Annotated in this window: 53 protein-coding genes and 3 pseudogenes (1 of these 56 only partly in view); 41 read left to right on the top strand and 15 right to left on the bottom strand. The window is 68.0% G+C overall.

Features of this window, described 5'->3' with window-relative positions:
* Window positions 1-180 precede the first annotated feature (180 nt).
* The 12 genes and pseudogenes from ACFVMC_RS22575 to ACFVMC_RS22630 all read left to right on the top strand — a co-directional run bounded on the left by ACFVMC_RS22575 (window position 181) and on the right by ACFVMC_RS22630 (window position 12,283).
* Entirely contained in the window at window positions 181-612 is a 432-nt protein-coding gene (locus ACFVMC_RS22575) for a TIGR02611 family protein (RefSeq protein ID WP_379213120.1), read from the top strand.
* On the top strand, window positions 606-1,307 hold the full coding sequence (locus tag ACFVMC_RS22580) for a (2Fe-2S)-binding protein (RefSeq protein WP_379213121.1): 702 nt from the start codon (window positions 606-608) through the stop codon (window positions 1,305-1,307). The genes ACFVMC_RS22575 and ACFVMC_RS22580 overlap by 7 nt, the downstream gene beginning before the upstream one ends.
* 190 nt (window positions 1,308-1,497) lie before the next feature.
* On the top strand, window positions 1,498-3,555 hold the full coding sequence (thrS, locus tag ACFVMC_RS22585; RefSeq protein ID WP_379213123.1) for a threonine--tRNA ligase: 2,058 nt from the start codon (window positions 1,498-1,500) through the stop codon (window positions 3,553-3,555).
* Window positions 3,552-4,115, top strand: a complete 564-nt coding sequence (locus tag ACFVMC_RS22590; RefSeq protein WP_379213125.1) for an HIT family protein — start codon at window positions 3,552-3,554, stop codon at window positions 4,113-4,115. The genes thrS and ACFVMC_RS22590 overlap by 4 nt, the downstream gene beginning before the upstream one ends.
* Before the next feature lie 4 nt (window positions 4,116-4,119).
* Window positions 4,120-4,788 (top strand): phosphatidylinositol phosphate synthase, encoded by a 669-nt coding sequence (gene pgsA, locus ACFVMC_RS22595; RefSeq protein ID WP_379213126.1) that lies wholly within the window; start codon window positions 4,120-4,122, stop codon window positions 4,786-4,788.
* A gap of 58 nt (window positions 4,789-4,846) precedes the next feature.
* Entirely contained in the window at window positions 4,847-5,785 is a 939-nt protein-coding gene (locus ACFVMC_RS22600; RefSeq protein WP_379213127.1) for a phosphatidylinositol mannoside acyltransferase, read from the top strand.
* Window positions 5,782-6,906 (top strand): glycosyltransferase family 4 protein, encoded by a 1,125-nt coding sequence (locus ACFVMC_RS22605; protein WP_379213129.1) that lies wholly within the window; start codon window positions 5,782-5,784, stop codon window positions 6,904-6,906. Before ACFVMC_RS22600 ends, ACFVMC_RS22605 begins: the two co-directional genes overlap by 4 nt.
* Window positions 6,906-7,928, top strand: a complete 1,023-nt coding sequence (locus tag ACFVMC_RS22610) for an NUDIX domain-containing protein (RefSeq protein WP_379213289.1) — start codon at window positions 6,906-6,908, stop codon at window positions 7,926-7,928. The genes ACFVMC_RS22605 and ACFVMC_RS22610 overlap by 1 nt, the downstream gene beginning before the upstream one ends.
* Window positions 7,929-8,284: 356 nt before the next feature.
* The gene (pdxS, locus tag ACFVMC_RS22615; protein ID WP_379213131.1) at window positions 8,285-9,187 is read left to right on the top strand and encodes a pyridoxal 5'-phosphate synthase lyase subunit PdxS; all 903 of its coding nucleotides are present in this window, start codon (window positions 8,285-8,287) and stop codon (window positions 9,185-9,187) included.
* A gap of 195 nt (window positions 9,188-9,382) precedes the next feature.
* Window positions 9,383-10,909 (top strand): Abi family protein, encoded by a 1,527-nt coding sequence (locus ACFVMC_RS22620; protein WP_379213133.1) that lies wholly within the window; start codon window positions 9,383-9,385, stop codon window positions 10,907-10,909.
* Between the two features lie 16 nt (window positions 10,910-10,925).
* Window positions 10,926-11,171: pseudogene (locus tag ACFVMC_RS22625) on the top strand (pyridoxal 5'-phosphate synthase lyase subunit PdxS); the annotation flags it as partial.
* A 290-nt stretch (window positions 11,172-11,461) separates the two neighbouring features.
* Window positions 11,462-12,283 carry an MHYT domain-containing protein gene (locus ACFVMC_RS22630; RefSeq protein WP_379213135.1) on the top strand — a complete coding sequence of 274 codons (822 nt, stop codon included), beginning with the start codon at window positions 11,462-11,464 and terminating at the stop codon, window positions 12,281-12,283.
* 67 nt (window positions 12,284-12,350) lie between these two features.
* Here the strand turns inward: ACFVMC_RS22630 and ACFVMC_RS22635 are convergent.
* Window positions 12,351-13,079 (bottom strand): annotated as a pseudogene (locus ACFVMC_RS22635) (helix-turn-helix domain-containing protein); the annotation flags it as partial.
* Between the two features lie 67 nt (window positions 13,080-13,146).
* On the opposite strand from ACFVMC_RS22635, the gene ACFVMC_RS22640 reads away from it, so the two are divergent.
* From ACFVMC_RS22640 to ACFVMC_RS22690, 11 genes are all read left to right on the top strand, one after another.
* A complete protein-coding gene (locus ACFVMC_RS22640) occupies window positions 13,147-13,569 on the top strand; it encodes a hypothetical protein (RefSeq protein ID WP_379213137.1) in 423 nt (140 codons plus the stop codon).
* Window positions 13,566-13,967, top strand: coding sequence for an SgcJ/EcaC family oxidoreductase (locus ACFVMC_RS22645; RefSeq protein ID WP_379213139.1), 402 nt, complete (start codon window positions 13,566-13,568; stop codon window positions 13,965-13,967). The genes ACFVMC_RS22640 and ACFVMC_RS22645 overlap by 4 nt, the downstream gene beginning before the upstream one ends.
* 178 nt (window positions 13,968-14,145) lie before the next feature.
* Window positions 14,146-14,637: a hypothetical protein gene (locus tag ACFVMC_RS22650; RefSeq protein WP_379213141.1), complete on the top strand. Its 492-nt coding sequence runs from the start codon at window positions 14,146-14,148 to the stop codon at window positions 14,635-14,637.
* Window positions 14,638-14,711: 74 nt separating this feature from the next.
* Complete coding sequence (locus tag ACFVMC_RS22655; RefSeq protein WP_379213142.1) at window positions 14,712-15,533, top strand: acyl-CoA thioesterase; 822 nt, start codon at window positions 14,712-14,714, stop codon at window positions 15,531-15,533.
* 81 nt (window positions 15,534-15,614) lie between these two features.
* The gene (gene pdxT / locus ACFVMC_RS22660) at window positions 15,615-16,244 is read left to right on the top strand and encodes a pyridoxal 5'-phosphate synthase glutaminase subunit PdxT (RefSeq protein WP_379213291.1); all 630 of its coding nucleotides are present in this window, start codon (window positions 15,615-15,617) and stop codon (window positions 16,242-16,244) included.
* A 163-nt stretch (window positions 16,245-16,407) separates the two neighbouring features.
* A complete protein-coding gene (locus ACFVMC_RS22665) occupies window positions 16,408-17,214 on the top strand; it encodes a C1 family peptidase (RefSeq protein ID WP_379213144.1) in 807 nt (268 codons plus the stop codon).
* A 150-nt stretch (window positions 17,215-17,364) separates the two neighbouring features.
* Entirely contained in the window at window positions 17,365-18,117 is a 753-nt protein-coding gene (locus ACFVMC_RS22670) for a YebC/PmpR family DNA-binding transcriptional regulator (RefSeq protein ID WP_379213146.1), read from the top strand.
* A 176-nt stretch (window positions 18,118-18,293) separates the two neighbouring features.
* Complete coding sequence (ruvC, locus tag ACFVMC_RS22675; protein ID WP_379213148.1) at window positions 18,294-18,863, top strand: crossover junction endodeoxyribonuclease RuvC; 570 nt, start codon at window positions 18,294-18,296, stop codon at window positions 18,861-18,863.
* Complete coding sequence (ruvA, locus tag ACFVMC_RS22680; protein ID WP_379213150.1) at window positions 18,860-19,459, top strand: Holliday junction branch migration protein RuvA; 600 nt, start codon at window positions 18,860-18,862, stop codon at window positions 19,457-19,459. Before ruvC ends, ruvA begins: the two co-directional genes overlap by 4 nt.
* A gap of 6 nt (window positions 19,460-19,465) precedes the next feature.
* On the top strand, window positions 19,466-20,530 hold the full coding sequence (gene ruvB / locus ACFVMC_RS22685) for a Holliday junction branch migration DNA helicase RuvB (RefSeq protein ID WP_379213152.1): 1,065 nt from the start codon (window positions 19,466-19,468) through the stop codon (window positions 20,528-20,530).
* Between the two features lie 50 nt (window positions 20,531-20,580).
* Window positions 20,581-21,096: a GtrA family protein gene (locus tag ACFVMC_RS22690; RefSeq protein WP_379213154.1), complete on the top strand. Its 516-nt coding sequence runs from the start codon at window positions 20,581-20,583 to the stop codon at window positions 21,094-21,096.
* Between the two features lie 2 nt (window positions 21,097-21,098).
* On the opposite strand, the gene ACFVMC_RS22695 is transcribed toward ACFVMC_RS22690, so the two are convergent.
* Entirely contained in the window at window positions 21,099-21,659 is a 561-nt protein-coding gene (locus tag ACFVMC_RS22695) for a DivIVA domain-containing protein (protein WP_379213293.1), read from the bottom strand.
* A 67-nt stretch (window positions 21,660-21,726) separates the two neighbouring features.
* Window positions 21,727-22,395: a TetR/AcrR family transcriptional regulator gene (locus ACFVMC_RS22700; protein WP_379213155.1), complete on the bottom strand. Its 669-nt coding sequence runs from the start codon at window positions 22,393-22,395 to the stop codon at window positions 21,727-21,729.
* Between the two features lie 36 nt (window positions 22,396-22,431).
* On the opposite strand from ACFVMC_RS22700, the gene ACFVMC_RS22705 reads away from it, so the two are divergent.
* The 7 genes from ACFVMC_RS22705 to ACFVMC_RS22735 all read left to right on the top strand — a co-directional run bounded on the left by ACFVMC_RS22705 (window position 22,432) and on the right by ACFVMC_RS22735 (window position 31,598).
* Window positions 22,432-23,937, top strand: a complete 1,506-nt coding sequence (locus ACFVMC_RS22705; protein WP_379213157.1) for a flavin-containing monooxygenase — start codon at window positions 22,432-22,434, stop codon at window positions 23,935-23,937.
* A 146-nt stretch (window positions 23,938-24,083) separates the two neighbouring features.
* On the top strand, window positions 24,084-24,470 hold the full coding sequence (gene yajC, locus ACFVMC_RS22710) for a preprotein translocase subunit YajC (protein ID WP_379213159.1): 387 nt from the start codon (window positions 24,084-24,086) through the stop codon (window positions 24,468-24,470).
* A 113-nt stretch (window positions 24,471-24,583) separates the two neighbouring features.
* Window positions 24,584-26,311 (top strand): protein translocase subunit SecD, encoded by a 1,728-nt coding sequence (gene secD / locus ACFVMC_RS22715; RefSeq protein ID WP_379213161.1) that lies wholly within the window; start codon window positions 24,584-24,586, stop codon window positions 26,309-26,311.
* Entirely contained in the window at window positions 26,308-27,528 is a 1,221-nt protein-coding gene (gene secF / locus ACFVMC_RS22720) for a protein translocase subunit SecF (RefSeq protein WP_379213163.1), read from the top strand. The genes secD and secF overlap by 4 nt, the downstream gene beginning before the upstream one ends.
* A 22-nt stretch (window positions 27,529-27,550) precedes the next feature.
* Entirely contained in the window at window positions 27,551-29,257 is a 1,707-nt protein-coding gene (locus tag ACFVMC_RS22725; protein ID WP_379213165.1) for an ABC transporter substrate-binding protein, read from the top strand.
* Window positions 29,258-29,283: 26 nt separating this feature from the next.
* Window positions 29,284-29,856, top strand: a complete 573-nt coding sequence (locus ACFVMC_RS22730) for an adenine phosphoribosyltransferase (protein ID WP_379213167.1) — start codon at window positions 29,284-29,286, stop codon at window positions 29,854-29,856.
* A gap of 152 nt (window positions 29,857-30,008) precedes the next feature.
* On the top strand, window positions 30,009-31,598 hold the full coding sequence (locus tag ACFVMC_RS22735; protein ID WP_379213169.1) for an ABC-F family ATP-binding cassette domain-containing protein: 1,590 nt from the start codon (window positions 30,009-30,011) through the stop codon (window positions 31,596-31,598).
* Here the strand turns inward: ACFVMC_RS22735 and ACFVMC_RS22740 are convergent.
* The gene (locus ACFVMC_RS22740) at window positions 31,511-31,948 is read right to left on the bottom strand and encodes an MmcQ/YjbR family DNA-binding protein (RefSeq protein WP_379213171.1); all 438 of its coding nucleotides are present in this window, start codon (window positions 31,946-31,948) and stop codon (window positions 31,511-31,513) included. The genes ACFVMC_RS22735 and ACFVMC_RS22740 overlap by 88 nt on opposite strands.
* Window positions 31,949-32,025: 77 nt before the next feature.
* Between ACFVMC_RS22740 and ACFVMC_RS22745 the strand changes: the two genes are divergently transcribed.
* From ACFVMC_RS22745 to ACFVMC_RS22755, 3 genes and pseudogenes are all read left to right on the top strand, one after another.
* Window positions 32,026-32,964, top strand: a complete 939-nt coding sequence (locus tag ACFVMC_RS22745) for a hypothetical protein (protein WP_379213173.1) — start codon at window positions 32,026-32,028, stop codon at window positions 32,962-32,964.
* Window positions 32,965-33,224: 260 nt separating this feature from the next.
* Entirely contained in the window at window positions 33,225-34,487 is a 1,263-nt protein-coding gene (locus tag ACFVMC_RS22750; protein WP_379213294.1) for an adenylosuccinate synthetase, read from the top strand.
* A gap of 229 nt (window positions 34,488-34,716) precedes the next feature.
* Window positions 34,717-34,827: pseudogene (locus ACFVMC_RS22755) on the top strand (contact-dependent growth inhibition system immunity protein); the annotation flags it as partial.
* A 495-nt stretch (window positions 34,828-35,322) separates the two neighbouring features.
* Here the strand turns inward: ACFVMC_RS22755 and ACFVMC_RS22760 are convergent.
* From ACFVMC_RS22760 to ACFVMC_RS22780, 5 genes are all read right to left on the bottom strand, one after another.
* Window positions 35,323-36,483, bottom strand: a complete 1,161-nt coding sequence (locus ACFVMC_RS22760; RefSeq protein ID WP_379213175.1) for a serine hydrolase domain-containing protein — start codon at window positions 36,481-36,483, stop codon at window positions 35,323-35,325.
* A 97-nt stretch (window positions 36,484-36,580) separates the two neighbouring features.
* Window positions 36,581-36,934 carry a hypothetical protein gene (locus ACFVMC_RS22765; protein WP_379213177.1) on the bottom strand — a complete coding sequence of 118 codons (354 nt, stop codon included), beginning with the start codon at window positions 36,932-36,934 and terminating at the stop codon, window positions 36,581-36,583.
* Window positions 36,935-37,206: 272 nt separating this feature from the next.
* Window positions 37,207-37,758 carry an isopentenyl-diphosphate Delta-isomerase gene (gene idi, locus ACFVMC_RS22770; protein ID WP_379213179.1) on the bottom strand — a complete coding sequence of 184 codons (552 nt, stop codon included), beginning with the start codon at window positions 37,756-37,758 and terminating at the stop codon, window positions 37,207-37,209.
* A complete protein-coding gene (locus ACFVMC_RS22775) occupies window positions 37,755-38,621 on the bottom strand; it encodes a geranyl diphosphate 2-C-methyltransferase (protein WP_379213181.1) in 867 nt (288 codons plus the stop codon). Before ACFVMC_RS22775 ends, idi begins: the two co-directional genes overlap by 4 nt.
* 56 nt (window positions 38,622-38,677) lie before the next feature.
* Window positions 38,678-40,084: a family 2B encapsulin nanocompartment shell protein gene (locus tag ACFVMC_RS22780; RefSeq protein WP_379213183.1), complete on the bottom strand. Its 1,407-nt coding sequence runs from the start codon at window positions 40,082-40,084 to the stop codon at window positions 38,678-38,680.
* 796 nt (window positions 40,085-40,880) lie between these two features.
* Between ACFVMC_RS22780 and ACFVMC_RS22785 the strand changes: the two genes are divergently transcribed.
* The 6 genes from ACFVMC_RS22785 to ACFVMC_RS22810 all read left to right on the top strand — a co-directional run bounded on the left by ACFVMC_RS22785 (window position 40,881) and on the right by ACFVMC_RS22810 (window position 48,965).
* Window positions 40,881-41,666 (top strand): hypothetical protein, encoded by a 786-nt coding sequence (locus ACFVMC_RS22785; RefSeq protein WP_379213185.1) that lies wholly within the window; start codon window positions 40,881-40,883, stop codon window positions 41,664-41,666.
* A 98-nt stretch (window positions 41,667-41,764) separates the two neighbouring features.
* Window positions 41,765-44,758 carry an AMP-binding protein gene (locus ACFVMC_RS22790; protein WP_379213187.1) on the top strand — a complete coding sequence of 998 codons (2,994 nt, stop codon included), beginning with the start codon at window positions 41,765-41,767 and terminating at the stop codon, window positions 44,756-44,758.
* 93 nt (window positions 44,759-44,851) lie between these two features.
* Window positions 44,852-47,044: a hypothetical protein gene (locus tag ACFVMC_RS22795; RefSeq protein WP_379213189.1), complete on the top strand. Its 2,193-nt coding sequence runs from the start codon at window positions 44,852-44,854 to the stop codon at window positions 47,042-47,044.
* 1 nt (window position 47,045) lies between these two features.
* Entirely contained in the window at window positions 47,046-47,510 is a 465-nt protein-coding gene (locus ACFVMC_RS22800; protein WP_379213191.1) for a GtrA family protein, read from the top strand.
* Window positions 47,511-47,709: 199 nt separating this feature from the next.
* Window positions 47,710-48,234, top strand: a complete 525-nt coding sequence (locus tag ACFVMC_RS22805) for a L,D-transpeptidase (RefSeq protein WP_379213296.1) — start codon at window positions 47,710-47,712, stop codon at window positions 48,232-48,234.
* A 131-nt stretch (window positions 48,235-48,365) separates the two neighbouring features.
* The gene (locus tag ACFVMC_RS22810) at window positions 48,366-48,965 is read left to right on the top strand and encodes a class I SAM-dependent methyltransferase (RefSeq protein ID WP_379213192.1); all 600 of its coding nucleotides are present in this window, start codon (window positions 48,366-48,368) and stop codon (window positions 48,963-48,965) included.
* A gap of 43 nt (window positions 48,966-49,008) precedes the next feature.
* On the opposite strand, the gene rffA is transcribed toward ACFVMC_RS22810, so the two are convergent.
* Together rffA and ACFVMC_RS22820 are read right to left on the bottom strand one after the other, a co-directional pair.
* Entirely contained in the window at window positions 49,009-50,151 is a 1,143-nt protein-coding gene (gene rffA, locus ACFVMC_RS22815) for a dTDP-4-amino-4,6-dideoxygalactose transaminase (protein WP_379213194.1), read from the bottom strand.
* Entirely contained in the window at window positions 50,138-51,214 is a 1,077-nt protein-coding gene (locus ACFVMC_RS22820) for a glycosyltransferase (RefSeq protein WP_379213196.1), read from the bottom strand. The genes rffA and ACFVMC_RS22820 overlap by 14 nt, the downstream gene beginning before the upstream one ends.
* Before the next feature lie 241 nt (window positions 51,215-51,455).
* On the opposite strand from ACFVMC_RS22820, the gene ACFVMC_RS22825 reads away from it, so the two are divergent.
* On the top strand, window positions 51,456-53,630 hold the full coding sequence (locus ACFVMC_RS22825; protein ID WP_379213298.1) for a hypothetical protein: 2,175 nt from the start codon (window positions 51,456-51,458) through the stop codon (window positions 53,628-53,630).
* A 10-nt stretch (window positions 53,631-53,640) separates the two neighbouring features.
* Complete coding sequence (locus ACFVMC_RS22830) at window positions 53,641-53,886, top strand: Trm112 family protein (RefSeq protein WP_379213198.1); 246 nt, start codon at window positions 53,641-53,643, stop codon at window positions 53,884-53,886.
* Here the strand turns inward: ACFVMC_RS22830 and ACFVMC_RS22835 are convergent.
* From ACFVMC_RS22835 to ACFVMC_RS22850, 4 genes are all read right to left on the bottom strand, one after another.
* Window positions 53,883-54,497 carry a TetR family transcriptional regulator gene (locus tag ACFVMC_RS22835; protein WP_379213200.1) on the bottom strand — a complete coding sequence of 205 codons (615 nt, stop codon included), beginning with the start codon at window positions 54,495-54,497 and terminating at the stop codon, window positions 53,883-53,885. The genes ACFVMC_RS22830 and ACFVMC_RS22835 overlap by 4 nt on opposite strands.
* Window positions 54,494-55,270, bottom strand: a complete 777-nt coding sequence (locus ACFVMC_RS22840) for an ABC transporter permease (RefSeq protein WP_379213202.1) — start codon at window positions 55,268-55,270, stop codon at window positions 54,494-54,496. The genes ACFVMC_RS22835 and ACFVMC_RS22840 overlap by 4 nt, the downstream gene beginning before the upstream one ends.
* Window positions 55,267-55,995 carry an ABC transporter ATP-binding protein gene (locus tag ACFVMC_RS22845; RefSeq protein ID WP_379213204.1) on the bottom strand — a complete coding sequence of 243 codons (729 nt, stop codon included), beginning with the start codon at window positions 55,993-55,995 and terminating at the stop codon, window positions 55,267-55,269. Before ACFVMC_RS22845 ends, ACFVMC_RS22840 begins: the two co-directional genes overlap by 4 nt.
* A gap of 91 nt (window positions 55,996-56,086) precedes the next feature.
* Window positions 56,087-56,725, bottom strand: partial view of a multicopper oxidase family protein gene (locus ACFVMC_RS22850; RefSeq protein WP_379213205.1) — the end only. It continues 882 nt past the right edge of the window; only the last 639 of its 1,521 coding nucleotides appear in the window; its start codon lies beyond the right edge, outside the window — the gene reads right to left on this strand; it ends in the stop codon at window positions 56,087-56,089.

A 56,725-nucleotide genomic window follows, 5' to 3' on the forward strand; every position in this document is an offset into this window, starting at 1 on the left:
TCGCGCGCGGGGGGGGGTGGGGTTGGTCTCGGGTGGGGGTGTGCCGATCCTGTCTCAGTCTCCACCACACCTCATACTTATATTACCCCGCCCCACCCCGCCCCGGGTTCCGGGCGGGTTCGCGCGACGGCAAGGATTTCGTAAGAACCCCTTCGGTGGGCGCCTCGTACTGTTGCTGGTGTGAGTACCGAGCTGGAACAGACCGAAATTGCCGAGCCGAGCCGCTGGCGCGCCTTCCGCGACGCGATCACCGAGCGGCCTACCCTGAATCTCGCCTATCGGATCGTGGTGGGCGTGGTGGGCCTGGCCGTTTTGATTCTGGGCATCGCCGCGATCCCTTACCCCGGCCCCGGTTGGGTCATCGTATTCGCCGGTCTCGGTATTCTCGCCACCGAATTCGCCTGGGCGCGCGAGGCATTGGGCTGGCTGCGGCACCGGTACGACAAGTTCATGGCCTGGTTCGCCGCGCGCGGGCTGTTCGTGCAGGCCTGCGCCGCGATCGGCACCTGCCTGATCGTGCTCGCGACACTGTGGTTGCTCGGTACATTCGGAATGGTCGGCGGCTGGATCGGAGTCGAATCGAAGTGGTTGCTCAGTCCTTTGACATGGTGAATGCCTCGCGCAACGATTCGGCGGGGGAGGTCGGCCGGGCGACGGGCGGGCCCGTTCCCGGGAGCGCACTCACCCAGCCGGAGTGGCTGGCCGCGCGGATCGCGGAGATGGGCGAATCCTGGGGTACCACGGTGCCGCGGGTCGCGGGCACCCTGTGGTGGTGCATGGCGGCCTCGGCACTGGTCGAGCAGTCGGCCCGGGCCTACGCACAGCACCGGCCCGCGCCGGCGCCCGCCCTGGACCGGCTGCACTGCGAGGTCCGGCCGGACGGCGGCATCGAGCGCATCCACATCCGGACCGGTGCCGTGCCCGCGGACCTGCCCGACGACGACGCCGGTTGGTCGCATCGCGCCGAGGCCGCCGCCGCTCTGCGCGCCACCCTCGCGGCCCTCGTCCCGGTGGTCGCCGCCGTGTCCGGCGCGGGCGTCCCGTCGCTGTGGGCGATCGTCGCCGACGCCGCCGGCAATCGAGCGCTGGACGCGGGAGATCCGCAGGCCGGTGCCCGGCTGGCCGCCGACGTGGGCGGCAAACTGCCGGTGCCGCGCTTCGTCGAGATCAACGGCCGCACCTTCGTCCGGCGCATCTCCTGCTGCCTGGTCTTCGAGGTGCCGGGCTGCCAGATGTGCACCAGCTGCCCGAAAAGGCCTGCCGCGGAACGAGAAGCCCTGCTGGGAGGACTCGCGACCGGCAGCTGAGCACGCAGGTCGACCCGGTCCGGCCGCTTCCGTGGCCGGTGGCCGCCAACGAAAATCGCGTCGCACACGAGTCTGGCCAGAGCCGGGGGGAGGCGGGCCAGCTAGCATGGTCGCGCCGGAGTGACCGCTTACCGGTGCCGACGCGTGCGGGAAATGCCCGCCCACCAGAAACGCCAAGGAGAAGGCCGCCGTGACCACCTCAGCCCCCAAGCCCCCCGCCGCGCTCGTCCGGGTGCCGGCCGGGACCACGGCCGGCGCTGCGGTGCGGGAGGCGGGCCTGCCGACCAAGGGCCCGGACACCATCGTGGTGGTCCGCGATGCCGAGGGCGCGCTGAAGGATCTGTCCTGGGCTCCCGAGACCGATGTCGAGGTGCAGGCCGTCGCCGCCGACACCGAGGACGGCCGCAGCGTGATCCGGCATTCGGCCGCGCATGTGCTCGCCCAGGCGGTGCAGCAGGAGTTCCCCGAGGCCAAACTCGGCATCGGCCCGCCGATCAAGGACGGCTTCTACTACGACTTCCAGGTCGAGCGCCCGTTCACGCCCGAGGATCTGGCCAAGCTGGAATCCCGGATGAAGAAGATCGTCAAAGGCGCACAGCGTTTTTCGCGCCGCGTGATCGAGGTCGAGGACGCTCGCGTCGAACTGGCCAAGGAGCCGTTCAAGCTGGAGTTGATCAGCGACAAGTCCGGTATCGACGATCCCGAGGTGATGGAGGTCGGCGGTAACGAGTTGACCATCTACGACAACCTCGATCCGCGCACAGGCGAACGTGTCTGGGGCGATCTGTGCCGCGGCCCGCACATCCCCACCACCAAGTTCATCCCCGCGTTCAAACTGACCCGGTCCTCGGCGGCGTACTGGCGCGGCGATCAGGACCGCGAGGATCTGCAGCGCATCTACGGCACCGCCTGGGAGTCCACCGAGGCCCAGGACGAGTACCTGCGCCTGCTCGAGGAGGCCGAACGCCGCGACCACCGCAAACTCGGCCTGGAACTGGACCTGTTCAGCTTCCCCGACGAGCTCGGCTCCGGCCTGCCGGTGTTCCACCCCAAGGGCGGCATCATCCGCAAGGAGATGGAGGAGTACTCGCGCCGCCGTCATATCGCGGCCGGCTACGAGTTCGTCAATACCCCGCACATCACCAAGGGGCATCTGTTCGAGGTCTCCGGTCACCTGGACTGGTACCGGGACGGCATGTTCCCGGCCATGCACCTGGACGCCGAGCTGAACGACGACGGCACCGTGCGCAAGCCCGGCCAGGACTACTACGTCAAGCCGATGAACTGCCCGATGCACAACCTGATCTTCCGGGCGCGCGGCCGGTCCTACCGCGAGCTGCCGCTGCGGATGTTCGAATTCGGCTCGGTGTATCGCTATGAGAAGTCCGGCGTCGTGCACGGCCTCACCCGGGTGCGCGGCATGACCCAGGACGACGCGCACATCTACTGCACCAAAGAGCAGATGCACGCGGAACTCACCAACACCCTGAACTTCGTGCTCGGCCTGCTCGCCGACTACGGCCTGGACGACTTCTACCTGGAGCTCTCCACCAAGGACCCGAAGAAGTTCGTCGGGTCCGACGAGCTGTGGGACGAGGCCACCGCGACCCTGTCCGAGGTCGCCTCGGCCTCGGGATTGGAGCTGGTCCCGGATCCGGGCGGCGCCGCCTTCTACGGCCCGAAGATCTCCGTGCAGTGCAAGGACGCGCTCGGCCGCACCTGGCAGATGTCGACCATCCAGCTCGACTTCAACCTGCCCGAGCGTTTCGAGCTGGAGTACACCGGCCCCGACGGCGCCAAGCACCGCCCGGTCATGATCCACCGCGCGCTGTTCGGCTCCATCGAACGGTTCTTCGGCGTGCTCACCGAGCATTACGCGGGCGCGTTCCCGGCCTGGCTCGCACCGGTACAGGCGGTCGGCATCCCGGTCGCGGAAGCCTTTGCCCCGCACCTGGATTCGGTGATCGAGCAGTTGCAGGACCGGGGCATCCGGGCCCAGGTCGACCGCAGCGACGACCGGATGCAGAAGAAGATCTTCAACAACACCGCGCAGAAGATCCCGTTCATGCTGCTCGCCGGCGAACGGGACGTGAACGCGGGCGCGGTCAGCTTCCGATTCCGCGACGGCACCCAGGTCAACGGGGTGCCCACCGCCGACGCGGTGGCCACCATCGAGGCGTGGGTGCGCGGGCGGGTCAACGACTCACCGACCGCCGAGGGCTTCGAGATCGTCCGGGCCGGACAATGACCGACAGCGATTTCGAATCCGACATCGTCGACCGCGGCGCGGGGGAACCCGATCGGCTGCAACGACTGTGGACGCCGTATCGGATGTCCTACATCGCCGAGGCAGCCGGCAAGCCGCGACCGGCGGACGCGACCGGGCATCCGTTCACCGACATTCCCACGATGTCGGACGAGGACGGGCTCATCATCGCGCGCGGTGAACTCGTCTACGCGGTCTTGAACCTCTACCCGTACAACCCGGGCCACATGATGGTGGTGCCGTACCGGCGCGTCGCCGACCTCGAAGCGCTCACCGAGGCGGAGGGCGCCGAGTTGATGGCGTTCACCCAGCGGGCGATCCGGGTGATGAAGAACGTCTCGCGCCCGCACGGTTTCAATGTCGGCCTGAATCTCGGTGGGGTGGCGGGTGGTTCGCTCGCCGACCACCTGCATCAGCACATCGTGCCGCGCTGGGGCGGTGACGCGAACTTCATCACGGTCGTCGGCGGGGTGAAGGTGATGCCGCAGCTGCTGCGGGAGACCAGGTCCCTCCTGGCCACCGCCTGGAAAGAGATGGACTGACCCGGTGCTGAGCTTCTTCGGTCGGGAGACGTTCGCGAAAGCGACGGCGCCGCTGGGCAAGGCGCTGGTGCGCACGGGGCTCACCCCGGACGCCGTCACCGTCATCGGTACCGCCGCCTCGATCGCCGCCGCGGTCACCCTGTTCCCGTCCGGTCACCTGTTCTGGGGAACCATGGTGATCTGGCTGTTCGTCATGTTCGACATGCTCGACGGCGCGATGGCCCGGGCGCGGGGCGGCGGCACGAAATACGGTGCGGTGCTGGACGCGACCTGCGACCGCGTGGCCGACGGCGCGATCTTCGGCGGACTGGCCTGGTGGGCGGTGTATCACGAGCAGAACCGCTGGCTGTTCTTCGCCACGCTGGTGGTGCTGGTGACCTCGCAGGTGATCTCGTACGCGAAGGCGCGCGCCGAGGCCAGCGGGCTCTCGGCCGACGGCGGCTGGATCGAACGTCCGGATCGGCTGATCATTGTGCTGGTCGGCGCCGGATTCACCGGAATCGGCGGATACTGGGATATCGAATGGCTGACCTGGGCCGTGCATATCGCGATGTGGGTGCTGGCGGTGCTGAGCATCGTGACGGTGTTCCAGCGGGTGCTGGCCGTCCGTAATTCGCCGGGCGCGCGCACGGTGATCGCGCCCGCGCGACCGCAGGCCCCGGAGACGCCGTGACCGGCGCCTCCGGGTTTCGGGATGCTGGAAAGCGCAGCGCGACAGGAGGGTTCGGGGGATGAGCAAGGTGCGGGCGGTGCTGGCCGACCGGGGTTACGCGGCCGGGTGGCGGCTGGTGCGGGGGCTGCCGGAATCCGCGGCGCGCACGCTGTTCGACGTGGGCGCGGATCGCGTCGCCGCCGGCGGCGGGCCGAAGCAGTTGCGGCGCAACCTCGCCCGCGTGCTCGGTGTGACGGCGGCGGCGGTGCCGGACGAGCTGGTGCAGGCCAGTATGCGGTCCTACGCGCGGTATTGGCGCGAGGCGTTCCGGTTGCCGGGCATGGATCACGCGGCGCTGGGCCGCGAGCTCTCGGTGCAGGGCATCACCCACCTGTACGAGGCGCTGGAGCGCGGTCGCGGTGCGGTGCTGGTGCTTCCGCATTCCGGCAACTGGGATATGGCCGGTGTCTGGCTGGTACAGAACAACGGCCCGTTCGCCACGGTCGCGGAGCGGTTGAAGCCGGAGTCGCTGTTCGAGCGGTTCGTCGCCTACCGGGAGAGTCTGGGCTTCGAGGTGTTCCCGCTCACCGGTGGTGAGCAGCCGCCGTTCGCGGCGCTGGCGCAGCGGCTGCGGGCGAACAAGGTGGTGTGCCTGATGGGTGAGCGCGACCTCACCGGCCGGGGCGTGCCGGTCGACTTCTTCGGCGAGCGCACCTGGATGCCCGCCGGCGCCGCGAAACTCGCCATCGAGACCGGGGCGGCGCTGATCCCGGTGCACACCTGGTTCACCGTCACCGCCGACGGCCGCGAGGGCTGGGGAATGAAGACCGAAGCGCCCCTGGATGTTTCGGCTGGGGTAGGAGAGGCGACGCAGGCGCTGGCCGATCGGTTCGCCGCGAATATCGCCGCACACCCGGCGGATTGGCACATGCTGCAACCACTGTGGGCGGGTGACCTGTCCACCGAACGCCTGGAGCGGATCGCGACCGCGCAGCAGCGCGGCGGGGACGCTCGATGAAGATCGGCATGGTCTGTCCGTACTCGTTCGACGTGCCGGGCGGCGTGCAGGCCCATGTGGTGGAGCTGGCGCGGGTGTTCATCGAACGCGGGCACAGGGTGAGCGTGCTCGCGCCCGCGTCCGAGGAGACGCCGCTGCCGGAGTTCGTGGTATCGGCCGGGCGGGCCGTCGCGATCCCGTACAACGGGTCGGTGGCGCGGCTGTCGTTCGGGCCCATGGCCTACACCCGGATCCGGCGCTGGATCGACGGCAACGATTTCGATGTGCTGCACATCCACGAGCCGAATGCGCCGTCGCTGTCCATGCTCGCGCTCAAGATCGCCGAGGGGCCGATCGTCGCCACCTTCCACACCTCGACCACGAAATCGTTGGTGCTCAGCACGTTCCAGGGCGTGCTGCGGCCCTACCACGAGAAGATCAGCGGCCGGATCGCCGTGTCGGAGCTGGCGCGACGCTGGCAGGTGGAGGCGCTGGGCTCGGACGCGGTGGAGATTCCCAACGGTGTGGACGTGCCCGCGTTCGCCCGCGCGCCCATGCTGGAGGGCTATCCGAGACCCGGCGGGACGGTGCTGTTCCTCGGCCGCTACGACGAACCGCGCAAGGGGATGGCGGTGCTGCTCGGCGCGCTCCCGGAGCTGGTGCGGCGGCATCCGCGGGTGCAGGTCCTGATCGTCGGACGCGGCGACGAGGACAAACTGCGCCGCGAGGCGGGCCCGCTGGCCGCGCATCTGCGTTTTCTCGGCCAGGTCTCCGACGAGGAGAAGGCCTCTGCCATGCGCAGCGCCGATGTGTACGTAGCGCCCAATCTGGGCGGGGAGAGCTTCGGCATCATCCTGATCGAGGCGATGGCGGCCGGGACGGCGGTGGTGGCCAGCGAGCTGGACGCGTTCCGCCGCGTGCTGCGCGACGGCACGGCGGGCAGACTGATCCCGGTGGGCGATTCGAAGAGCCTGGCCGCGGCCCTGGACGAGCTGTTGACCGATGACGCGCGCCGGGCGGCGCTGGTGCAGACCGCCACCCAGGTGGTGGGCGAATACGATTGGCCGGTGGTCGCCGAACAGATCCTGCGGGTCTACGAGACCGTCACAGTCGGCCACACCCGGGTGCGGGCCGCCGGATGATCACCTTCTCCGCGACCACGGTCCTCGTTCTCGCGCTCGTCGCGGCGGTGGTGCTGTCGATCGGTGTGTGGGCCTATTCCACGGCCAACCGGCTCGACCGCCTGCACGTGCGTTCCGATCAGTCCTGGCAGGCGCTGGACAGCGCGCTGGCGCGGCGTGCGGTGGTGGCGCGGTCGGTCGCGCCGGCGCTGTCCGACACCGAGGCGGCCAGACGCCTGTCCACGCTGGCCGCACAGGCCGAGCGGGCCTGCCGGACCGATCGCGAGACCGCGGAGAACCAGCTCTCCGGTGCGCTGTCCATGGTCGACATCGCCGAGTTGCGCCCGCAGCTGGTCGCCGAGCTCGCCGACGCCGAGGCGCGCGTGCTCATCGCCCGGCGCTTCCACAACGACGCGGTCCGCGACACCCTCGCGCTGCGCACCCGGCGCCCGGTCCGGCTGCTGCACATCGCGGGCACCGCGCCGCTGCCCACCTACTTCGAGATCACCGAGCGGGTGACGCCCGCGGCGGCCACCGGCCTCGAGGTCGACACCGTGCGCACCTCGGCCCGGGTGGTGCTGCTCGACGAGAACGACCGCGTGCTGCTCATGCGCGGCAACGACCCGGTCACCCCCGAAGTGTCGTTCTGGTTCACCATCGGCGGCGGCGTCGAACCGGGGGAGTCGCTGCGCGCGGCGGCGGTGCGTGAGCTGTGGGAGGAGACCGGTTACGAGGCCGATCCGGCCACCCTGCGCGGGCCGATCTGGCGGCGGGTGGCCGTCTTTCCGTTCAATCGCGAGCTGATCCGGGCCGAGGAGCTGTTCTTCGTGCTGCGGGTGCCCGCGTTCGAACCGCACGCGGGCAATCTCACGACCATCGAGCGTCGGTCCATCACGGCGAACAAATGGTGCACGTCCGCCGATATCACCGCACTGGACGCCTCGGGCGAGACCGTCTACCCGTATCACCTGGACGAGCTGCTGTCCGCGGCCGTGGCCGCCATCTCCACCGCCGACGATCTGGAGGTCACCTCCATCCGCTAGCTGTGATCTGATTCACGATCGTGCTAGCTTCGGACTGGATCGACGTCCGCTGGGTAAACCGTTCGGGACGTACCCTGTCGCGGGCGTCGTCGCCCCAATTGCCCTGGGGTGGTTCCGATTCGGTTTATGGAGGTAGTTCGCTCATGTCGTACCTGCTCTACGATTTCCTGTTGCCCCTCATGGGCCCGGCGGCCGCGGAGTACTGGGCGACACTGCTGGTGGTCGCGCCGATCTGATCCGGTCCGGTACCAGGCCAGTGGTCTCCAACTGGCTATCAAGTGGCTTTTCGGGCGGGCCTAGAATCGGGTCGATAGTTCTTCAGCGATCCGAAGGCACCGATGACTCAGGAGACTGCCGTGACCACGCCCGAATCCACCAACACAGTCGGCACCGCGCGCGTCAAGCGCGGCATGGCCGAGATGCTCAAGGGTGGGGTGATCATGGATGTGGTTACCCCCGAGCAGGCCAAAATCGCCGAGGACGCGGGTGCCGTCGCCGTCATGGCGCTCGAGCGGGTGCCGGCCGATATCCGCGCCCAGGGCGGCGTTTCCCGGATGAGCGATCCGGACATGATCGACGGGATCATCTCCGCGGTCTCCATCCCGGTCATGGCCAAGGCCCGGATCGGCCACTTCGTGGAGGCCCAGATCCTGCAGAGCCTCGGCGTCGACTACATCGACGAGTCCGAGGTGCTGACCCCGGCCGACTACGCCAACCACATCGACAAGTGGCAGTACACGGTGCCTTTCGTCTGCGGCGCCACCAACCTGGGTGAGGCGCTGCGCCGGATCACCGAGGGCGCCGCCATGATCCGCTCCAAGGGCGAGGCCGGTACCGGCGACGTCTCCAATGCCACCACCCACATGCGGCAGATCCGGGCGGAGATCCGCAAGCTGTCGGCGCTGCCCAAGGATGAGCTGTTCGTGGCGGCCAAGGAGCTGCAGGCGCCCTACGAGCTGGTATGTGAGGTCGCCGAGACCGGCAAGCTGCCGGTCGTGCTGTTCACCGCCGGTGGCATCGCCACCCCCGCCGACGCCGCCATGATGATGCAGCTGGGCGCCGAGGGCGTGTTCGTCGGCTCCGGCATCTTCAAGTCCGGCAACCCGGCCGAGCGGGCGGCCGCCATCGTCAAGGCCACCACCTTCTACGACGACCCCGACGTGCTGGCAAAGGTGTCGCGCGGGCTGGGCGAGGCCATGGTCGGCATCAATGTCGACGAGATCCCGCAGCCGCACCGGCTCGCCGAACGCGGCTGGTAGAAGCTCGACCGGAGCAAACCCGAAGTCCGGAACCGCACCCTTGTTGCCGGATGGTTTCGTGGCCCAGGAGCGGCTGATTGACGGACGCCTTGCGGGGTCGCTAGGCTGAGTTCAATACGACAAGCTCGCATCTCTAGATGAGACGCGGGCTTGTTCTCTATCTCACCCCTTCTGCTACGGACTCGGAAGCTGAGTGTGACAGCCCCAGACAGCAGCTATGCGAAGCCGTTTCTGACGGTGCCTGAGCAGATTCGCCAGTTGCGGAAGCGTGGCATGGACTGCGGGACTGATGCCTACGCATCTGCTGTTCTGGGACGTCACGGCTACTATCGCCTGTCCGGATACTGGCATCTCTACCGCATGCGTCCTGTGCCTCCGGCAGCTGAGTTCGATAGCGAGGGACGCGAGGTCCGACTCGACTCTTTCGTCGAGGGGACGTCTCTGCGCCATGTGGTCGACCTGTACAACTTTGATCAGGAGTTGCGCGCGCGTTTGGGTAATGCGCTCAGCACGATTGAGGTTTCGCTTCGATTCTTCATCGGGCACCGCGTAGGCAAGATCGATCGGTTCGCCCATCGAGATCCGCACGCGCTAGGTGCCGTGCGCGCGGTGGAGCCAGACGGTTCGACTGAGCCGATCACATCCTATATCGAATGGCTCGAGGAGTTCGATCGTCACGAATCGCGCGCGAAAGATCGTTTCGTTGTGCACTTTCGCGAGAAATATGGGCCGCATTTACCGATCTGGGTTGCCACCGAGGTGATGTCTTTCGGCCTCCTCAGCAACTTGTACTTGTTGATGCCGCAAGTGGACCAGGAGATTCTCGCGGCTCGATTCCAGGTGAACACCGCTGATGGCCGGGGTGACCGTGGTGCTTTCGCGAATTGGCTCAACAATCTTCGAAATGTGCGGAACATCTGTGCGCACTATGGACGCACGTGGAACCGCGTGTTCGATGTTCTGATCGATGCGCCCGGACAATCGAGGAAACAACCGGACGATCGGCTTTCCATCCTCGTCGACAAGGGTGTGTGCAACAGACTCCATGGCGTATTGGTCATCATGCGACACCTGCTGTTGAGCATCGACCCGCAACGTTCTACCATCGTCGACATCGCGGACTTCATTGAAAAACAGTCCACTGAAATCGGATTCAGTCTGAGTCAGCTCGGGTTCCCTGACGGCTGGCGGACGAACCGGATGTGGGACTGCCGTATGAAGCTCGATCATCGCGCCATGCTTGCCGCTGACCTGCTCGATCGCACCGAGGCCCGCACAGCGGTCGATACGCGTGCAATGCTCTTCGGCGCTGAGGTAGACAAGTCGAGTTCGCCACGTACCGCTGAGCAAGAAGAGCGAGCGAAGAAGGCTGCCCAGCGACAGCTGCTGCGGACCTACATCCGCTATCGCGTCGTAATCGAGATCGAGCTCGGTGGGATCAAGTTCTACCCGAGCTTCCAATTCCGTGACGGGAAGATCATCAACGCACTTGCCGAGATCAACCGAGACCTGTCCGGACGTTACAAGGGTGATCAGCCGACGGACCTCGCGGCTGCGATGCTCGACTGGTGGCAATTGCCGAACGTCGCGCTGCCGCCGACGGGTGAGGGGCGTAGCCAGTCACCGTGTGATCTTCTCCAAGCTCTCACGGAAGAGGCCTTCGCGACTCTGGTCGCTGAGGCCGACGCCACGCGAACTTTTGTTTGCCCTGGGCGGCAATGATCGTGGCCAACGGGCTGGCATCGCCACCCCCGCCGACGCCGCCATGATGATGCAGCTGGGCGCCGAGGGCGTGTTCGTCGGCTCCGGCATCTTCAAGTCCGGCAACCCGGCCGAGCGGGCGGCCGCCATCGTCAAGGCCACCACCTTCTACGACGACCCCGACGTGCTGGCAAAGGTGTCGCGCGGGCTGGGCGAGGCCATGGTCGGCATCAATGTCGACGAGATCCCGCAGCCGCACCGGCTCGCCGAACGCGGCTGGTAATTCGCCGAGAACTCAACCGCCGGACGGTCTTTCGGGACCGTCCGGCGGTTTTGTTCTGTCCCAGTGCATTTGCTGCGCGGATGCGAAATGTCAAGGGGGACATACATAAATCTCCGGGTTGCCCGGGTGGTCGGCGGTGTGCCCGCTACCTGCGCGCATACCGCCCAGCAAACGTCAGCTAATTTTCTAGGAGCTGCGTTCGGTAAATTTACTACCTGCGAGTATCGGGCTACTGTCGGACGAATCACCGGTGAGCACAGTCGAATACACGCTTCTGGCAAGGAGTCCGCATGCTGGAGATCGACCAGTTCACCTATGGCTGGCTTACACCTGTCCTCGCCTACGTCATGTCGGTCACGGGGTCGTTGCTGGCGCTACGCTGCATGGTTCGCGCCCGCAGCGGCGACGGACACGGCGGCTGGGTCGCGACCGGCGCGATAGCGCTCGGCGGCACCGGCATCTGGGTCATGCACTTCATCGCGATGCTCGGTTTCTCGGTCCGCGACACCACCATTCGCTACGACGTCCCGGTCACCCTGTTCAGCGCGGTCATCGCGATGGGCGTCGTCTGGATCGGCCTGTCGATCGTGGTGCGCCGCAACGGCGACCTACCCGCCCTGCTCACCGGCGGCGCCATCACCGGCCTCGGAGTCGGCGCCATGCACTACTCGGGCATGTACGCGATGAAGACCGACGCCGCCGTGCGCTACGACCCGTGGATCGTGCTGCTGTCACTGGTGATCGCGGTGGTCGCCGCGACCGCCGCGCTGTGGTTCACCCTGCACGTGCGCGGCCTCGCCGCCACCATCGGCGCGGCGCTCATCATGGGCATCGCCGTCAGCGGAATGCATTACACCGGAATGTTTTCCATGCGGGCGCACGTCGCCGACCATCTGCACCCGCCCTCGGGGGCGCACGCCGGACAGCTGCTCACGCCGCTGATCGTCGCGGTCAGCATGGTGACGGTGGTGACCCTGCTGCAGGTGGTGGTCAGCGAGATCGGCGAGCCCGGTCCCCTCGTGCGTCGCCGGCCCAGCCGGTACTGGCCGAGCCAGGACGCCGTGCCGGGTGATTCCGCGATCGGCGAGTTGCACCGGCATCGGCGGTGGTGACCTCGAACAGCCGGGTCAGTGTGGCCGCGGTGAATTCGTCCAGGGGATAGAACAATTCGATGGCCAGCTCCGAGAGCGTCACGTCCGAGGGCGCGCCGAAGGTGACCATGGTGCTGAACATGCGCAGGTCGCCGCCCGGGGTGGCGATGTGCAGCGGCACCGCGAAGCCGCTGGGCGCCTGCGGATCCGGACGGCTGCCGGGCGGCACCGGGTATCGGGAGACCTCCTCGTACAGTTCGCGCAGCACCGGGTCGCCGGTGCCGCGCACCTGGCCGAGCAGCCGCTCCAGCAGGTACTCCCGGACCTGGGCGTAATTGACCAGGTAGGTGGTGGCCTCCGGGCTGCCCGGATGCAGGGCGAGGCGGTACACATTGGGCCGCTCCAGCAGCTCGGGGTCGGCCTCGCCCTCGAACAACCGCATCGCCCGATTGGTGGTGACCACATTCCAGTAGCGGTCCACCACCACCGCCGGATACGGCTCGTGCGCGGTGATCATGGCCTCGATCGCGGTGCGTGCCGAGCGCAACTCGACGTCGTCGAGGCTGCGCTCCCGGTACTCCGGGGCGAACCCGCCCGCCAGCAGCACCGTATTGCGTTCGCGCAGCGGCACTTCCAGTACATCGCAGAGTTTGAGGACCATCGCCCGGCTCGGCTGTGACTTGCCGTTCTCGACGCAGGACAGGTGGCGCGCGGAACTGTCGGCGGCCAGGGCCAGCTCCAGCTGGCTCAGCCGCCTGCGCTGCCGCCACTCCCGCAGCAGCCCGCCGACCGGAGATTGCCGCACCGCGTTCGTCATTTCGACAGGCTAACGAACTCCGGCGCGCGGCCGCCATGACCTCCGAGGTCATTGAGACCATGCCCCGATGGCTGGCAGCGTCGTCGCCATGACGACCTCGATGAAACTCGATACCGGGCCCGGGTTACGGGCCACCCTGCGCGTGGACGGGTGGAGCACCGGCGCGTTCGGCATCTTCCTGCTGGCCACCGCGCCGGTCCTGCGCGAGCCACTCGGACTGCCGACCAGCTGGTCGATCCCGTTCGGGGTGGCCATGCTGGGCGGCGCTACGGCGCTGCTGCTGATCGCGGGCTATCCCGAGATCCCCGCGCGTGCGGCCGGTGCGGTGGCGGCGGCGAACGCGGTGTCGGGGCTGGTGCTGGTGGAACTCGCCGTCGTCGATGTCATCCCGTTGACGATGCCGGGCCGGATGTTCCTGCTCGCGGGCGCGGCTTTCGTCGCGACCTGCGCCGCCCTCGAATTCGCGGGCCTGCGACGGGAGCGGGCATGAACGACGAAACCGCCGTGCTCGCGCTGCTGCGCGCGCAGATGGACGCCTGGGCCGCCGGTGACGGCGCCGCCTTCGCCGCCACCTTCACCCCCGACGCCGATTTCGTCTCGGTGATCGGCGAATTCATCCAGGGCAGAGCTGAACTCGCGACCGTGATGCAGGAAGGGCTGGACGGATTCATGAAGGGCACCCGGATGGCCGAACCCGACACCCGCACGATCCGTTTCCCGGCCCCCGACCTCGCCGTGTTGGTGACGGTGGGTGACAAACCGACTCGGCCCGGTGAGCCGGCGCCGCCGGACGCGCGCTCGGTGCAGACGCGAGTCGCGGTGCGCACCAACGGAACCTGGCTGTTCACCACATTCCAGAACACCCGGATCGGGCGACTGCCGTTCTGAACCGGGGTGATCAGCTCGATCGCGCCGTCCGTATCGTCGGACGATCGGGTTGATCCCGGGCGACCACGATGTCTCATCATGCGCGAACTCTTGGCGACGGCTCACCGCCGTCTTACGGTCCCCACAGAGCGGCTGGATAGCTTCGGGCTTCAACGCTGACCGAACAAAGGACGAGCAGTTGCAGCTTCCAAATTCCGGACGTATCGCCCTGGCCGGCCTGGCCGCGGTCTCGGCCCTCGGCCTCACCGCCTGCGGCACGGACGACACACCGGCGCCGCGGCCCACGTCGACCAGCAGTCCGCAGACCAGTGCCGTGGACACTCCCGCTGTCCCCAGCGCCGCAGACCTGAACGCCCAGTTGCAGCGCGCGCTGGATCCGAACGTGCCGAACGCGGAGAAACTCCAGTGGATCCAGGGCGCCGAAGCCGACCCGGAACTGCCGGGCCGCCTGGCCGAGGCCTACCGCGCGGCGAACGCCACCGTCGAGGTCATCGAGGTCATCCCCTTCGGCGACACCATCAACGCCAAGGCGAAACTCGTGTTCAACGGTCAGGAGAGCATCGCCGACGTCCCCTTCGTCGCCGAGAACGGCCAGTGGAAGGTCCAGAAACAGTGGGTCTGCCAGATGCTCGAGCTCGCCGGCCAGACCTCCACCGCCTGCCCGGCCTGAGACGCGGCGGCGCGATAGCTTTCAGAGCGTCGGTCGCGCGCGTGTGACGTGGGCCGGGCGGATACTGTTGCGCCATGGCGACGATCGAAGAGGCGCTGGAGATCGAGCGGCTCGAACGCGATATCTTCCGCGGGGCATCCACCAAGACCCAGTTGCCGCGGACCTTCGGCGGGCAGGTGGCCGGGCAGGCGCTGGTGTCGGCGGTGCGCACCGTCGATTCGCGGTTCCAGGTGCATTCGCTGCACGGCTACTTCCTGCGGCCGGGCAACCCGGAGGAGCGGACCGTCTACCTGGTGGATCGGATCCGGGACGGCCGCTCGTTCTGCACCCGCCGGGTGACCGGGGTGCAGGACGGCAAGGCGATCTTCACCATGTCCGCCTCCTTCCACTCCGGTGACGAGGGCCCGGAGCATCAGGATGTGATGCCGACGGCGTCGGATCCCGAGGGCCTGCCCGACGCCAAGACCACCATGAGCCCGGAACGCCTGTGGGCGATGCGGGAATGGGAGCACTGGGATATCCGCCCGGTGCCGCCGGAGGAGGTGTCCCGGCGTGACGGCGTCGTCTCCCAGCAGCAGGTCTGGTTCCGCTACCGGCACGCCCTGCCCGACGATCCGCTGTTCCATGTCTGCACGCTGGCCTATATGAGCGATATGACGCTGCTCGGCTCGTCCAAGGTGATCCACCCGGACGAGGAGACCCAGAACGCGTCCCTGGATCACGCCATGTGGTTCCTGCGCCCGTTCCGCGCCGACGATTGGCTGCTCTACGACCAGTCCTCGCCGTCGGCCGGTTTCGGCCGCGCGCTCACCGGCGGCAAGATCTTCAACCGCCGGGGTGAACTGGTCGCGGCGGTCGTGCAGGAGGGTCTGATCCGGACGCTGCGCGCCCAGTGAACGGCGTGAGCGCGCCCACATCGCCGGTCACCGTAGTGTTCCGGGGTATTACGAGAGGACGGTGACGTGGGTCAGCAGTCGATGATCGCCGAACAGCAGGCGCGGCGCGCGTCCGGTACGCCCCGGATCGGCGTACTGGCGCTACAGGGTGATGTGCGTGAGCATTTCGCCGCGCTCGAGCACTGTGGCGCCGAGCCGATCAGCGTGCGGCGCCTGACCGAACTGGAGTCGGTGGACGCGCTGGTCCTGCCGGGTGGTGAGTCCACCGCGATCAGCAAACTGCTCGAGACCTTCGAACTGCTCGAGCCGCTGCGCGCCCGGCTGCGGGCGGGTATGCCCGCCTTCGGTTCCTGTGCCGGAATGATCCTGCTGGCCTCCGAGGTGCTCGACACCCGGGCCGACGCCAAGCATCTGTCCGGTATCGATATGACGGTGCGCCGCAACGCTTTCGGCCGCCAGGTCGATTCGTTCGAGACCGATCTGGACTTCACCGGCCTGGACGGCCCGGTGCGCGCGGTGTTCATCCGCGCGCCCTGGGTGGAGCGCGCGGGCGCGGGCGTCGAGGTGCTGGCGACGGTGCCGAGCGGTCCGTTCGCGGGCCGGATCGTGGCCGCCCGGCAGGGCAACGTGCTGGCCACCTCGTTCCACCCCGAGGTCACCGGCGATCTGCGCGTACACGAGCTGTTCGTGTCGATGGTCCGCGCCGCGTAGTTCCCGGCCGACCGCGTAGCGCCGCGCCGGGCAACCGGCCCGAAAACGAGTATCCGGTACTCGCGCGAGCCGCCGATTCGCGCGCGACGATGATGCGATCCGGGCATAACCGCAGTCCCGGAGGTGGTGTCCCCGCACCACTCGGATGAGAAGACGCATTGCCATGACGAATTCTGGATATGTCCCGGCCGCAGCCCGGGTGTGCAATCTGGTCCCCTCCCGCGACACCGCGCGGGACTGGACGTTCGGTGACGCGGTGGCCGTCGGCACGCTGGGAGCGGTGGCCGCGCTGCCGCCCTCGGTCGACCTGCGCCGCGACTGGTGGACCGTCAGCAATCAGGAGGACACCGGCTCGTGTGTCGGGTGGGCGACCGGCGACGGCCTCATGCGCTATCACCTGGTGACCGCGAACCGCATGGACAAGGCCGACCGGGTGTCGCCGCGATTCATCTGGATGAGCTCCAAGGAGACCGACGAGTTCGTCCAGCGGCCGGAGACCTTCATCGAAGGTGGCGGCACCTCGCTCAAAGCCGCGGTGGATGTGTGCCGGAACTACGGTGTCGTCCGGGAGGAGGTGCTCCCGTTCCACATCGCCACCAAGATGTACACCGGCCCCGAGACCGTGTTCTGGGCCCAGGCCGCGCAGAACCGGGTGGCCTCCTACTTCAACCTGCGGCTGAATCTGGACAACTGGAAGTCGTGGCTGGCCAATCACGGCCCGATCCTGATCGGCCTCGGCGTCGACGCCACCTGGGACAACGCCACCGCCACCGGCGGTGTGCTGAGCACGTTCCAGCCGAACACGGTGCGTGGCGGGCACGCGGTCGCCGCTGTCGGCTACCAGGCCAACGGCCGGATCATCCTGCGCAACAGCTGGGGGACGGCCTGGGGTGACGACGGATTCGCCTACGCGACACCGGAGTACATCGCGGGTGCGTGCTTCGACGAGGCATACGGCATCACGCTGTAGGACCGCCCTCGAGGGGTGTCCGTGACCGGCCGAGTAAGCTGGGGAAGTTGTCCGCTCGGCCGGGCGCGGGCTGGCCGCACGCTTCGCACCGCTGCCCGCCGGTAACGTAGACACGTCCACACGTGCAATTCGACCTGAAGGAAGTAGGGCATGAGCGGCCATTCCAAATGGGCCACCACCAAGCACAAGAAGGCGGGGATCGACGCCAAGCGCGGCAAGCTCTTCGCCAAATTGATCAAGAACATCGAGGTGGCGGCGCGCACGGGTGGCAGCGACCCGGGTGGTAATCCGACGCTGTACGACGCCATCCAGAAGGCGAAGAAGTCGTCGGTTCCCAACGACAATATCGAGCGCGCACGCAAGCGTGGCGGCGGCGAAGAGGCCGGCGGCGCGGACTGGCAGACCATCATGTACGAGGGCTACGGCCCCAATGGCGTCGCCGTGCTGATCGAGTGCCTCACCGACAATCGCAATCGCGCCGCGGGCGAGGTCCGGGTCGCGATGACCCGCAACGGCGGCAATATGGCCGATCCGGGCTCGGTGGCCTACCTGTTCGGCCGCAAGGGTGTGGTCACCCTGGAGAAGAACGGCCTGTCCGAGGACGATGTGCTGATGGCCGTGCTCGACGCGGGCGCCGAGGAGGTCAACGACCTCGGTGATTCGTTCGAGGTGATCAGCGAGCCCGGCGATCTGATCCCCGTGCGCCAGGCCCTGCAGTCCGCCGGCATCGACTACGACTCCGCCGAGTCCGGCTTCCAGCCGTCGGTGTCGGTCGCGGTGGACGTCGACGGCGCGCGCAAGGTGATCAAGCTGGTCGACGCCCTGGAAGACAGCGACGACGTCCAGAACGTCTACACCAACGTCGACATCTCCGACGAGGTCCTGGCCCAGCTCGAGGACTGAGAGCCTTTCGGCAGCACCGGAATTCGGGGCGGCCCCGCATCGTGCGGGACCGCCCCGAACTCGTTTCGGCGCGGCGTTCGCCGCTCGGGTGAACTGAAGTTCGTGTCCTTGCGGAGTGCCGTGCCCTCTTCCACTAGACTCTCGAACAGTTGTTCGTCTCTGGGAGAGGGGTTTTCGTGCGGGTGATGGGCGTCGATCCCGGGCTCACCCGGTGCGGGCTCAGCATGGTGGAGAGCGGGCACGGCCGTAAGGTCACCGCTCTCGCCGTCGACGTGGTGCGCACCCCGCCGGAGATGGCCCTGGCGCAGCGGCTGATGCAGGTGGCCGACGCCGCCGAATTGTGGATGGACACACACGAACCCGAGGCGGTGGCGATCGAACGGGTCTTCGCCCAGCACAATGTGCGCACCGCGATGGGCACCGCGCAGGCGGGCGGGGTGATCGCGCTCGCGGCGGCCCGGCGCGACATACCGGTGGCCTTCCACACGCCCAGCGAGGTGAAAGCCGCGGTGACGGGCAACGGTACCGCCGACAAGGCGCAGGTGACGGCGATGGTCACCCGGATCCTGGGTCTGGCGGTGGCGCCGAAACCGGCCGACGCGGCCGATGCGCTGGCGCTGGCGATCTGTCATTGTTGGCGGGCGCCCCTGCTGGACCGGATGGCGAAAGCCGAAGCGCAGGCGGCGCAGGCGCGCAAGCGGTACGAGCAGAAACTGGCCGAACAACGAAAGGCGGTACGCGGGTGATCGCGTCGGTACGCGGTGAGGTGCTCGAAATCGCGCTCGACCACACGGTGATCGAGGCCGGCGGTATCGGCTACCGCCTGAACGCGACCCCGGCCACCCTGGCCACGCTCACCCGCGGCGCGGAGATCCGGCTCTATACCGCCATGATCGTGCGCGAGGATTCGCAGACCCTGTTCGGCTTCGCCGACACCGAATCCCGCGACCTGTTCGGCCTGCTGCAAACCGTGTCCGGCGTCGGCCCGCGCCTGGCCATGGCGGTGCTGGCCGTCCTGGAACCCGAAGCGCTGCGCAAAGCGCTCGCCGAAAGCAATGTGGCCGCCCTGACCCGGGTGCCCGGCATCGGCAAGCGCGGCGCCGAACGCATGGTCGTCGAACTGCGCGACAAGGTGAATCTCATTCCGGTGCAGGACGGTCCACCCGGTAGTGGCGCCGCGGTCACGCCGGTGCGCGATCAGGTGGTGGAGGCGCTGACAGGTCTCAGCTTCCCGCTCAAGCACGCCGAGCAGGCCGTGGACGCGGTGCTGGCCGATCAGCCCGCCGCCGATACCGCCGCCGCGCTGCGCGCCGCGCTCAGCCTGCTCGGCAAGAACCGATAGGCGCGTATGGAGCACGAGGACGAATCCCAGGTCACCGCCGGTTATTTGACCTCCGACGGCGAGATCGAGGCGAGCTTGCGGCCGAAATCACTGGACGATTTCATCGGCCAGCCGCGCGTTCGGGAACAGCTCACCCTGGTGCTGCGCGGCGCGAAACAGCGTGGCGGCACCCCCGATCACGTGCTGCTGTCGGGCCCGCCCGGGCTGGGCAAGACCTCGATGGCCATGATCATCGCCACCGAACTCGGTACCGCACTGCGCATCACCTCGGGTCCGGCCCTGGAACGCGCCGGAGACCTCGCGGCCATGCTCAGCAATCTGGTCGAGGGTGATGTGCTGTTCATCGACGAGATCCACCGCATGGCCCGGCCCGCCGAGGAGATGCTGTATCTGGCGATGGAGGATTTCCGGGTCGACGTGGTGGTCGGCAAAGGCCCCGGCGCGACCTCGATTCCGCTGGATATCGCCCCGTTCACGCTGGTGGGCGCGACAACCCGGTCGGGTGCGCTGACCGGTCCGCTGCGCGACCGCTTCGGTTTCACCGGGCACATGGATTTCTACGAACCGGACGAGCTGCTGCGAATCCTGTTGCGGTCGGCCCAGATTCTCGGCGTGCGGATCGACCGGGACGCCGCGGCGGAGATCGCGGGCCGCTCGCGGGGCACGCCCCGTATCGCCAACCGGCTGCTGCGCCGGGTGCGCGATTTCGCCGAGGTCCGCGCCGACGGCCGGATCACCAGGCCGATCGCACATGCGGCGCTGGAGGTGTACGACGTCGACGTACTCGGCTTGGATCGGCTCGACCGGGCCGTATTGGGCGCGCTGGTCCGCGGTTTCAACGGTGGACCGGTCGGTGTGTCGACCTTGGCGGTCGCGGTGGGGGAGGAGGCCGCGACCGTGGAGGAGGTGTGTGAGCCGTTCCTGGTCCGGGCGGGGTTGGTCGCGCGGACACCGCGCGGGCGGGTCGCGACCGCGGCCGCGTGGGAGCACCTGGGGCTGGTGCCGCCCGCCGATCTGGCGTACGGCTCGATCGAGGTTCGGCCACAGGTCAGTTCGCCGAACGGGTATTAGGCGCGCGGGCCGACGGGCGCGTCGCTGATCTCCCCGCTACAGTCGGTCGCATGACCGTGGTGCAGTCAGTCGTCGACCGTTTGCCGGAGCCGTATCGCTCCAAGGCGATTCAGCACCGTGAGCTGATGAAATTCGCGGTGGTCGGCGCTGTCACCTGGTTCATCGACACCGGCGTGGTCTACGCGACGAAGCTGACGGTGCTGGGCGACAAGCCGCTGACGGCGCGCCTGCTCGGCGTGCTGATCGCGATCATCGCCTCCTACATCCTCAACCGCGAGTGGTCCTTCCGTACGCGAGGCGGGCGGCAGCGCCATCACGAGGCGGCCCTGTTCTTCGCGGTGAGCGCCCTGGGCATCGCGGTCACCGTGCTGCCGCAGGCGATCTCGCTGTACGTGCTGAATCTGCGGGTGCCCCATGTCGGCCCGTTCACCCAGGCCGTGGCCAATTTCGTCACCGGCCAGATTCTGGGTGTGCTGCTGGCCATGGGTTTCCGTTTCTGGGCGTTCCGGCGCTTCGTCTTCCCGGACGATCTGGCCGAGGCCGAATTACAGAGCGTCCGGGGCTGAGCTCACTGGCTCTTCCGCAGCGCCGTGACGACCAGATCCAGGAACGCGTCCACCTCGTCGCGGGCGTATCCCCGGGTTCCCACCCGCGCATCGGTGAAGTGCACGTCGCGCACATCGGCGACGGTCAGGCTGCCGGGCCCGTCGTGGGTGAGCGTGGCGGCGACGAGATCGAGGAACGCGTCGACCTCGTCTTCGTGATATCCGCGCCGCCCCACCGGCGACCGGGTGAATCGCATCCGGCGCACGTCGTCGGGGGTGAGCAGGGTCGTGGACACCGATCCGGTGACTCCCGCGGGCACCGGGCGGTTTCCGCGCTGCCGGATCTCGAATTCGATCCGCACCCGGTCCAGGAATTCGTCGACCTGGTCGGCCTGGTAGCCGCGGCCGCCGAAGCGGGGCGCGTCGAAATGCACGTGACGTACGTCGTCGGCGGTCAGGACGCCGGTTCCCGCCAGGGTCGCGGCGACCAATTCCAGGAAGGCGTCGACCTCCTCGGCGTGGTAGCCGCGATGGCCGACCGGCGGCATGGCGAAATGGATTCTGCTGACGTCCTCGGGGGTCATCACCCGCCATATTGTGTCAGGGTCCGACACGCGATGCCGGGGCTTTGCTGAACGCGCGCAAACGAACTCAGTCCTTGCGCACACCGTCGACGAGCAGGCGGCGGATGGCCTCGGTGAGCGCGTCGATGGCGGCCTCGTCGGGATCGCGCAGCCCGTGCACGATGCCGGCGAGCAGCATGCCGGTGACGGCCTTGGCCGTGTGGACGGTGTCGAGATCGGCGCGCAGATAGCCGAGTTCGACACCGTGCTCGAGATAGCCGGCGGTCAGCGCGTCGGCGGTGTCGAGCAGGCCGTAGAGCCGCGCGGTGAGTTCGTCGTCGATGCCGGTGGCGTGGAAGAGCAGCAGTTGCGCGATCCGGCGGTCGTCGATCAGGATGCGGGTCAGCGAAGTGCCGATCCGGTCCAGCTGCGCGCGGTATTCGTCGAGGCTGGTGGCCGCGTCGGGTGCGTTCTCGGTGCCGAGGGTTTCCGCGATCCGGCCGGACAGGTCGTCGATGACGTGGTCGATGATGTCGCGCTTGTTGGCGAAGTAGCGGTAGAAGGTTCCGTGCCCGATACCCAGCTGACCTGCGATATCGGCGATCCCGGTGGCGTGATAGCCCTTCTCCGCGAAGCAGGCGAACGCGGTGTCGATGATGCTCTGGCGCAGTTCGGCTTTGCGGCGTTCGACGGCTCGGGTCGATGGCTTGGTCACCCGAGCGATGATACAGTCGTCACAAACGGAATGATGTGTCATTCCGTGACATGGGATTCATATTCTTGGAGGTTCGACGTGGCGCCTCAATTCGATGCCATCGTGGTCGGTGCGGGATTCGGCGGAATGGGAGCGGGCATCGAGCTCGACCGGCTCGGCCTGAGCAATTACGTCATCCTGGAGCGGGAGGACGATCTCGGCGGTACCTGGCATGTCAATCACTACCCGGGCCTGGCCGTCGACATCGCCTCGGTGACCTACTCGTACTCCTTCGAGCCCAACCCCTACTGGTCGCGCCTGTTCGCGCCGGGGCGCGAACTCAAGCGCTACGCCGGGCACGTGGCCGACAAGTACGGCCTGCGCCGCCGCATGCGCTTCGGCACCGTCGTCGACGGCGCCCGCTGGGACGAGCACGCGCAGCACTGGACGGTCTCCCTCGCGGGCGGCGAGACGCTGACCGGCCGCTACCTGCTCACGGCGACCGGTTTCCTCTCCCAGCCCTACACCCCGCCGTTCCCCGGCATCGACAGCTTCGCGGGCAAGATCCTGCACACCACCGCCTGGGAGGACGATTTCGACCTCACCGGCCGCAAGGCCGCTGTGATCGGCACCGGCGCCACCGCCGTGCAGCTGGTCCCCGAGGCCGCCGAGCGGGTCGCCGAGCTCACCGTCTTCCAGCGCACCCCGATCTGGGTGGTCCCGAAGGTCGACACCCCGATCCCGGCCCCGGTGCAGCAGCTGTTCGCCAAGGTCCCGGCCGCGCAGCGGGCCGCGCGCCTGGCCAACACCAGCCTGCTCGAGGCGATCATGGTGGTCGGCGTGCTGCACTACAAGCAGGCCAAGCTGCTGAACAAGGGCGCGGCCGCGCTCGCCAAAGCACACCTGTTCGCGCAGGTACGGGACAAGCGCACCCGCGAGCAGCTGACACCGCACTACGACTTCGGCTGCAAGCGCCCCACCTTCTCCAATCGCTACTTCAAGGTCTTCAATCAGCCGCATGTGCGGCTCGAGACCAATTCGATCGAGCGCATCGAGCCCGACGGCATCGTCACCGCCGACGGCCACAAGACCGAGATCGACACCCTGATCCTGGCCACCGGCTTCAACCTGTGGGACGTGAACTTCCCGGCTGTCGAGATCATCGGCCGTGACGGCGTCGACCTCGGAAAGTGGTGGCGCGACAACCGCTTCCAGGCCTACGAAGGCATCACCGTGCCGAAGTTCCCCAACTTCTTGAGCCTGAACAGCCCGTACTCCTACAGCGGCCTGTCCTACTTCACCACCATCGAGGCGCAGATGAAGCACATGGGCCGTCTCTTCGGTGAGATGTTCCGCCGCGGCGAACAGACCTTCGAGGTCACCGCGGCGGCCAACGACCGGTTCCTCGGCGAGGTCACCGACAAGCTCGGCGACTCGGTGTTCTACGGCGGCGACTGCGCGTCGGCCCGCAGCTACTACTTCAACCAGCACGGCGAGGCCGCGCTGCTGCGCCCGAGCAGCACCGTCACCACCCATCGCCACGCCGTCGGCTTCCCCCTGACCGACTACACCTTCGGCGCGGCGGGCATGAAGACCCCCGCCTGAGCTACGCGTTCCATGGGCCCCGCCGCTGCCCCGCGGCGGGGCCCGCCGCCGTCTCGAGGCGTGCCGATGTGGCGGCCGATACCGGAACTGGCAGACTAGGGGCGTATCCGTCCATTCATCCACGACACTAGGGACTGACTTCGACGATGGACCTTCTCCTCATCATGGCGGTCGGCTTGGCCGCGCTGATGTTCTTCCAGTTCCGCAGCCAGCGCAAGCACCAGGCGAAGATGGCCGAGATGCAGGCGGGCCTCGTGCCCGGCGCCGGTGTCATCACCACCTCGGGCCTGTACGGCACCGTCGTCGAGGTCGACGAGGACACCGTCGACCTGGAGATCGCCGAGGATGTGGTTACCACCTGGATGCGCTCGGCGATCCGCGAGGTGCGCACCGAGGACGCCGCCGATGCCGCCACCGGCGACGAGCCGGAGGAATCGGCTCCGGCCGTCGAGGAGGCCCCGGCCGCCGCCGTCGAGACTCCCGCCGCCGACGAGCCGGCCGACAAGCCCGAAACTCGGCTGACCAAGGACTGATCTCCGCCCGCGCGACCCTGAGGCTGTATCCGTTCCACGTCATACGCGGTAGCCTCCGGGTCGCTGTGTGCTGCTCCACGTTCCACTCGACTTCCGCCTAGGAGATACCTGCTGTGCCACCTTCACAGGGATCGGCGCAACATCCGCTCCGGCTGCTCGGCGTTTTCGCCGCGCTGCTGGCCGTGATCTATGCGCTGGTGTTCTTCACCGGGGACAAATCCCCGACGCCCAAACTCGGCATCGACCTGCAGGGTGGTACCCGGGTCACGCTGACCGCCCGCACGCCCGACGGCAGTAGGCCGAGCCAGGACAGCCTGAAGAAGGCGCAGGAGATCATCGAAACCCGGGTCAACGGGCTCGGTGTCGGTGGCTCCGAGGTGATCATCGACGGGGACAACCTGGTGGTGACCGTGCCCGGTGACGACGGTCAGCAGGCACGCACGCTCGCCACGACCGCGAAACTCAACATTCGACCGGTCATCGGACAGCCGGTGCCCGCTACCGCTGGACTGACCCCGCAGCCCACACCGGCACCCGCGCCGGCTCCCGCACCCGCGCCGGAACCCGCGCCGGCACCGGAACCGGCCCCCGAGGGGGCGCCCGTCGAGCCGGCCCAGCCCGAGCCGCCGGCCGAAGAAGCGACGCCTCCGGCCCCGCAGAATCGAGTGTTCCCCGCACAGGCCCCGACTCCGCCCGCCAGCCCGGACCAGCTGACTCCGCAGCAGGCCGCTCAGAAGGAGATCGCGGAAGCGAAGGCCACCCGGCAGAGCACCGATCCCGCGGTGCAGCAGGCGGCGCTGGCCGCCCTGGACTGCACGAAGACCGATCCGCTGGCGGGCAACGACGACCCGAATCTTCCGCTGGTCACCTGTTCGACGAATGGACAGCAAAAGTATCTGCTCGACAAGAGCCGGATCGACGGCGAGGAGATCAAGGACGCCGTCTCCAGTTTCGACACGACGCAGTCGCAGAATGTCGTGCGACTCGACTTCAAGTCGACCGGCTCCGATGTGTGGGCGAAGCTCACGCAGGAGTACTACCAGAAGTACATCGCCTTCGTGCTGGACTCCCGAGCCGTCAGCGCGCCGATCGTGCAGGCCGCGAACCAGTTCGGCGGCACCACCATCTCCGGCAACTTCACCGCCGCCAGCGCCAAGGAGCTGGCCAACACGCTGAAGTACGGTTCGCTGCCGCTGTCGTTCGAGACCTCCGAGGCCGAAACCGTCTCGGCCACACTGGGTCTGTCCTCGCTGCGCGCGGGCCTGCTGGCCGGTGCCATCGGCTTGGCGGTGGTCCTGCTGTACTGCCTGGCCTACTACCGGATGCTCGGTTTCCTCACCGCGCTCTCGCTGATCGCCTCGGGCCTCGCGGTCTACGGCATCATGGTGCTGCTCGGCCGCTGGATCGGGTTCACTCTCGACCTGGCCGGTATCGCGGGCCTGATCATCGGTATCGGTATGACCGCCGACTCGTTCGTGGTCTTCTTCGAGCGCATCAAGGACGAGATGCGTGAGGGCCGCAGTTTCCGTTCGGCGGTGCCGCGCGGCTGGCAGCGGGCCCGGCGCACCATTCTCTCCGGTAACGCGGTCAGCCTGATCGCCTCCGCGGTGCTGTACATCCTCGCCGTCGGTCAGGTGAAGGGCTTCGCGTTCACGCTCGGTCTCACCACCGTCCTCGACGTCGTCGTGGTGTTCCTGGTGACCGCGCCGCTGGTGCTGCTGGCCTCGCGGTCGCAGTTCTGGGCCAAGCCGGGTGTCAACGGCCTGGGCGCGATCCAGGAGGTGGCACGGGAGCGCCGGGCCGCCGGCGCGACACTCTCCGAAGGTGTGAGGACTCGATGAGCAACCAGACCAGCCCGTCGATGCGCAAGCGCGAGGCCGAGGACGCCGTGGACTACGACGAGACCTACGACGCGCGGGCCAGGCACGGCTTCTTCAGCCGGCTCTACACCGGCACCGGCGCGATCGACGTGATCGGCCGCCGCCGGATGTGGTATGCGATCACGGCCGTGATCCTGCTGATCTCGCTGGGCAGCATGCTGCTGCGCGGCTTCAACTTCGGCATCGACTTCGAGGGCGGCACCCGGATCCAGTTCCCGGGCGCGGTCGAGCAGAGTCAGGTCGAAGATGTCTACCGCGGTGCGATCGGCACCGACCCGGAGTCGGTGCAGAAGGTCGGCGCGGGCTCGACCAGCAATATGCTGATCCGCTCCGAGGCACTGGATCAGCGGCAGGTCGAGGCGTTGCAGGCCGCCCTGTTCGACGAGTTCCAGCCGAAGGATTCCAGCGGCAAGGCGAGTCTGGCGGCGATCAGCGTCTCGGATGTGAGTGAGACCTGGGGCGGCCAGATCACCAAGAAGGCGCTGATCGCGCTCGCGGTGTTCCTGGCGATCGTCGCGGTGTACATCACGGTCCGCTTCGAACGGGATATGGCGATCGCCGCGCTGGCCGCCATGGTGTTCGACGTGGTGGTCACCGCGGGCATCTACTCGCTGGTCGGCCTGGAGGTCTCCCCGGCCACCGTGATCGGCATTCTCACCATTCTCGGCTTCTCGCTGTACGACTCGGTGATCGTGTTCGACAAGGTCGAGGAGAACACCCGCGGCATTCTGCACGTGAACCGGCGTACTTACGGTGAGCAGGCCAATCTCGCGGTGAACCAGACGCTCATGCGCTCGATCAACACCGCCCTGATCGGCATTCTGCCGATTGTCGGCCTGCTGGTGATCGCGGTGTGGCTGCTGGGCGTCGGCACGCTCAAGGATCTGGCGCTGGTGCAGCTGGTGGGTCTGCTGGTCGGCACCTACTCGTCGATCTTCTTCGCGACGCCGCTGCTGGTCTCGCTCAAGGAGCGGTTCGGCCCGGTGGCCGCGCACACCAGGAAGGTGCTGGCCAAGCGGTCCGGCGCCGCGAGCGCGCGGGCCATGGCCGCGGCCGAGCAGCGGGCGGTGGCCGCCACCGGCCGGGCGGCGTCGAGTGGTGAGGTGCGGCGCGCCGCCGGACAGACTCCGGAGCCGGGCGCGCGACCGAGCGGGAAACGGCACAAGCGAAGGAACTAGTACCCCAGGGGGTTTCGTTCATATGCAGCGATCACGCGTCTTGGTGCGATTGATCGGAGTGGTCGCGGCGGGTGCCTCGGTCGCCGCCCTGGCGGCCGGGTGCTCGAGCAAGAACCAGGTGCCGTCCATCGGATACGCCGTAGACGCCGTGATCGCGAGCTACAACGGCGGCAGCACCCTGGGCGCGAGCAGCGGCGCGGCCGCCGTGTTCGGCCGGGTGCTGACCGGGTTCTATTACACCGGTCCGGACGGCCAGCAGGTCGCCGACACCGATGTCGGCACCGCCAAGGAGGTGCCGGGCGAGACCCAGACCATCCAGTACCGGCTCAACCCGGACGGTGTGTACTCCGACGGCGTGCCGACCTCGTGTGATGACCTGTATCTGACCTGGGCGGCGCGCAGCGGCCGCTTCACCGCGCCCGGCGGCGGCCCGCTGTTCGACGCGGCGAGCACGGCGGGCTACGCCGATATCGAACGGGTGGAGTGCCAGCCCGGCTCCAAGGACGCCACGGTGGTGTTCCGGCCGGATCGGTACTACCAGTACTGGCGGAATCTGTTCACCGCCGGTGAGCTGATGCCGTCGCATGTGGCGGCGCGGGCGGCGAATCTGCCGAACGCGGTGACCGCCGTGCAGACCGGTGACGCCGCGGGCATCGGGCGGCTGGCCGAGTTCTGGAACACCGGCTGGAAGCTGTCCGCGGGCCTGGATGTCACCCGGTTCCCGTCCTCGGGGCCCTACCGGATCGAATCCTTCGGTCCCGCCGAGGGTTTGGTGCTCGTCGCGAACGAGCGCTGGTGGGGCAACAAGGCCGCGACCGGGCGCATCGTGGTGTACGGCCGCTCGGCCGAGCTCGGCGCCAAGATCGGTGACGGTTCGGTCAGCGTGGTCGATATCGGCGGCGGTTCGGTCGCGGGTCTGAATCTGGACGGGTTCTCGACCCGGACGGTGCCCGGCCGCGGCGCCGAACAGTTGGTGCTCGGCACCGGGGGCGTGTTCGCCTCGGCGGACGCGCGCCGCGGGTTCGCCCTGTGTGTGCCGCGCCAGGAGCTCTACAACCAGCTCGGCCGGGCCCAGGATCTGCCGAAGACCGGTCTCGGTTCCGGCCCGTTGAATTCCCGGACGGTGCAGCAGGATTCGCTCTACTATCCGGCGGTCACCGCCGCCGCGGAGAAGTACAAGAACACCGATATCGCCGCCGCGACCGCAGCGCTGACCGCCGCAAAGGCTGCCGGGCAAACCATCCGCATCGGCTATCTCGGGCCGGACGAGCGGCGGGCGCGCACCGTCGCGGTGATCGCCGAAGCGTGTAAGCCTGCGGGTATCACGGTCGTGGACGCGGGGGCCGCCGACTTCGATCCGGGTGCGCTGGCCGCGGGCAAGGTCGACGCCGTGCTGGGCGGTACGGCCGCGGCGCCGGGCCCGGCGGGCGCGCAGTCCGCGGTGTTCGCCACCAGCGCGTTCCGCACCGGAAACGGCCTCAATTTCGGCCGATTCGGCAATGGCCGCTACGATTCGATTACCGATCAGCTTGCCGCCGACGATAATTCGACGGTTCAGTTGAATCTGCTCACCGAGGGCGAGAACCTGCTGTGGGCGGAGATGCCGAGCATTCCCCTGTTCGCCACTCCCCGCACCATCGCGTTCGCCGACGGATTGCAGAACGGCGTTGCCAGTTCCGCGCAGGCGGGGACCGGATGGAATATGGACCGCTGGGTGTTGCAGCGGTGAGTGCAGGTGACCATGGAGAGGGCTCGATGAGCAAGCACGCGGCGATCGAATCCGAGGAACTCGTGGCCGAGCGGACCGCCCAGGCGGCTCGGCTGGTGCAGCGCCTCACCCGGTGGCAGGACGATTTCCCCACACCCGGAGTGCGTTTCGCGGATCTGACCCCGGTGTTCGCCGATGCCGAAGGCTTCCGGACGGTCATCGACTGCCTGGCGGCGTGTGCCCCCGACGCCGATCTGGTCGCGGGCGTGGACGCGCGTGGCTTCTTGCTGGGCGCGGGTGTCGCCGCGACCCTGGGCACCGGTGTGGTCGCCGTGCGCAAGGCCGGCAAGCTGCCCCCGCCGGTGCTGAATCGCGAATACAGCCTGGAGTACGGGTCGGCGTCGCTGGAGATCCCGGCCGATGGGCTCGATCTGGCGGGCAAGCGGGTGCTGCTGCTCGACGACGTGCTCGCCACCGGCGGCACGCTGGCCGCCGCGGCCGATCTGTTCACCCAGGCCGGCGCCGAAATCGTCTCCGCCGCAGTTGTTCTGGAGCTCGAGTTCCTCGGCGGTCGCGCGCGTCAGGGTGTCTACCCCCTGACGTCCATCGTCAAGGTGTGAGCCAATTCACTGGCGTAGACGTGGGATGTTTGCGTACAGTATTCGAGTCTTGTTCCCGTTGATCGGAGTCATGCCGTTGAAGTTCTGAGGTAGCGCTTTCGGGCGGCCCGCACAGTGCGCGCCGCGATACCGTCGCAACCTCAGGAGGACGCATGTCTTTTCTGTCTATTTCCGATCTCACCTTCACCTGGCCCGACGGCACCCCGGTCTTCGACGGGCTCGCGGCGGTACTCGATGCCGGTCACATCGGCCTGGTCGGCAGCAACGGTGCGGGCAAATCCACACTGCTGCGGTTGATCACCGGTGAGCTGAGCCCGATGCGCGGATCGGTCACCGTCTCGGGACGACTCGGCTACCTGCGCCAGGACCTCGGGCTCACCGACGGGCAGCGCGTGGACGCCGTGCTCGGCATCGACGGGGTCCGCAAAGCGTTGCACCGCATCGAATCCGGGACCGGCGACGAATCCGACTTCGACACGGTCGGCGCCGCCTGGGATGTCGAGGAACGCGCCGTCGCCCTGCTCGGCCGGCTCGGATTGCACTATCTGGCCGACTCCGCCGCGCAACTCGATCGCAGCCTGGACACCCTGTCCGGCGGTGAGACGGTGCTGCTCGGCCTGGTTGCCCAGCTGCTCACCGAACCCGATGTGCTGCTGCTGGACGAGCCGACCAACAATCTGGATCAGGTGGCGCGCGAGCGCCTCTACGAGGTGATCGGCCAGTTCTCCGGCACGGTGCTCACGGTCAGCCACGACCGGGAGCTGCTGGATCGCATGGACACCATCGCCGAGCTCCGGCAGGGCGAAATGCGTTTGTTCGGAGGCAATTTCAGTGCCTACGAGCGGATCATCCAGGCCGAGCAGGACGCGGCGCGCGCCGCGGTTCGCGACGCCCGCAGCGATGTGCGCAAGCAAGCGCAGGAACTCGTGGAGGCCCGGATCAAATTGGACCGGCGCAAACGCTACGGCCAGAAGATGTGGGACACCAAGCGGGAGCCGAAAATCGTGATGGGCGAACGCAAACGGCAGGCACAGGTCTCGGCCGGGAAATTGCGCAACAACCACATGGAGAAGCTGGAGGACGCCAAACAGCACCTGGATCAGGCCGAGGAACTGCTGCGCGCGGACAAGGAGATCCGGATCCAGCTCCCCGACACCCGGCTGTATCCGGGCCAGGAGGTCATCGAGCTGGACGAGGTGCGCCTGGCGTGCGGGCCGACGGTCAGCCTGACGGTGGCGGGTCCGGAGCGGATCGCCCTGACCGGGCGCAACGGCGCCGGCAAAACCACACTGCTGCGCCATATCTCGGCGGCCGGGCCGAAGGTGCCGTGGCGGATGCTGCCGCAGCGCCTGGATGTCTTCGACGAGACGCTGACCGTCTTCGAGAATGTCGCGGCGGCGGCGTCGCACGCCACGCCGCAGCAGATTCGGGCGCAGCTGGCACGGTTCCTGTTCCGCGGCACCGACGCCGATGTGTCGGCGAGTGCGCTGTCGGGCGGGGAACGGTTACGGGCGGCCCTGGCCATGCTGCTGCTGGCCGATCCCGCGCCGAAACTGCTGTTGCTGGATGAGCCGACCAACAATCTGGATCTGCCCAGCCTGCACCATCTCACGCAGGCGCTGTCCGGATTCGAGGGGGCGCTGATCGTGGTCAGTCACGATCCGCGGTTTCTGGACGAGATCGGGGTGACCCGCCGGGTGGAGCTCACCTCCGACGGGCTCGCCGAGCCGGTCGCCGGCTGATCCAGCTGGGCGAGCAACTTTTTCGGGGCGACCTGGCGGTAGGCGTCGCGGACGATCTCGGCGATCTCCGACCAGTCCGGATCGACGGTCAGGCGGACGCCGAGCCAGCCGCGGTGACCGACATAGGGCGGGCGGAAGAAGCGCTCGGGTTCGGCGTCGATCAGCTCCTCCTGCACGCCGGCGGGGGCGGGGCACCAGATGGTGTTCCCGTCCTCGCCGTAGGCGTTCTCGGTGAATGTGACGAACACGGTTTTGCCGCGCACGAAGAAGGTGGGGCAGCCGTGGCTGAGTCGCTCGGTGCTCTCCGGTAGCGCGCGGCAGATCGCCCGGATCTGGGTCAGCGGGTCCACTCCAGCAGTGTAGATCCTTGACGGGCGTTGTTTTGGTCTTCTACACTAAAACAGATCGAACGGGAGGAATGATCACCATGGGATACGGACACTGGGACGACACCGCCTACCGCGCGGCCAAGACCTACCGTGCCAGCCGGGGACTGGACGATTTCGGCTACACCGCCGAACTGCGCGACCGGCCCTACGACACCTGGCAGGCACACCCGGACCTGGATCCGCTCGGCGTCGATGTGCGGGAATGTCGCGACTCGGCCGAGCATGGGAATTCGCTGCCCATCGCGGTGCTGTTCGACGTCACCGGCTCGATGGGGCAGGTGCCGATCATCATGCAGCGCAAGCTCGGAAAACTCCACGGGCTGCTGCAACGCAAAGGCTACGCCGACGATCCGCAGATCCTGTTCGGCGCCGTCGGTGACGCCGACTGCGATCGGGTTCCGTTGCAGGTCGGGCAGTTCGAATCCGACAACCGGATGGACGAGCAACTGCGCAACATCCTGCTCGAAGGCGGGGGCGGCGGGCAGAAGTCCGAAAGCTATGAACTGGCCGCCTATTTCATGGCCACCCACATCGCCACCGACGCCTGGGACAAGCGCCGCACACGCGGCTACCTGTTCCTCATCGGTGACGAGCTGAACAAGCGCAAGCTGGCCTCGCGACACATCCGCGCCGTCGTCGGCGACCATGTGCGCAAGGACATTTCGGTCGATTCGATCTACCGGCAGCTGGCCGAACGCTGGCACGTCTACTACATCCTGCCCAACCAGTCCAGCTACTACAACGATCCCGAGATCGCCGAACACTGGCGCGCCCTGCTCGGCCAGAACTTCCTGCGCCTGGACGACCCGGCCGCCGTCTGCGAACTCATCGCCCTCACCATCGGCCTCACCGAAGACCGCGTCGACCTCGACACCGGCCTCACCGACCTGTCCGACCTGGGATCGGCCGCGGAGGTTGCCGCGGTAGGAAAAGCGCTGCGGGACAGCGGCCCACGAGCACTGCCCGCAGGCCACTGACGCCCCGCGTGCCTCCGGTCGTCGCCGGTGCGCACGACCACACGCACGGCTGTGACGGCAAGTCGCCGTCCCGCGCGCGACAGGGATGTCCGGTGACTCGGACGACGAGGTGCACCCCGGGCAGCTCTGCGCGGTGAGCATGACCGCGGCGATCAGCGGACGCTGCTCGGAGGTCACCAGCAGGGCCAAGCCCTGGTGCAACGTGGGCCGGGCGGCTGGTGGCGTAGGCGACGGAATTGATTCGAAAGGGGTGTGTCGTGATGTTCGACGGGCATGTGATCGTGGTGGATCTGGGGTTCGGCGATGCGGGGAAAGGGGCGACCGTCGACTGGTTGTGTTCGGCGGCAGCCGGATTGGAGGTGTCGGCGGTCGTGCGGTTCAACGGTGGCGCGCAGGCGGCGCACAACGTGGTGGCAGAAGGACGGCATCACACGTTCGCGCAGTTCGGGTCGGGGACGTTCTCGGGCGTACCGACCTTGCTGTCGCGGCACATGCTGGTGGAGCCGATCGCGCTGGCGGGGGAGGCGCGGCAACTGGCGGCGCTCGGGGTGCCGGATCCGTTGTCGCTGTTGCGGATCGACGGCCGGGCGTTGCTCACCACGCCGATCCACATCGCGGCGAACCGGGCTCGCGAGGACGCGAGGGGTTACTCACGGCACGGTTCCTGCGGTCGTGGTATCGGTGAAACCGCCTCGTACGCACTGGAACACGAGGCGCCGACCGTCGCGGATTGCCTACGACCCCGAGTGCTGCGGCAGAAACTCGAGTTGCTGGCCGCGCACTACGGCCCGGTGATCGCCCCGAGCGCGCACCGCTACGAGCCGATCACCGACCTCATCGCCATGTACAGCGAATTCGGCGCCGCCGTCCGTATCGTGGACGACGGCGAACTGGCGGCACTCGCCGCCCGCGGCCGCCTGATCTTCGAAGGCGCACAGGGCATCCTGCTCGACGAATGGCGCGGCTTGCACCCGCACACCACCTGGTCCACGGTGGAGCCGCGCAACGCCCGCGCCATGCTCGCGGCCATCGGCGCCTCCGCCGCCACCCTCGGCGTCACCCGCACCTACCTGACCCGCCACGGCGCGGGCCCGTTCCCCACCGAGGACCCCACCCTCGATCTCCCCGAACCCCACAACATCGACGGCCCCTACCAGGGCCCCTTCCGCCGCGGCCACCTCGACCTACCGCTACTCCGCTACGCCGTCGCCGCCGCCGACGGCATCGACGCACTCGCTCTGACTCATGTGGATGTCGAAACCCCTTATGTATCAACCGGATACGACACTCCCACCGGCACAGTCGACGACCTCGCCCTCGGCCCCTGGCAGGACCTGACCCACCAGCAGAACCTGACCACCCTCCTCGCCACCGCCACCCCCCGACTCACCCGCCGACCACCGAACCGAATCACCTGGCTCGCAGAACAACTCGCCACCCCGGTCGTCCTCACCTCGACCGGTCCGGATCGCGCCGACCGCCACGCACACCACATCGCCCGAACCACATCGTGTCCCGCCTGACCCGGCAGCGTTGCCTCGGGCTGAATCACCTGCTTGCGCTGAGATCCGCACAGGGATGTCGACACCGCGATCCGCACCTCGCTGGTCTATCCGGGCGAGCCGCAGAAATGCGGGGTGCGCAGCGAGCCGACCAGCTCCGGGCTCTGGAGATCGACCCGGCCGACGATCCGCTCGACTGCGCTGGGGATGACGGACCGCCCAGTTTCGCAGCTCAGCGGTATACGCGGCTCCGATCGGAGAACTGGATATCGAGGGCCCGCGCATCATGGTGTGCCAGGATGTTGGAACCAGGGCAGTTCTTCCTCGGGCGTTGGATCAGCTGGAGGTGAATCCGCTTGCCGCCGGTCACTTTATCCGGGTGATCTGTTGCGGGCGGTGCTTCGGCTGCCTGGGGATAGGTGGTCGGGATCAGCCGAGGTATCGGCCTGGATGCGGGGCATTGTCCGGCGGGCGGATGCGATGCTCGCGAGCTGGGTGGTGCGCAAGTTCCAGATCTGCGCGGGTTGATCTCGAAGTTCCTGTTGGAGCGGTCCGAGTTCGATCCAGGTCGAACGCACTGAAATCAGCCGCTGCTCGTGTGCCGTGGCGTCGCGACGCGGTTTGCAGAGGGCTCGGTTCACAACTGGGACGAGGGCGCTTCGAGCAGACTGGTCCGGTCGGGTTGCGGGGCTTCGCGTTACGGGTGGACGGGTGTCGGTTTCCATGGGATGCGGCCCGGATGGACGACTGCGCGTGTATTAGCGCACGGGTCTGCTGGCAGCGGCTGCATGTCCGGTGCCGTCGGGGTCTGGTGTTCGGATGCGTTGCGATGTCGGCGCGGGTGGTGCAGGACTGGTCAGCTGTATTTGGCGATGTTGTGGGTGATGGTGCCGAGGCGGGCCAGGCGGGCATCGCCGAGGGGGGTGAGTTTGCCGCCGAGGCGGTTGGTGACGAAGGCGAGGGACATGCCGGTGGCGGGGTCGGCGAAGGCGCCGGAGCCGCCGAGACCGAAATGGCCGAAGGCGGAGACGGGGTCGGATTTGGAGGGTTTCATGGGGACGCCGTGGTAGCCGAGGGCCCAGGGGATGCGGAAGGCGAGCACGTAGTCGGGGGTGAAAATCTGGCGGGTGCCGACGGTTTCGATGGTTTCGGGCCGGAGTAGCCGGTAGCCGTCGAGCTCGCCGCCATTGGCGAGCGCGGCATACAGGCGGGCCAGTGCGCGCGCCGAGAAGACGCCGTTGACGCCCGGCATCACCGAATCGTGCAGCCGCGGATCGGCGACGAGATCGGCGAATCCGACGGGTGTGGTGTCGGCGGCCGCGGCGAACCGGGTGCGGCCGAGCAGGGCGCTGCTGCGTTCCCAGCTCATGCCCGCGATGGTCAGGCGCGGGAAATTCGGTGCGATGCGATGCCGTTCGCTGTCGGGCACCCGGAACCAGAGTTCGTCGGCGCCGAGCGGTTCGGCGATCTCGGTGCGCAGCAGTTCGGTGAACTTCGAGCCGCTGACCCGGCGGATCAGCTCGGCGACCAGATGCCCGTAGGTGATGCCGTGGTAGCCGCTGGTCGCGCGGTGCCGCGGGTCGGGCGTGGCGGCGGCGAGCGCCGAAGTGACGGCGGCGTCGTCGAGGAAACCGTCGGCCGGTCCGGGCAGCAGGCCGCGTAGCCGGTGCAGGCCGGCGCGGTGGGTGAGCAGGTCGCGCACGGTGATGTGCGCTTTGCCGGCGGCCGCGAATTCCGGCCAGTAGTCCGCGACCGGCGAATCGTAGTGCAGCAGGTGCTGTTCGGCGAGCCGATGCAGCAGCGTGGACGCGACGCCTTTGCCGGTGGAATACGCCATGGCGACGGTGTCGTGCTGCCATTCGCGTCCCGGCGCGGCGTGCCCGGCCCACACATCGACGACGGGTTCGCCGTGTTGATAGACGGTGAGCGCGCCGCCGCCGTCCTCGGGGCGGCGGAACAGCCGATCGAATTCGGCTACCAGCCGCGCGTATCGGCGGTCCACGAACTGCTTGGTCATCGTCGATCAGCCCTTCCGTCTCCCGTACAGCGTAAATCAGCGCTGGGCGAGCGGAGGTCCCGCCGGGGCGAGCGGAGATCACGCTGGGGAACGGGGATCAGGCGGCGACGGCGGAGCTGAGTTCGGCGAGGGCGGCATCGGGATCGGCGACGTCGACGACCAGGCGGGTGTAGCCGGGACCATCGAGATCGATGCGGATGGCATGGCCTTTGAAGTTGGTGTCCCAGAACTCTTTTCGGCCCTTCCCGCGGAAGGTGCCGGCGGCGATGGCGCCGGGGAAGAAGGTGCCGGGCGTGCGGATCCACGGGGGCCGCAGATCGACCTCGGCGCGGGTGACCGAGGTGATGGCCCCGACCTCGAGGGTGACTTCGTCGCGCAGGGCGAGCAGGCGGTGTCCGCCGAGCACGTGCACTCGCACCGTGTTGTCATGCGTGAGTTCGACCTCGACCATCGCACACCTCGCTCGCCGGGAAATATCTGTACACCGACCAGGATCCGCCGCGCGGCTGGCCGGATCCTGTGTCGTACCTGTGAATTGCCCAAGGTTTCAGACGCGTCGCGCGCGTTCGCCCTGAGCCGGACACTTGGTTGTCGAATCAAACTGTGCAGTTGTTACAGACATCCCACCATCTAGATATGCGAATTTATGCATTTTATTCGCCCACCCGAAGGTGCCGGGCATTCATCGAATGCCCGGATTACAGAACAGCATTGGATGGAGAGTCAGGCGCTCGCCTCGGTCGCGATCTTCAGAACAGGCGCCAACCACGGTGTGTACGCACCAGGGTTCTCGGACATGGCGTTGGCGACCTCGTCCGGCGTCACCCACGCGACCGCAGCGACCTCGGCGGGATCCGGTGCCGGCGCTTCGCCGTCGAGCGTGCCGATGAGCACGTGATCCCACTCGTATTCGACGCGACCCGTCGCCGGATCCTGCGCCTGGTAGACGAACTCGCCCACCTCCCGCAGCGGAGTCGACAGGCCGAGCTCCTGCGCAAGCCGTACCCCGGCCGCCGCCGGAACCGGTTCGCCCGGTGCGGGATGCCCGCAGCAGGTGTTGGCCCACAGCAGCGGGAACCGGGTCTTGACCGCGGCCCGCTGTTGCAGGAGCACCCGCCCGGCGGCGTCGAACAGCAGCACCGAGAACGCGCGGTGCAGCCGCCCGGGCGCGGTGTGCGCCTCGGCTACCGGGCACGCACCGACCGCGCGCCCGGCCGCGTCGACGAGCTCGACGGGCAGGGCTTCGCGGTCGGTCGTTGTGTGCTGCTCGGTCACCTGCCCACCTTATCGGCGGCGATCATCAGGTACTGGAAGCTCCCCTCCCGGTAGGCGGTCAGGAACGGCTTCTCGACGCCGGTCGCCAGTTCGGAGTGGGTGCGCAGATCCCAGTACGGGATGGTCGTCGCGGTGAGATCGACCACGTCGATCGGCACCAGATTGTTCGCGGCCAGCGCGCGGAAATACTCGCCGCGCGGATGGATCATGCACCCGTAGTGGGCGTCGATCCAGCTGACCGAGGACGAGCGGCCGCCGGTGACATCGTTGGAGCAGCCGGTGATGCAGACATAGCGGCCGCCGGGTTCGAGCAGGCGCGAGAATTCCGCGAACAGCTCGAAGAGGTCCACGTACATGGTGGTCTCATTGGTCCAGATTCCGCGCCGGGATCCGCTGTCGAAACCGGTGTCGAGCATATTGCGGAAATGGAACCGCACCTTGTCGGTGACGCCGCGGTCGGCGGCCTGAGCGTTGGCGAAATCCACCTGATACTGCGAGATGGTGACGCCGTCGACCTGGCAGCCGAATCTCTGATTGGCCATGAAGCTGGTGCCGCCGCGGCCGGAGCCGCCGTCGAGCAGCCGGTCACCGGGGCGCACGTCGCCGAGGTGGTCGAGCAGGAATTCGGCCTGCGCTGTTTCGAGCCGGTGCAGTTCGGTGACCAGGCGCTGCTGTCGTGTTTCCTCCGGACCCTCCAGTACCGAGAGATCGGGTTCCCCGATGCCGTAGTGATGGTGGTAGAGGCCATCGACCTCGCCGAGTTTGGTGTTGACCCGATCATCGTTCGGGTTGTTGTTCCAGTATTCGGCGACGGACTTCTGATACCGGGTGCGCAGCACCGATTCAGGATCGAGCATGGTCATTCTGGATCATCCTCTCTCGGTAAAACGTGGAAACGCTTGCGATCGGCTCGGTCGGCTCAGTCGGTCTGCCGGGCGACGAGGACGTTGTCGAGCATTCCGAGCGCGTCCGGTACCAGGACAGCCGCGGAGAAGTAGCAGCTCACCAGGTAGGACATGATCGACTGGTCGTCGATGCCCTTGAATCGCACATTGAGGCTGGGCTCGTATTCGTCGGGAATTCCGGTCTGGTGCAACCCGATGACGCCCTGGTCCTTTTCGCCGGTGCGCATGGCGAGGATCGCGGTGGTCTGGTTCTCGCTGACCGGGATCTTGCCGCACGGGTAGATCGGGACGCCACGCCAAGCGGGGACGCGATGGCCGTCGACCTCGACGGGGTCGGGGTAGAGGCCGCGTTTGTTGCATTCGCGGCCGAAGGCGGCGATGGCCTTGGGATGGGCCAGGAACAGTTTGGTGCTGCGCCGCATACTCAGCAGTTCGTCCATGTCATCCGGTGTGGGCGCGCCGGATTCGGTGTAGATGCGCTGTTTGAGATCGCAGTTGTGCAGCAGCCCGAAGTCCGGGTTGTTGACCAGTTCGTGTTCGCGGCGTTCGTAGATGGCTTCGACGGTGAGCCGCAACTGCTGTTCGACCTGGTTCATCGGATCGTTGAACAGGTCCGCGACGCGGGTGTGTACACGCAGCACGCTCTGCGCGAGACTGAGTTCGTATTCGCGGGGCGTGATCTCGTAGTCGGCGTAGGTGCCCAGCAGCGCGGGTTCGCCGTCGTGGCCGGAGGAGATCTCGATCTCGGCTTCGCCGTGCCGGTTCTGGGCCGGCCGTGGATCGTTGGCGATCTGTTCGAGATGCTCGCGCAGGCTCGGTACCCGGTCGAGGGTCTGGTTCAGCGCGGCGCGGGAGAGGGTGAGAACTGTGGTGGGCGTGGCGGTTTTGATGGTGACGGGCCAGATCGCCGATTCGTCGACGAGTGTGTCGTCGCCGAAGAAGTCGCCGTCGGCGAGCTGTCCGAGCATGGTCTGCTCGCCGTATTGGCCGCTGCCGTATTTGTTGACTTTGCCGTGCACGATGAGCACGACCTGATCCATCGGGTTGCCGAATTCGGCGATGACCGAGCCGGGGTCGAGATCCTGCTGTTGGAAATGGCGGCCGAGTTCGGCGAGGGCTTCCTCGTCGGTGAATTCGCGCAGTTGATGCATTTCGGTGAGCTCCAACGGGATCACCGTGGCGCTGCCGCCGTTGATGGCGAAGGTGATGATGCCATCGCCGACGGTGTAGCTCAGGCGCCGGTTGACGCGGTAGGTGCCGCCGTTGACCTGCACCCAGGGCAGGGCGCGGGTGAGCCATCGGGAGCTGATGGCCTGCATCTGGGGAACGGATTTGGTGGTGGTCGCGAGCTGGCGGGCGGCTCGGGTACTGAGGCTCTTGGGCTGATCGACGGTACGCGCGGGCATTTCTTCGATGGTCATGCGTGTGTCCTCATCTCGACGTATCACCGCTGTGCTGGGCACAGCAAAGCGGCAGGCCGGATACCTGCGGGGGTGTAGCTGAGAGAGCGAATTGACTTCCGCGACAAAGCGTTTCGGATACGCCGTCGATGATAGGGGCAGAGCCGCCGGGTTCGTGGCGGAATGCGCACAATGCTGGACATCCGTTGTGGATGATTACGACACGGGAACGATCGAATGAAATATTTCGGACACAAAAAACCGCACGCCCGGAATGTCGCGCTGGGACGGACATTTCGGACGTGCGGTACGGAAGCATCCTGATCGGCGGCTCAGGATGCGCTGCATAGGTGCCAGCCGCTGGCGCGGCCCGACCGGCAGCGATGACTGCGGGCGGCCGAGGAGCGGGGTACGGCGCGACGGCGGGTGGTCGATAGTCGGTACTGCGGGCCCACGGCGGGGCTTACTCGAAACATCTTCCTCCACTGAGCAATTCGGTACGGTTGCGCGGTTCAGCGCGGACGCGAAGGTCGAGCATGGAAACGGGTGGCGCTGAGCTGCACGGGTTCACATCGAACGGCAGGCCAGGACGCGGCCTGCGGGATCGGCGATGGGGCGGCCGATCTGCGCGGCAGGGCTTGTGAACGGCATGAAATATAGGCGCGAACCCGTAGGTACGCAGCGGAATTGGAAGATTGCCGAGATCGAATTCGGATGGTAACGAAACGTCACCGATCAGGCCACCACTCGGTAACGTACCTGCGGAAATCGTGGCGTGACGGTGCCGGTAGCGGGTCGGTAGCTACTCTTGCCGCTCATGTTCACCTGGATCTACGAGCTGCCCATCTGGCTGGTGTTCGTGATCATGACCGGCGTACCGGTCGTGCTGACCTGCGCGGGCATCGTGCTGGCCCGCCCGGTCGTGCTGCGCCTGTTCGGGCCCGAGCCCGGCAACAACGACACAGTAATCATGGTGCTCACCGTCGGTGGCGTGTTCTACGGACTGCTGCTCGGGCTCATCGCCGCCGCGACCTACGAGTCCAACGACCACGCACAGGGTTTGATCGCCGACGAGGCCGCCGCGGTCGGCACGCTCTACCGCGAGGTCGGCGCCTACCCGGAGCCCGAACGCACGGTGCTGCAACGCGACCTGGTCCTCTACACCGAGGATGTGCTGCGCGTCGTGTTCCCGACGCTGCGCGCGGGCGAGGAGCCGATGGGCGGCACCGCGCTGGTCACCCGCTTCCAGGAGGACCTGCTGCGTTTCCAGCCCGAAACCCCCGCACAGGAGATCCTGCACGCCGCCACCATCGACCAGTTCGCCGCCTTCGACTCCGACCGCCGCCACCGGATCAACGCCAGCCAGGGCGGGATACCGAATGTGCTGTGGTGGGTCATCCTGGTCGGGGCCGCGATCAACCTGGTGCTGCTGTGCCTGTTCAGCCTCGAGCGCGGCGCCCACCTGCTGCTCGGCGGCCTGTTCGCCTTCTTCCTCGGCGCGATGCTGTTCCTCATCGCGGCGATGGACTATCCGTTCCGGGGCGATCTGAGCGTGACCCCGCAACCGTTCGAGAGCATGTACGAGAACGTGATGCGCCGCTGACCCATGCAACCTGTCACAGCCGGCCCATGACCGACACCCGGTATGGGAAGCTCGTGGCAGCGGGGTTGCGTGCAGGGTGAGGGCCAGGAGCGAGCGTGATGTTCAGTACGAGGGACGTGGTGGGATCGGTGCAGCGGTTGATGGCGACCGCGCAGAACGGTCTCGAGGTGATCCGTTTCGGCGGGCTCACCCACGATGTCGAGTCATCCCCGTTCGAGGTCGTGGAGCGTCGGCGTATGTACCGGCTGCGCCGCTATTTCCCCGCCGACACCACCTCCGGCAGTCCGGTGGCGCTGCTGGTGCCGCCGCTCATGGTCAACGCCGACATCTGGGACGTCAACGCCGAGGACGGCGCGGTCGGCATCCTGCACCGCGGTGGAGTCGACTGCTGGGTGGTCGATTTCGGCTCACCCGCCTCCGAGGAGGGCGGCTGGAAGCGCGACCTGGCCGATCATGTCCTGGCCGTCAGCAGCGCGATCGACACGGTCTGCGAGGCCACCGGGTCTCCGGTGCACCTGATGGGCTATTCACAAGGCGGCATGTTCGCCTACCAGACCGCCGCCTACCGCTACGGCAAGGGCGTGGCCAGCATCGTCACCTTCGGCAGCCCGGTCGACGTGGTCGCGGGCATGCCGTTCGGCCTGCCCTACGGCCTGGTCCGCGAGGTCGCCGATTTCCTGGCCGACCACGTCGTGACCCGGCTGCCGATCACCGACTCCATGGTGCGCCTGGGCTTCCAGATGCTGGATCCGGTGAAGACCGCCAAGGCGCGCGTCGATTTCCTGCGCCAGCTGCACGACCGCGAGGCGCTGCTGCCCAAGGAGCGCCAGCGCCGCTTCCTCAACAGCGACGGCTGGGTCGGCTATGCGGGCCCGGCGGCCGCCGACCTGCTCAAACAGTTCGTGGTGCACAACCGGATGATGCTGGGCGGCTTCGTGATCCGCGATCAGCCGATCTCGCTGGCGCAGCTGGAGTGCCCGATCCTGGCGTTCGTCGGCGAGGTCGACGATATCGGCCAGCCCGCCGCGGTGCGCGGCATCGTGCGCGCCGCCCCGAACGCCGCGGTGTACGAGGCGACTCTGGTGGCCGGGCATTTCGGCCTGGTGGCCGGCAGCACCGCGACCAATCACACCTGGCCGCTGGTGCGGCAGTGGGTGGATTGGATGGACCGGGACCGGCCGCTGCCGGAGGAGATCGTCCGGATGGCCGAGCATGTGCCGACCACGGGTCCGCGCACCGCCGCGACCCGGGTCGTGCACACCGTCGCCAGCCTCGCCGAGGCCGGCGCCGGAGCGGGCAAGGCGCTGGAGGGCATCGCCAACAACACTGTGCGCGGTTCGATCGAGCTGGCCGGTGAGGCGGCGCGGGCGTTGCCCCGGCTGACCCGCCTGGGCATGATCGGGCCGAGCACTCGGGTCTCGTTGAGCCGCTTGCTCGCCGAGCAGGCCCGCCGCGCCCCGCAGCGCGAGTGCTTCCTCTTCGACGACCGCATGCACACCAACGCCGCGGTGAACGAGCGCATCGACAATGTGGTGCGCGGATTGATCTCGGTGGGTATCCGGCCCGCCGACCGGGTCGGCGTGCTGATGGAGACCCGCCCCAGCGCCCTGGCCACGGTGGCCGCGCTGTCGCGGCTGGGTGCGGTCGCGGTGCTGCTCGCGCCGGGCTCGGAGGTCGAACGCGCGATCGAGCTCACCGGCATCACCGCGCTGGTCTCGGATCCGGAGAACCTGTGCCAGGCCGGGGCCACCGGCGTGCGGGTGCTGGTGCTCGGCGGCGGCGACACCCGCCGGCTCGACCTGCCGCTCAGCGATCGGGTGATCGACCTCGAGCAGATCGATCCGGCCCGGGTGCGGTTGCCCGCCTGGTTCCGGCCCGATCCGGGGCTGGCCCGCGAGCTGGCCTTCGTCCTGGTCACCGGCACCGGTGACCGCCTCGAGACCAAGTACATCAGCAACCACCGGTGGGCGCTGTCGGCGTTCGGCACCGCCAGCGCGGCCGATCTGGATGCCCGTGACACCGTGTATTGCCTGGCGCCGCTGCATCATTCGTCCGGTCTGCTGGTCAGCCTGGGCGGCGCGATCGCGGGCGGCAGCCGGATCGCGCTGGCCCGCTCGCTGGACCCGGCGCGGTTCGCCGAGGAAGTGCACCGGTACGGCGTCACCGTGGTCACCTACACCTGGACCATGCTGCGCGACATCCTCGACGCGGGCGTCTTCCCCCCTGGGCAGGGTTCACCCACCCCGTCGGCTCCGCAAGCTCCGCCGACCACCATCCCCCAGTGGCATCCGATCCGCCTGTTCATCGGCTCCGGCATGCCCGCGGGTCTGTGGCGGCGCACTACCGAACAGTTCGCGCCCGCCCGCGTGCTCGAGTTCTACGCCTCCATCGAGGGCGATGTGGTGCTGGCCAACGTGACCGGCGCGAAAGCGGGCTGCAAGGGCCGCCCGGTGCCGGGCACCGCGAAGGTCGAACTCGTCGCCTTCGATCCGGCCACCGGCCGGATCGGCAACGACGAGTCCGGGTTCGCGCGCCGCTGTGCCGACAACGAGGTGGGCCTGCTCATCGGCAAGGCCTCCGAGGGCGTGGACATCTCGGCGGGCGGCCTGCGCGGCGTGTTCAGCCCCGGCGACTCGTGGATGCCGACGGAGAACCTGTTCCGTCGCGACGGCGACGGCGACTACTGGCTGATCGATCGCAAGGACACGGTCATACTCACCGACCGCGGCCCGGTCTACACGCAGCCGATCGTGGACGCGCTCAACGACATCACCGCGGTCGATATGGAGGTCGCCTACGGCCTGCCGGTCGGTGCGAATCAGCTGGCGGTGGCCGCGGTCAGCGTGCGCGCGGGCCTGCGGCTGGAACCGAAGGACGTCACCGAGGCGCTGCGCGCCCTGGCGGCCGAGCAGCGGCCCGATCTGGTCTACGTCGTCGACGAGATTCCGCGCAGCTCCTCCTACCGGCCCTCCACCCGCGCCGTGCAGGCGGCCGGTGGCCCGCGGCCGGGGCCGGACACCTGGTGGTACAACCGGGATTCCGACGCCTACGAGATCCTCGACGAGGCCGAGGGGCAGCGGCTGCTCGGCTGAACCACGCGCGGGCGTAGCGCGCGGCGCGAATCGGGGCGAGCCGTGTAGGGTCTGGAACTCGTGGTGGACAGTGGAACTCGCGATCCCCGAGCCGTGAACACATGGGCCGGCCTGACCGCGCTCGGCGTCGTGGTGGGCTACCTCGCGGTACTGCTGGCCAACGTCCGGCATTTCTACACCGACGACACCGAATCCCAGTACGCCCCACTGTGGGTGATGCTGGGCCGCCGGTTGCGCGAGGGTGAACTGCCCACCATGGTGCCCGAGCACTGGATGGGCGGTAATTACACCATCGAGGAAGCGGGGCTGCTGAATCCGCCGCAGCTGCTGATCGATCTGCTCGCGCCGTCGGTGCCGAACCTCGCGCTCTACGCCACGCTGGTCAAACTGATCTTCGCGATCATCATGGCGCTGGGCGTGTACCGGGTCTGCCTGGTGTACGGGGCGAAAGCGCCATGGGCGGCGGTCGCGGGCATCTGCATGCCGTTCACCGGCTGGATGCTGTTCTTCGACTCCTCCACCTGGTGGACCGCGCTGACCGGCACCGCCTGGCTGGTGCATGCCTGGGCTTCGGGCGTGCGCTACGCGCGCGGGCGCACCGGGCCGATCCCCACCTTCGTCTTCCTGTACCTGACCATCTCGGTGCAGTACGTCTTTCCGGCGGTCGAGGCCGCGATCATGATCGGCGCGGTCGCGCTCGGGGAGTGGATCTATCAGAAGCGGTGGCTGCCGTCGCTGCGGCTGGCCACCGCGGCGGTGTGCGCGGCGCTGGCCGGGCTGGCCACGTACCTGCCGAGTGCGTTGTCGGCCACATCGACCTGGCGCGGCACCGCCCAGATCAACAACGATCAACTGCTGACCGTGCCGTGGTCGGAATCGCTGAACGCGAGCCTGCCCAGCACGCTGCCCGCCTTCACCTCGTGGTGGGGTTACGTGCAGCCGATGCCGGTGGTCTACATCGCCTGGTTCCTGATTCCGGCACTGGCGTTCGTCGACTGGGGCCGGGCGCGCACGCATGCGCGTGAACTCTGCGCGCCCATCCTGTTCGCGGCGCTGGTGCTGTTCTGGACCGCCGGGCCCGGCACCATCGGCCCGCTGCGCTGGCCCGCGCGGGTCCTGCCGATGGTCGCGCTGGGCCTGCTCGTCCTGGTCTGCGTGCTGCTCGGCCGGTTCGCGACCGCGCGCGACTGGCGTCCGCGCGCCGTGGCCGCCGCACTGCTGGTCGGATTGCTGTGGGTGCGTTCGTATACCGCCGCCCCGAACCAGCTGGGCTGGCATCTGGCCGCCGCGGTCGTGGTGCTGGCGCTGGGCGCGGGCGCGGTCTGGCTCGGCATGAACCGGGGACTGACCGCCGCGGCCGCGCTGATCATGATTTCGGTCGCGCCGATCGCCTGGTGGCAGGTCCAGCATGCCCAGCCCACGCCGCTGGGCTGGAACCTGCCGGAGAAGCGCACCGACATGAAGGCCGCCTTCCCCGAATTCCCGGGCACCACACTGCAACTCGCGGACCGCGCGTTGATCCCCCCGGACGAGCGCACGCTCGCCGGCGCCTACGGGTCGCTGGTATTCGGCAACTACGCCAAGAATCTGGAGAAGACCTACGTCAGCGGCTACACCCCGAACGGGCACTTCTGGTTCGGCGAAACCCTGTGCATGCGCTGGGACACCAGCGTGTGCCCGGATGCCTTCCGGCGTGCCTTCGCGCAAGAGCCGAGCACCGGCAAGACCATCGTCGACCTGATGAACGTCGACCGTGTGGTGCTGCACACCGCGCTCTATCCCGGCGCGCGCGACCAGCCCGCACCGGCCGGGTGGCGCTGGGTCGACTACCCCGGCCACGAGAAGTACATCGCCGTACTCGAGCGCGCCGACGGTCTCATCTCGGTCGAGAACGGTCGCGTGTCCGCGGTTTCCGGCGCCACCGCCACCTCGGAGTTCGAATCCGATACCGAGAGCCGGGTGCGGGTCGACTCCACCAGCGGCGGTCAGGTGGTGTTCGCGCGCCTGGCCTGGCCCGGCTACACCGCCACGCTGAACGGGACCGAGGTTCCGGTCGAGCAGGTCGGGAAAGTCTTTGCCGCCGTACGTATTCCGCCGGGCATCCACGATGGTGAACTGGTGCTGTCCTGGAGTCCGCCCGGCTGGCCGATCGGTGTGGGCGCCGCGGTGTTCGGCCTGCTCGACCTGGCCCTGCTGCAATGGATCTACCTGCGCGGCAAGCGACGAGCCGACAACACACCGGAACCGTCCGAGCGGCCCGAGCCCGAGCCGGTCCCCGCGGGATGATATGAGTAGAGCCGTGCAGACGATCGCGACAGAGCCCGATCCGGGGCCCCTGCTGCGGCTGGTGCGACGCCAGGAGATCGCGTTCGCGATGGTCGGCATGGTCAACACCGGGCTCGGCATGGCCCTGACGGTGATGTGGCTGAAGGTCTTCGGCGATCACGTACCCGCCGCGGCCGCGCCCGCCGCCGCCTACGCGGTCAGTATCGTCATCGCGTTCGTCCTGCATCGCACCCTGGTGTTCCGGGTCCGCGGACACCTGATCCGGGATTTCCTCGCCTTCTGCGGCGTGAATTCCGGTGGACTTCTGATGAATATGCTGCTGCTGCAATTGGCCGTCTCGATCCTGCACCTGCCCGACATTCCGTCCGCGGTCGTGGTCATGGGCCTGGTCGCGATCGCCAGCTTCTTCGGGCACCGGCACATCTCGTTCCGCCGCAAGCCCGTTACCGCACCCGACGCCGCCTGATCGGCCGCCACGCCGTCGGATACAGAACGGTTACGCACTCGCAAGAGGCGTTGACCGTGCAACCTCGTGTCGGTAACCATCGACTTCTCTCGACTGTTTCGTTCAACCACGGCGCAGAGGGGTCGGGTCAGGGGCCCTGAATCGCCACAGACGCCGTTCGCGGTGCGGACGCGGCGGCAAGGCCCAGGAGGTCGGCGTGATGATGAGCAGTATTCGTGTACGAAGAGCATCGGCCGGATATGCCCTGCTAGCGGGCATCGCGGTAGCCGGAATGGGGATGGCGCCGACCGCGGCCGCCGACCCGCTCTGGCCTGGCGGCCCCGATGTCCCGGGCGTACCGGCCCTCATCCCGCCCCCACCGGCGCCACCGGTGTTCGCGCCCTGCACCTCGGCCGGCGCCCGGGTCTGTATGAGCAAATCGATGAACCAGGCCTGGCTGATGGAGGACGGCCGGGTCACCTACGGCCCGACCCCGATCTCGCACGGGCGGCCCGGCTTCGAGACCCCGCCCGGCGTCTTCCGGGTGGCCTTCAAGAAGCCGTTCCACTGGAGCACCATGCACAACGCGCCCATGGAGTGGGCGGTGTTCTTCAACGGCGACATCGCCACTCACATCGGGCCGATCGAGGAACAGTCGCACGGCTGTATCCGGATGGTGCCCGAGGGCGCCGAGGCGCTCTACAACCACGTCAACCCCGGCGACATCATCGAAGTGGTCGAGTAGTCCCGGCACGCCGCGATCCGGTCCGTGCCGCTGCGCGCGGGCCGGATCTCGCTGCGGATCAACCGGATTCACCTGGCATAGTGGTCACCGATGCCGCAGCCGATGATCGATGACCGTCCAGGGGAATTCTCGTGAGTACCAGCCTCATCTACCGCAACAGCACCCTGTACGAGGTGCTGATGCGCGGACTGTACGGCCGGTACTACGCGGCCCGCTATCGCGCGGTGGCCGCCTCGATCCCGGCCGGCGCCAGCGTGGCCGACGTGTGCTGCGGCCCGGCGACGCTGTACACCAGGTACCTGCGCGAGAAGTCCGTCGACTACACCGGCCTGGACCTCAACGACGGGTTCATCGCCGAGCTCACCAAGGCAGGCGGGCGGGGCCTGGTCTGGAACATGAACTCCGATGCCGCGCTGCCCGCGGCCGACTATGTGCTCATGCAGGCCAGCCTCTACCACTTCCTGCCCGACCCGGCCGCCGTGCTGGACCGCATGCTGGCCGCCGCCCGCACCCAGGTGATCGTGGCCGAACCCATCCGCAACCTGGCCACCAGCGACAACCGTCTGCTCGCGGCCGTCGGCCAGCGGTTCACCAACGCGGGCACCGGCACGCAGGCGCACCGGTTCACCGAGAGCACGCTGGACGCGTTCTTCGCCCGCTACGCCGACCGCGTCGTGCGCAGCGAGGTGATCGCGGGCGGCCGGGAGAAGATGTACGTGCTGTCGGCATGAGCGGGCGGCCCTGACCACGTAGGGCCCGCGGGCATGCCGAGCCCTAGACCCGGAACGCGGTGACGGCCTCGACCACGCGCGCGATCTGCGCGTCGGCCAGATCCGGCCACAGCGGCAGCCGCACGACCGTCGAGGAGAATTCGGCGCTGCGCACGCACGGCACCGGGGTGCGGCCGAGCTTGAGCCCGGCCGGGCTGGAATCCAGCGGCACATAGTGGAACGGCGCGACGATGCCGCGCTCGCGCAGATGCGTGATCAGATCGTCGCGGCGGGCCTCGGTCGGCGTGCGCAGGTAGTAGAGGTGCGCGGTGTGCTCGCGGTCGGCGGGCACCGCCATGAGCCGAACCTCGTTGCGGGCGGCCCACTCCGGCAGGGCGGCCGCGTAGGCGTCCCACACCCGGTGCCGTCCGGCCTGGATGGTCTCGAACTCGTCGAGTTGCGCGTCCAGCACCGCCGCGTTCAGTTCGCTGGGCAGATAGCTGGATCCGATGTCCTGCCAGGAGTACTTGTCCACCGCGCCGCGCAGGAACCGGGCCCGGTCGGTGCCCTTCTCTCGGATGATCTCCGCGCGCGCCATCAGGATCTCGTCGGTGAGTAGCAGCGCGCCGCCCTCGCCGCAGTGCACGTTCTTGGTGTCGTGGAAGCTCAGGGTGCCCAGGGTGCCGATGGTGCCGAGCTTGCGGCCCTGCCAGCTGCCGCCGAGCCCGTGCGCGTTGTCCTCCACGATCGCCAGGCCGTGCGCGCCCGCGATCTCGAGCAGACCGGCCATGTCGGCGGCGACGCCGCCGTAGTGGATGACGACCACCGCCTTGGTGCGCGGTGTCACCACGGCGGCGACCGACGCGGGATCCAGATTGCCGGTCGCCGGATCGATATCGGCGAATACGCAGGTGGCCCCGCGCAAGGCCATCGCGGTGGCGGTGGAGGTGAAGGCGAAGCTGGGCACGATCACTTCGTCGTCGGGTCCGAGTTCGAGCAGCAGCCCGGACATTTCGAGCGCGGACGTGCAGGAGGTGGTGAGCAGCGCGTGCGGCGCCGCGGTGATCGCCTTGAGCTTCGCTGTGGCCGCGGCGGTGAACTGGCCGTCACCGTGACTGTGATCGGAGGACAGCACCGTCTCCAGATTGGCCAGCTCCCGGCGCGCGCGGTAGGGGCGGCTGAAGATGACGCGGTCAGTGCTCGACACGATCGGTCCCCCTGCTGGTGACGGTGCTGGACAGGTCCCGCGCCGGGCGCGGTGTCGGCGAATCTACCGTCAGATACAGGGGTTTGCCTACCAGCACGTGCAGCGCGACGCCGAGGTACTCGGCGATCAGGCCGAGTGAGAACAGGATCGCGCCGGAGACCAGCAGCAGCACCACCATGAGCGAGGTCCAGCCCTCGGGTGCCCAGTTGTCCCGGGTGAGCGCCTCGTAGGCGAAGACCGCGGCCAGCGCGACACCGATCAGCGCCAGGGTGACACCGAGCAGGCTGACCACGCGCAGACCGCGGGTTCCGCTGCACAGCACCATCTTCCAGAACAGCGAGAACAGGCGCCGATAGTTGTAGCCGGATTCCTCGCGGCCCTCCGCGCGCAATGCCACCGGCACCTGGGCGACCGTGCCGACCACCCAGGTCAGCGCGACATCCAGGTATACGCCGTTGGAGGCGACCCCGGCGAGCTGGCGGCCGATATCGCCGCGGATCAGCCGGTAGCTTTCGAAGCGGGTGGAATCGGGGAAGGCGAACACGGTGGCCAGCACGATCTTCGCGCCGCGCGAGGTGATGTTGCGCAGGAATCCGTGCGGGCGGGTATTGCTCGGCTTGGAGTAGACCAGGTCCGCGCGCTCGTTCAGGGCCGCGTCCAGGAACGCGCCGATGGCGGCGGGATCGTGCTGGCCGTCCTCGTCCATGGTGACGATCCAGTCGGCCTGCGCGGCCGACATGCCCGCGATGGTCGCGGCGTCCTGACCGTAGTTGCGGCTGAGCCAGATCACCCGGACCTCGGGATAGCTCCGCTCCAGTTCCGCCAGCACCACATCGGAGCGGTCGGGGCCGTGGTCGTGCACCAGCACGATCTCCTCGACGACATACGCGGCCCCGCCGGGGCTGGTGGCGGGTTCGGTCGTCCGGTGCAGTTCGGCGACCAGATCCCCGATGGTGTGCTCGCCCCGGTAGATCGGCACCACCACCGACACCGTGTGCGGCTGGTCCGCGCCCGGGCGGCGGCCATCGCCGTTGGTGGTGGAGCGTGCGGGGGGAAGCGGCATCAGCTGAATCGACTTTCGCTATCGGTGCGTGCCGGTACTCCTGGCCTGACATGTAGAGACCGAGCGGCCGAACTCTAACACGGTGCGAGTTCGGTGCTTTCGGCGCTCACACACCGGTGCACGGTAGGGTACGGGACTCGTGACGGACAGTGCAGTGGCAACGGCAGACCGGATTCCCGAGCCCGAAGCTCTCGAGACCGGCCCGGCTTCCGTCGACCGCTGGGACTTCCTGCGCGGTGCGGTGTTCCGCTGGGGCGCTGTCACCGCGCTCGGCGTGGTCCTCGGCTACCTCGCGGTCCTGCTGGCCAATGCCCGGCATTTCTACACCGACGACACCGAATCCCAGTACACGGGGCTGTGGATCGGGCTCGGCCAGGCTCTGCGTAACGGTGAGTTCCCGGTGCTGGTGCCCGAACGGTGGATGTCGGGCAACAACACCATGGACGACGCCGGCCTGTTCAATCCGCCGCAGCTGCTGATCGACCTGATCGCGCCGTCGGTGGACAATATGGCGCTCTATGCGACGGCGGTGAAGCTGATCTTCTCGATCGTCGCCGCGCTCGGCGTGTACCGGATCTGCCTGGCCTACGGTGCGAAACCGTGGTGGTCGGCGGTGGCCGGGGTGGCGTTCCCGCTGTCGGGGTTCTTCCTGTTCTTCGACCAGGCGAGCTGGATGACGGCGCTGACCGGCACGGCGTGGCTGGTGCACGCCTGGGCTTCGGCGGTGCGCTATGTGCGTGGAACCTCCGGTCCCGTCCCGGTTTTCGTCTTCCTGTATCTGACGATCACCACCCAGTACATTTTCCCGGCCGTCGAGGCCGTGCTCATGCTGGCCGCGGTCGCCGTCGGCGAGACGCTGTACCAGCGCAAATGGGTGAATGTGCCGAAGCTGGTTGCGGTGTCGGGCTGTGCGGGCCTGGCGGGTCTGCTGACCTTCCTGCCCAGCATCCTGTCGGCGAAGGTGACCTGGCGCGGCACCTCGGCGGTGATCAACGACCAGTTCCTGACGATTCCGTGGTCGGAGTCGCTGAACGCCAGCCTGCCCAGCACGCTGCCGGCGTTCACCTCCTGGTGGGGCTACGTGCAGCCGCTGCCGGTCACCTATATCGCGTGGTTCCTGATTCCGGCGCTGGCCTTCGTCGACTGGCGCCGGGCGCGGGAGTCGTGGCGTGAGCTTTCGGCGGTGGCGTTGTTCGCGCTGATGGTGCTGATGTGGAGTGCGGGCCCGGGCACCGTCGGCCCGCTGCGCTGGCCGGTGCGGTTGCTGCCGATGCTGGCGATCGGGCTGCTGGTGCTGGTCTGTGTGCTGGTGTCGCGCTACGGGACGCTGGCGGATCTGCGTTCGCGGGCGATCGCGGCCGCGGTGCTGATCGGGGCGCTGTGGTTGCGCTCGTTCTCGGCGGATCCGCACAATATCGTCCGGCATGTGATCGCCGTGCTCGTGGTGGGCGGGCTGGTGGCGGCCGCGGTGTGGCTGCGGCGGAACCGGGGCGTGGCCGCCGTCTGCGCGCTGAGCATCGCGGCCATGTTCCCGATCGCGTTCTGGCAGGTCGAGGCCGCGCAGCCGACGCCGATGAGCTACAACTTCCCGACCAACCGTTCCGAGGCCAAGGCCGCGTTCCCGGATTTCGGCGGCAACACCATCCAGCTCGCCGAACGCGGACTCGTGCAGCCTGGTGACAAGAGCCTCGAGGGTGCCTACGGGTCGCTGGTGTTCGGCAACTACGCCAAGTCGCTGGATCTCAGCTATGTCAATGGCTACACCCCGACCGGGCACTTCTATTTCGGTGAGCTGCTGTGCATGCGCTGGGATTCCAGTGTCTGTCCCGATGCCTATCGCCGGCTGTTCGCGCCGGAGGAATCCACCGGGCGTCCGTTGGTCGATCTGATGAATCTGGATCGGGTCGTCCTGCAGCGCGCGCTGTTCCCGGACGCGCGTGAGCGGCCCGCGCCCGAGGGCTGGAAGTGGGTCGACTACCCAGGGCACGAGAACTACATCTGGGTGCTCGAACGCGTGAACGGTCCGATCTCCACCGGCAACGGCCGGGTCGCCGATATGAAGGGCGGGCAGGCCACCTCGCTGTCGGAGACCGGTACCACCAGCCGGGTCCGGGTGAACGCGCCCCAGGGCGGGCGCATCGTGTTCGCGCGGCTGGGCTGGCCCGGCTACCGCGCCACCCTCGACGGCCGCACCGTTCCGATCTCGGTCACCGCGAAATCCTTTGTCGCCGTGGATCTTCCGCAGGGAACGAACAGTGCCGAGCTGGTGCTGACCTGGCGTCCGCCGGGCTGGAAGATCGGTGTGCTGTGCGCGGTCGCCGGGCTGGGCGGGCTGGGGCTGCTCCAGTTCATGTATGTGCGTGAGCGTCGCCGCGAAGCCCGGGAGCGTGATCGTGCCGTCGCGGACGTCGGGTAAGTTTTCGGTCATGCCGGAGACCGGGTCTTTTGAACACACCGCTGTGGACGCCACCCTGTTGAGCCTGCTGGCCTGCCCACAGGACAAGGGCCCGCTGCTGCTGGTCCGTGCGGGCGGCGGTGAATCGCTGCTCTACAACCCGCGACTGCGCCGTGCCTACCCGATCGACAATGGCATCCCGGTGCTGCTGATCGATGAGGCCCGCGACGTCACCGACGCCGAGCACACCGCGTTCACCGGCCAGAGCCAGAACTAGCCCGGCTCGACCACGCCGGTCAGATACCGCTGCACCGTCGGCCCCACCGCTGCCACCAATTCCGGTATCGGCATCGAGGCCAGCGGTTCCACTCCGACGATCTTGCGGGCCACCAGCGCCCCGATCATCTGCGAGGCGACCAGCGCGATCCGCTTGCGCCCGTCGTCGGCGGGTGTCGCGATCCGCAGCCGCACCCGTTCCAGCACCACCTCCAGCAGGAAGGTGCGCGCCAATTCCGGATCGTTGCCGCCCAGCAGGGTGCGCACGGCCGCGATCAGGCCGGGCCCCGCCGGGGAATCCCACACCGTGGCCACCGCGCGCAGCAGTGTCGGCCCGAGCTCGTCGAGCGGTGCCGCGTCGATCAACTTCAGCGTCGCCTCGGGGTCGACCGGCAGGTCGACCACCGCGGCGAACAGCTGCTGTTTGGTCCCGAAATAGTGGTGCACCAGCGCCGGGTCCACCCCGGCGGCCGCGGCCACCCCCCGGATCGAGGTCTTGTCGAATCCGGCCTCGGAGAATCGCGTCCGCGCCGCGTCCAGAATCGCCTGGCGCGCACCGGATTGCCCGGGGCGTCTGCCCGAGCGCCCGGTGCCGTTCGCTTTCGCTGTCACGGAGTGCGCCGCCGCAGGGTGGCCGCGCCCAGGCACAGCGCGACGACGGCGAATCCGGTCACCACCGCCAGGTCACGCCACATCTGCCCGGTCGCTTCCGGATTCCGGGCCACCTCCTGGAGCGCGTCGACGGCGTAGCTCAGCGGCATCAGATCGCTGATCGGCTGCAACCAGCCGGGGAGCTGATCGCGCGAGACCAGCAACCCGCACAGGAAGATCTGCGGTGCGACCACCACCGGCATGAACTGCACGGCCTGGAACTCGGTGCGCGCGAACGCGCTGGCGAGCAGCCCGAGCGCGACACCGCACACCGCGTCGATCATCGCGATCAGTACGACCCAGCCGGGATTGCCTGCCGCGTCCAGCCCGAGCAGCCCGAACGACACCAGACATGCCACCCCGGCCTGCGCGGCGGCGGCCAGCGAGAACGCGGTGCCGTATCCGGCCAGCAGATCGAGTTTGGACAGCGGCGTGGTGAGCAGGCGTTCGAGTGTGCCGGAGGTGCGTTCACGCTGCATGGCGATCGCCGTGATCAGGAACATCACGATGAACGGCAGGATGCCGAGCATGCTGATGCCGACCCTGTCGAACAGGGTGGGTCCGTGCGGTGGGTGCGGTGCTTCCTCGTAGATGAAATACAGCAGCGTCATCAGTAGGGCCGGGACCACGAGAATCATGGCGACGGTGCGGTGGTCGTTGCGCAACTGGCGCAGGATGCGTTCGGTGGTCGCGAGATACGGCCGCAGGGTGGGCCGCGTGCGGGTGGCGGTCATGCGGGGGATCCCATCGTGATGAGGGTGAGGAAGGCGCGTTCCAGGTTCTGTTCGCCGGTGCGTTCGCGCAGTTCGGCGGGCGTCGATTCGGACAGTACGTGTCCGTCGCGCATGAGCAGTAGCCGGTCGCAGTGGTCGGCTTCGTCCATCACGTGACTCGAGACGAGCAGGGTCGTTCCGCCCGCGGCCAATTCGCGGAACTGCTGCCACAGGTCCACGCGCAGCACCGGATCCAGGCCGACGGTGGGTTCGTCGAGGATGAGCAGCTCGGGCCGCGCGACCAGCGCGCAGGCCAGGGAGGCGCGGGTCTTCTGACCGCCGGAGAGTTCGTCGCCACGCTGGCGGGCGTGTTCGGAGAGCCCGACCGCGGCGAGCGCGGCGTCCACGGCCGCCCGGTCACGGCCGTAGAGCGCGGCGAAGTAGGCGATGTTCTCCCGGACGCTGATATCGGGGTAAATGCTGGGCGACTGGGTCACGTACCCGATCCGGCGGCGCAGTTCCGGTGACCCGGCGGGCAGCTCGAGCGCCCGGACCGTGCCGGATTCGATGATCTGAGTGCCGACGACGGCCCGCATGAGCGTGGTCTTGCCGCAGCCGGATGGGCCGAGCAGCCCGGTGATCGATCCGCGCGGCACGGTCAGCGAAATAGTGTGCAGCACTTCGTGTTTGCCGCGGCGGACGGTCAGGTCGCGCACCTGGACGGCGGGTTCGGAGGGGTTGGGCATGGTCGCCTCGATTCCTCGGAGCGCTCAATTCATCGAGCGTTGAATTCACTGTGTGATGAATTTAGCGCGCCGAGGAACCCGGCGCAAGGGATCAGTGCTCGTGCTTCGGCGCCGTTCCGGCGCTCTGACCTGGTTCGACGATCACGAATTGGCCCATCATGCCCTGGTCCTCGTGCCAGAGCAGATGACAGTGATACATGTACGGCGTGTCCGGATCGGCGGGGCCGTCGAAGCGCACCGCCACCCGCACCGTGCTGTTCGGCCCGACGAACACCGTGTCCTTGGCGCCGGCCAGCGGTGGCGGTGGCGGCGCGTCGTTCACCGAGACCACCCGGAAGCGCACATCGTGGATATGGAAGTTGTGCGGCACGCCGTCGACATTGCGCAGCACCCAGGTCTCGGTTTCTCCGCGGGTGAGCGTCAGATCGATCCGGTCCATCGCCATCGGCACATTGTTGATCCCGCCCATACTCAGGTCGAAGGGGCGCTCGCGCACCGAATCCGCGCCGTCGGGCAGTTCCGGTGCGACAAGCGCCGCCGGAAGTTCGGGGGAGGGGCGCAGGGCGGCCGCCGCGCGCAGTTCGAGAATGTCGAAGCGGTCGTCGCCGCCGGAGAAGCGCTGTTGCCAGAAGTCGAGTCCGGCGTCGAGTGGGTTGCCGCGCAAGACCGTTCGCTCGCCCGGCCGCATCCGCACCACGATCTCGGCGCGCTCGCCGGGTGAGAGTTGCAG

This window comes from Nocardia sp. NPDC127579, assembly GCF_042672005.1.
In the GTDB taxonomy this organism is placed as follows: Bacteria; Actinomycetota; Actinomycetes; order Mycobacteriales; family Mycobacteriaceae; genus Nocardia.

Bases quoted from the DNA above. Each gene is read 5' to 3' on its own strand.
- ACFVMC_RS22760 (WP_379213175.1), bottom strand. From the start codon at position 36,483: ATGACCAAGCAGTTCGTGGACCGCCGATACGCGCGGCTGGTAGCCGAA.
- ACFVMC_RS22730 (WP_379213167.1), top strand. From the start codon at position 29,284: ATGAGCAAGCACGCGGCGATCGAATCCGAGGAACTCGTGGCCGAGCGG.
- ACFVMC_RS22820 (WP_379213196.1), bottom strand. From the start codon at position 51,214: ATGCCGCTTCCCCCCGCACGCTCCACCACCAACGGCGATGGCCGCCGC.
- ACFVMC_RS22630 (WP_379213135.1), top strand. From the start codon at position 11,462: ATGCTGGAGATCGACCAGTTCACCTATGGCTGGCTTACACCTGTCCTC.
- ACFVMC_RS22765 (WP_379213177.1), bottom strand. From the start codon at position 36,934: ATGGTCGAGGTCGAACTCACGCATGACAACACGGTGCGAGTGCACGTG.
- ACFVMC_RS22745 (WP_379213173.1), top strand. From the start codon at position 32,026: ATGGGATACGGACACTGGGACGACACCGCCTACCGCGCGGCCAAGACC.
- ACFVMC_RS22780 (WP_379213183.1), bottom strand. From the start codon at position 40,084: ATGACCATCGAAGAAATGCCCGCGCGTACCGTCGATCAGCCCAAGAGC.
- secF (WP_379213163.1), top strand. From the start codon at position 26,308: ATGAGCAACCAGACCAGCCCGTCGATGCGCAAGCGCGAGGCCGAGGAC.
- ACFVMC_RS22695 (WP_379213293.1), bottom strand. From the start codon at position 21,659: ATGACCCCCGAGGACGTCAGCAGAATCCATTTCGCCATGCCGCCGGTC.
- ACFVMC_RS22700 (WP_379213155.1), bottom strand. From the start codon at position 22,395: ATGACACATCATTCCGTTTGTGACGACTGTATCATCGCTCGGGTGACC.
- ACFVMC_RS22655 (WP_379213142.1), top strand. From the start codon at position 14,712: ATGGCGACGATCGAAGAGGCGCTGGAGATCGAGCGGCTCGAACGCGAT.
- ACFVMC_RS22750 (WP_379213294.1), top strand. From the start codon at position 33,225: ATGTTCGACGGGCATGTGATCGTGGTGGATCTGGGGTTCGGCGATGCG.
- ACFVMC_RS22775 (WP_379213181.1), bottom strand. From the start codon at position 38,621: ATGACCATGCTCGATCCTGAATCGGTGCTGCGCACCCGGTATCAGAAG.
- ACFVMC_RS22790 (WP_379213187.1), top strand. From the start codon at position 41,765: ATGTTCAGTACGAGGGACGTGGTGGGATCGGTGCAGCGGTTGATGGCG.
- ACFVMC_RS22640 (WP_379213137.1), top strand. From the start codon at position 13,147: ATGGCTGGCAGCGTCGTCGCCATGACGACCTCGATGAAACTCGATACC.
- ACFVMC_RS22785 (WP_379213185.1), top strand. From the start codon at position 40,881: ATGTTCACCTGGATCTACGAGCTGCCCATCTGGCTGGTGTTCGTGATC.
- ACFVMC_RS22670 (WP_379213146.1), top strand. From the start codon at position 17,365: ATGAGCGGCCATTCCAAATGGGCCACCACCAAGCACAAGAAGGCGGGG.
- pdxT (WP_379213291.1), top strand. From the start codon at position 15,615: ATGATCGCCGAACAGCAGGCGCGGCGCGCGTCCGGTACGCCCCGGATC.
- ACFVMC_RS22830 (WP_379213198.1), top strand. From the start codon at position 53,641: ATGCCGGAGACCGGGTCTTTTGAACACACCGCTGTGGACGCCACCCTG.
- ACFVMC_RS22580 (WP_379213121.1), top strand. From the start codon at position 606: ATGGTGAATGCCTCGCGCAACGATTCGGCGGGGGAGGTCGGCCGGGCG.
- ACFVMC_RS22600 (WP_379213127.1), top strand. From the start codon at position 4,847: ATGAGCAAGGTGCGGGCGGTGCTGGCCGACCGGGGTTACGCGGCCGGG.
- yajC (WP_379213159.1), top strand. From the start codon at position 24,084: ATGGACCTTCTCCTCATCATGGCGGTCGGCTTGGCCGCGCTGATGTTC.
- ACFVMC_RS22665 (WP_379213144.1), top strand. From the start codon at position 16,408: ATGACGAATTCTGGATATGTCCCGGCCGCAGCCCGGGTGTGCAATCTG.
- ACFVMC_RS22735 (WP_379213169.1), top strand. From the start codon at position 30,009: ATGTCTTTTCTGTCTATTTCCGATCTCACCTTCACCTGGCCCGACGGC.
- ACFVMC_RS22690 (WP_379213154.1), top strand. From the start codon at position 20,581: ATGACCGTGGTGCAGTCAGTCGTCGACCGTTTGCCGGAGCCGTATCGC.
- ACFVMC_RS22805 (WP_379213296.1), top strand. From the start codon at position 47,710: ATGATGAGCAGTATTCGTGTACGAAGAGCATCGGCCGGATATGCCCTG.
- ACFVMC_RS22605 (WP_379213129.1), top strand. From the start codon at position 5,782: ATGAAGATCGGCATGGTCTGTCCGTACTCGTTCGACGTGCCGGGCGGC.
- ruvB (WP_379213152.1), top strand. From the start codon at position 19,466: ATGGAGCACGAGGACGAATCCCAGGTCACCGCCGGTTATTTGACCTCC.
- ACFVMC_RS22645 (WP_379213139.1), top strand. From the start codon at position 13,566: ATGAACGACGAAACCGCCGTGCTCGCGCTGCTGCGCGCGCAGATGGAC.
- ACFVMC_RS22590 (WP_379213125.1), top strand. From the start codon at position 3,552: ATGACCGACAGCGATTTCGAATCCGACATCGTCGACCGCGGCGCGGGG.
- ACFVMC_RS22725 (WP_379213165.1), top strand. From the start codon at position 27,551: ATGCAGCGATCACGCGTCTTGGTGCGATTGATCGGAGTGGTCGCGGCG.
- ACFVMC_RS22840 (WP_379213202.1), bottom strand. From the start codon at position 55,270: ATGACCGCCACCCGCACGCGGCCCACCCTGCGGCCGTATCTCGCGACC.
- ACFVMC_RS22800 (WP_379213191.1), top strand. From the start codon at position 47,046: ATGAGTAGAGCCGTGCAGACGATCGCGACAGAGCCCGATCCGGGGCCC.
- ACFVMC_RS22845 (WP_379213204.1), bottom strand. From the start codon at position 55,995: ATGCCCAACCCCTCCGAACCCGCCGTCCAGGTGCGCGACCTGACCGTC.